Annotated in this window: 55 protein-coding genes (1 of these 55 running past the window's edge); 19 read left to right on the top strand and 36 right to left on the bottom strand. The window is 60.1% G+C overall.

Annotated elements, in window-relative coordinates; translation table 11 throughout:
* Window positions 1-243, bottom strand: partial view of a 50S ribosomal protein L3 N(5)-glutamine methyltransferase gene (prmB, locus tag HKN06_01525; protein NNF59990.1) — the 5' portion only. Its footprint begins 834 nt before the window's first position; the window shows 243 of its 1,077 coding nt (coding positions 1-243); the start codon lies at window positions 241-243; its stop codon lies off the left edge, out of view.
* Here prmB and HKN06_01520 point away from each other — a divergent pair.
* Genes HKN06_01520 through psd form a run of 3 tightly spaced genes read left to right on the top strand, consistent with a single transcriptional unit; the run spans window position 242 to window position 1,995 of the window.
* Complete coding sequence (locus tag HKN06_01520; protein ID NNF59989.1) at window positions 242-751, top strand: SCO family protein; 510 nt, start codon at window positions 242-244, stop codon at window positions 749-751. The genes prmB and HKN06_01520 overlap by 2 nt on opposite strands.
* On the top strand, window positions 748-1,173 hold the full coding sequence (locus tag HKN06_01515; GenBank protein NNF59988.1) for a copper chaperone PCu(A)C: 426 nt from the start codon (window positions 748-750) through the stop codon (window positions 1,171-1,173). The genes HKN06_01520 and HKN06_01515 overlap by 4 nt, the downstream gene beginning before the upstream one ends.
* Window positions 1,174-1,995 carry a phosphatidylserine decarboxylase gene (gene psd / locus HKN06_01510; protein NNF59987.1) on the top strand — a complete coding sequence of 274 codons (822 nt, stop codon included), beginning with the start codon at window positions 1,174-1,176 and terminating at the stop codon, window positions 1,993-1,995.
* Here psd and HKN06_01505 read toward each other — a convergent pair.
* The 3 genes from HKN06_01505 to efp are packed head-to-tail and all read right to left on the bottom strand — an operon-like array spanning window position 1,992 to window position 3,958.
* Entirely contained in the window at window positions 1,992-2,438 is a 447-nt protein-coding gene (locus tag HKN06_01505) for a GAF domain-containing protein (protein NNF59986.1), read from the bottom strand. The genes psd and HKN06_01505 overlap by 4 nt on opposite strands.
* A gap of 1 nt (window position 2,439) precedes the next feature.
* Window positions 2,440-3,381, bottom strand: coding sequence for an EF-P lysine aminoacylase GenX (genX, locus tag HKN06_01500; GenBank protein NNF59985.1), 942 nt, complete (start codon window positions 3,379-3,381; stop codon window positions 2,440-2,442).
* A gap of 7 nt (window positions 3,382-3,388) precedes the next feature.
* Complete coding sequence (gene efp, locus HKN06_01495) at window positions 3,389-3,958, bottom strand: elongation factor P (protein NNF59984.1); 570 nt, start codon at window positions 3,956-3,958, stop codon at window positions 3,389-3,391.
* Window positions 3,959-4,191: 233 nt separating this feature from the next.
* On the opposite strand from efp, the gene HKN06_01490 reads away from it, so the two are divergent.
* Complete coding sequence (locus tag HKN06_01490; protein NNF59983.1) at window positions 4,192-6,231, top strand: EAL domain-containing protein; 2,040 nt, start codon at window positions 4,192-4,194, stop codon at window positions 6,229-6,231.
* On the opposite strand, the gene HKN06_01485 is transcribed toward HKN06_01490, so the two are convergent.
* The 3 genes from HKN06_01485 to htpX form a co-directional block, all read right to left on the bottom strand.
* Window positions 6,232-6,912 (bottom strand): hypothetical protein, encoded by a 681-nt coding sequence (locus tag HKN06_01485; protein NNF59982.1) that lies wholly within the window; start codon window positions 6,910-6,912, stop codon window positions 6,232-6,234.
* On the bottom strand, window positions 6,913-8,892 hold the full coding sequence (locus HKN06_01480; protein ID NNF59981.1) for a hypothetical protein: 1,980 nt from the start codon (window positions 8,890-8,892) through the stop codon (window positions 6,913-6,915). It abuts the gene before it with no gap.
* A gap of 79 nt (window positions 8,893-8,971) precedes the next feature.
* A complete protein-coding gene (gene htpX, locus HKN06_01475; protein ID NNF59980.1) occupies window positions 8,972-9,862 on the bottom strand; it encodes a protease HtpX in 891 nt (296 codons plus the stop codon).
* A gap of 166 nt (window positions 9,863-10,028) precedes the next feature.
* On the opposite strand from htpX, the gene HKN06_01470 reads away from it, so the two are divergent.
* Window positions 10,029-11,996, top strand: coding sequence for a hypothetical protein (locus HKN06_01470; protein NNF59979.1), 1,968 nt, complete (start codon window positions 10,029-10,031; stop codon window positions 11,994-11,996).
* Between the two features lie 47 nt (window positions 11,997-12,043).
* On the opposite strand, the gene parC is transcribed toward HKN06_01470, so the two are convergent.
* Genes parC through HKN06_01445 form a run of 5 tightly spaced genes read right to left on the bottom strand, consistent with a single transcriptional unit; the run spans window position 12,044 to window position 18,618 of the window.
* Window positions 12,044-14,257, bottom strand: coding sequence for a DNA topoisomerase IV subunit A (gene parC / locus HKN06_01465; protein ID NNF59978.1), 2,214 nt, complete (start codon window positions 14,255-14,257; stop codon window positions 12,044-12,046).
* A gap of 54 nt (window positions 14,258-14,311) precedes the next feature.
* Window positions 14,312-16,189 carry a DNA topoisomerase IV subunit B gene (parE, locus tag HKN06_01460; GenBank protein ID NNF59977.1) on the bottom strand — a complete coding sequence of 626 codons (1,878 nt, stop codon included), beginning with the start codon at window positions 16,187-16,189 and terminating at the stop codon, window positions 14,312-14,314.
* Between the two features lie 60 nt (window positions 16,190-16,249).
* Complete coding sequence (locus HKN06_01455) at window positions 16,250-16,834, bottom strand: DUF3501 family protein (protein NNF59976.1); 585 nt, start codon at window positions 16,832-16,834, stop codon at window positions 16,250-16,252.
* Window positions 16,831-18,183, bottom strand: a complete 1,353-nt coding sequence (locus tag HKN06_01450; protein ID NNF59975.1) for a Fe-S oxidoreductase — start codon at window positions 18,181-18,183, stop codon at window positions 16,831-16,833. The genes HKN06_01455 and HKN06_01450 overlap by 4 nt, the downstream gene beginning before the upstream one ends.
* Before the next feature lie 15 nt (window positions 18,184-18,198).
* Window positions 18,199-18,618 carry a rubrerythrin gene (locus HKN06_01445; protein ID NNF59974.1) on the bottom strand — a complete coding sequence of 140 codons (420 nt, stop codon included), beginning with the start codon at window positions 18,616-18,618 and terminating at the stop codon, window positions 18,199-18,201.
* Between the two features lie 146 nt (window positions 18,619-18,764).
* Between HKN06_01445 and xseB the strand changes: the two genes are divergently transcribed.
* The 3 genes from xseB to HKN06_01430 all read left to right on the top strand — a co-directional run bounded on the left by xseB (window position 18,765) and on the right by HKN06_01430 (window position 20,808).
* Window positions 18,765-19,001 (top strand): exodeoxyribonuclease VII small subunit, encoded by a 237-nt coding sequence (xseB, locus tag HKN06_01440; GenBank protein ID NNF59973.1) that lies wholly within the window; start codon window positions 18,765-18,767, stop codon window positions 18,999-19,001.
* A gap of 9 nt (window positions 19,002-19,010) precedes the next feature.
* Complete coding sequence (locus tag HKN06_01435; protein NNF59972.1) at window positions 19,011-19,904, top strand: geranyl transferase; 894 nt, start codon at window positions 19,011-19,013, stop codon at window positions 19,902-19,904.
* 64 nt (window positions 19,905-19,968) lie between these two features.
* The gene (locus tag HKN06_01430; protein NNF59971.1) at window positions 19,969-20,808 is read left to right on the top strand and encodes a GTP cyclohydrolase I FolE2; all 840 of its coding nucleotides are present in this window, start codon (window positions 19,969-19,971) and stop codon (window positions 20,806-20,808) included.
* Here the strand turns inward: HKN06_01430 and HKN06_01425 are convergent.
* Window positions 20,796-22,100, bottom strand: a complete 1,305-nt coding sequence (locus HKN06_01425; GenBank protein NNF59970.1) for a protein kinase — start codon at window positions 22,098-22,100, stop codon at window positions 20,796-20,798. The genes HKN06_01430 and HKN06_01425 overlap by 13 nt on opposite strands.
* A 127-nt stretch (window positions 22,101-22,227) precedes the next feature.
* On the opposite strand from HKN06_01425, the gene HKN06_01420 reads away from it, so the two are divergent.
* Window positions 22,228-23,439, top strand: coding sequence for an exo-alpha-sialidase (locus tag HKN06_01420; protein NNF59969.1), 1,212 nt, complete (start codon window positions 22,228-22,230; stop codon window positions 23,437-23,439).
* Window positions 23,440-23,454: 15 nt separating this feature from the next.
* Here the strand turns inward: HKN06_01420 and HKN06_01415 are convergent, their stop codons facing one another.
* From HKN06_01415 to HKN06_01360, 12 genes are read right to left on the bottom strand one after another with little or no spacing between them, the layout of a single operon-like run.
* A complete protein-coding gene (locus tag HKN06_01415) occupies window positions 23,455-26,571 on the bottom strand; it encodes an efflux RND transporter permease subunit (protein ID NNF59968.1) in 3,117 nt (1,038 codons plus the stop codon).
* The gene (locus tag HKN06_01410) at window positions 26,568-28,013 is read right to left on the bottom strand and encodes an efflux RND transporter periplasmic adaptor subunit (protein ID NNF59967.1); all 1,446 of its coding nucleotides are present in this window, start codon (window positions 28,011-28,013) and stop codon (window positions 26,568-26,570) included. Before HKN06_01410 ends, HKN06_01415 begins: the two co-directional genes overlap by 4 nt.
* Window positions 28,010-29,266, bottom strand: a complete 1,257-nt coding sequence (locus tag HKN06_01405; protein ID NNF59966.1) for a TolC family protein — start codon at window positions 29,264-29,266, stop codon at window positions 28,010-28,012. Before HKN06_01405 ends, HKN06_01410 begins: the two co-directional genes overlap by 4 nt.
* 51 nt (window positions 29,267-29,317) lie before the next feature.
* Window positions 29,318-29,815, bottom strand: a complete 498-nt coding sequence (locus HKN06_01400) for a hypothetical protein (protein NNF59965.1) — start codon at window positions 29,813-29,815, stop codon at window positions 29,318-29,320.
* Window positions 29,793-30,665 carry a thiamine-phosphate kinase gene (gene thiL / locus HKN06_01395; protein NNF59964.1) on the bottom strand — a complete coding sequence of 291 codons (873 nt, stop codon included), beginning with the start codon at window positions 30,663-30,665 and terminating at the stop codon, window positions 29,793-29,795. The genes HKN06_01400 and thiL overlap by 23 nt, the downstream gene beginning before the upstream one ends.
* Window positions 30,652-31,104 carry a transcription antitermination factor NusB gene (nusB, locus tag HKN06_01390; protein ID NNF59963.1) on the bottom strand — a complete coding sequence of 151 codons (453 nt, stop codon included), beginning with the start codon at window positions 31,102-31,104 and terminating at the stop codon, window positions 30,652-30,654. The genes thiL and nusB overlap by 14 nt, the downstream gene beginning before the upstream one ends.
* Window positions 31,104-31,580 (bottom strand): 6,7-dimethyl-8-ribityllumazine synthase, encoded by a 477-nt coding sequence (locus HKN06_01385; GenBank protein ID NNF59962.1) that lies wholly within the window; start codon window positions 31,578-31,580, stop codon window positions 31,104-31,106. Before HKN06_01385 ends, nusB begins: the two co-directional genes overlap by 1 nt.
* Window positions 31,580-32,707, bottom strand: coding sequence for a 3,4-dihydroxy-2-butanone-4-phosphate synthase (gene ribB / locus HKN06_01380; GenBank protein NNF59961.1), 1,128 nt, complete (start codon window positions 32,705-32,707; stop codon window positions 31,580-31,582). The genes HKN06_01385 and ribB overlap by 1 nt, the downstream gene beginning before the upstream one ends.
* Window positions 32,704-33,300, bottom strand: coding sequence for a riboflavin synthase (locus HKN06_01375; protein NNF59960.1), 597 nt, complete (start codon window positions 33,298-33,300; stop codon window positions 32,704-32,706). The genes ribB and HKN06_01375 overlap by 4 nt, the downstream gene beginning before the upstream one ends.
* A gap of 2 nt (window positions 33,301-33,302) precedes the next feature.
* On the bottom strand, window positions 33,303-34,406 hold the full coding sequence (ribD, locus tag HKN06_01370; protein NNF59959.1) for a bifunctional diaminohydroxyphosphoribosylaminopyrimidine deaminase/5-amino-6-(5-phosphoribosylamino)uracil reductase RibD: 1,104 nt from the start codon (window positions 34,404-34,406) through the stop codon (window positions 33,303-33,305).
* Window positions 34,403-34,933 (bottom strand): transcriptional regulator NrdR, encoded by a 531-nt coding sequence (gene nrdR / locus HKN06_01365; GenBank protein ID NNF59958.1) that lies wholly within the window; start codon window positions 34,931-34,933, stop codon window positions 34,403-34,405. Before nrdR ends, ribD begins: the two co-directional genes overlap by 4 nt.
* 15 nt (window positions 34,934-34,948) lie before the next feature.
* The gene (locus tag HKN06_01360; protein NNF59957.1) at window positions 34,949-36,241 is read right to left on the bottom strand and encodes a serine hydroxymethyltransferase; all 1,293 of its coding nucleotides are present in this window, start codon (window positions 36,239-36,241) and stop codon (window positions 34,949-34,951) included.
* A 102-nt stretch (window positions 36,242-36,343) separates the two neighbouring features.
* Here HKN06_01360 and ettA point away from each other — a divergent pair, with 102 nt between their 5' ends.
* The 4 genes from ettA (at window position 36,344) to HKN06_01340 (ending at window position 41,691) form a co-directional block, all read left to right on the top strand.
* Window positions 36,344-38,014, top strand: coding sequence for an energy-dependent translational throttle protein EttA (gene ettA / locus HKN06_01355; protein ID NNF59956.1), 1,671 nt, complete (start codon window positions 36,344-36,346; stop codon window positions 38,012-38,014).
* 66 nt (window positions 38,015-38,080) lie between these two features.
* On the top strand, window positions 38,081-39,856 hold the full coding sequence (locus HKN06_01350; GenBank protein NNF59955.1) for a hypothetical protein: 1,776 nt from the start codon (window positions 38,081-38,083) through the stop codon (window positions 39,854-39,856).
* A gap of 11 nt (window positions 39,857-39,867) precedes the next feature.
* Window positions 39,868-40,818, top strand: coding sequence for a nucleoside hydrolase (locus tag HKN06_01345; protein ID NNF59954.1), 951 nt, complete (start codon window positions 39,868-39,870; stop codon window positions 40,816-40,818).
* Between the two features lie 3 nt (window positions 40,819-40,821).
* Window positions 40,822-41,691, top strand: coding sequence for a ribokinase (locus tag HKN06_01340; protein NNF59953.1), 870 nt, complete (start codon window positions 40,822-40,824; stop codon window positions 41,689-41,691).
* Window positions 41,692-41,724: 33 nt separating this feature from the next.
* Here the strand turns inward: HKN06_01340 and HKN06_01335 are convergent, their stop codons facing one another.
* The 4 genes from HKN06_01335 to hutF form a co-directional block, all read right to left on the bottom strand.
* Entirely contained in the window at window positions 41,725-42,240 is a 516-nt protein-coding gene (locus HKN06_01335) for a hypothetical protein (protein NNF59952.1), read from the bottom strand.
* Window positions 42,241-42,362: 122 nt separating this feature from the next.
* Window positions 42,363-43,139 (bottom strand): ferredoxin--NADP reductase, encoded by a 777-nt coding sequence (locus HKN06_01330; GenBank protein ID NNF59951.1) that lies wholly within the window; start codon window positions 43,137-43,139, stop codon window positions 42,363-42,365.
* The gene (locus HKN06_01325) at window positions 43,096-43,890 is read right to left on the bottom strand and encodes an N-formylglutamate deformylase (protein NNF59950.1); all 795 of its coding nucleotides are present in this window, start codon (window positions 43,888-43,890) and stop codon (window positions 43,096-43,098) included. The genes HKN06_01330 and HKN06_01325 overlap by 44 nt, the downstream gene beginning before the upstream one ends.
* A complete protein-coding gene (hutF, locus tag HKN06_01320; protein ID NNF59949.1) occupies window positions 43,887-45,191 on the bottom strand; it encodes a formimidoylglutamate deiminase in 1,305 nt (434 codons plus the stop codon). Before hutF ends, HKN06_01325 begins: the two co-directional genes overlap by 4 nt.
* Here hutF and hutI point away from each other — a divergent pair.
* The 5 genes from hutI to hutU all read left to right on the top strand — a co-directional run bounded on the left by hutI (window position 45,182) and on the right by hutU (window position 51,650).
* The gene (gene hutI / locus HKN06_01315; protein NNF59948.1) at window positions 45,182-46,381 is read left to right on the top strand and encodes an imidazolonepropionase; all 1,200 of its coding nucleotides are present in this window, start codon (window positions 45,182-45,184) and stop codon (window positions 46,379-46,381) included. The two genes, hutF and hutI, sit on opposite strands and share 10 nt — an antisense overlap.
* Window positions 46,378-47,904: a histidine ammonia-lyase gene (hutH, locus tag HKN06_01310; GenBank protein NNF59947.1), complete on the top strand. Its 1,527-nt coding sequence runs from the start codon at window positions 46,378-46,380 to the stop codon at window positions 47,902-47,904. Before hutI ends, hutH begins: the two co-directional genes overlap by 4 nt.
* 66 nt (window positions 47,905-47,970) lie before the next feature.
* Window positions 47,971-48,951 (top strand): FecR domain-containing protein, encoded by a 981-nt coding sequence (locus HKN06_01305; protein ID NNF59946.1) that lies wholly within the window; start codon window positions 47,971-47,973, stop codon window positions 48,949-48,951.
* A gap of 183 nt (window positions 48,952-49,134) precedes the next feature.
* The gene (locus tag HKN06_01300) at window positions 49,135-49,830 is read left to right on the top strand and encodes a hypothetical protein (protein ID NNF59945.1); all 696 of its coding nucleotides are present in this window, start codon (window positions 49,135-49,137) and stop codon (window positions 49,828-49,830) included.
* Window positions 49,831-49,970: 140 nt separating this feature from the next.
* Complete coding sequence (gene hutU / locus HKN06_01295; GenBank protein ID NNF59944.1) at window positions 49,971-51,650, top strand: urocanate hydratase; 1,680 nt, start codon at window positions 49,971-49,973, stop codon at window positions 51,648-51,650.
* Between the two features lie 22 nt (window positions 51,651-51,672).
* Here hutU and HKN06_01290 read toward each other — a convergent pair whose 3' ends face one another.
* The 6 genes from HKN06_01290 to HKN06_01265 form a co-directional block, all read right to left on the bottom strand.
* Window positions 51,673-52,113: a lactoylglutathione lyase gene (locus HKN06_01290; protein NNF59943.1), complete on the bottom strand. Its 441-nt coding sequence runs from the start codon at window positions 52,111-52,113 to the stop codon at window positions 51,673-51,675.
* A 92-nt stretch (window positions 52,114-52,205) separates the two neighbouring features.
* A complete protein-coding gene (locus HKN06_01285) occupies window positions 52,206-52,712 on the bottom strand; it encodes a ClbS/DfsB family four-helix bundle protein (protein ID NNF59942.1) in 507 nt (168 codons plus the stop codon).
* A gap of 27 nt (window positions 52,713-52,739) precedes the next feature.
* Entirely contained in the window at window positions 52,740-54,623 is a 1,884-nt protein-coding gene (locus HKN06_01280) for a gamma-glutamyltransferase family protein (protein ID NNF59941.1), read from the bottom strand.
* A gap of 66 nt (window positions 54,624-54,689) precedes the next feature.
* Window positions 54,690-55,046 (bottom strand): hypothetical protein, encoded by a 357-nt coding sequence (locus tag HKN06_01275; protein NNF59940.1) that lies wholly within the window; start codon window positions 55,044-55,046, stop codon window positions 54,690-54,692.
* 79 nt (window positions 55,047-55,125) lie between these two features.
* Complete coding sequence (locus HKN06_01270) at window positions 55,126-56,154, bottom strand: TGS domain-containing protein (protein NNF59939.1); 1,029 nt, start codon at window positions 56,152-56,154, stop codon at window positions 55,126-55,128.
* Window positions 56,155-56,165: 11 nt separating this feature from the next.
* On the bottom strand, window positions 56,166-56,972 hold the full coding sequence (locus HKN06_01265; GenBank protein NNF59938.1) for a methyltransferase domain-containing protein: 807 nt from the start codon (window positions 56,970-56,972) through the stop codon (window positions 56,166-56,168).
* A gap of 91 nt (window positions 56,973-57,063) precedes the next feature.
* On the opposite strand from HKN06_01265, the gene HKN06_01260 reads away from it, so the two are divergent.
* Entirely contained in the window at window positions 57,064-57,528 is a 465-nt protein-coding gene (locus tag HKN06_01260; protein NNF59937.1) for an LEA type 2 family protein, read from the top strand.
* Here the strand turns inward: HKN06_01260 and HKN06_01255 are convergent.
* On the bottom strand, window positions 57,525-57,671 hold a 147-nt coding region (locus HKN06_01255; protein NNF59936.1), incomplete at its 5' end, for a hypothetical protein. The two genes, HKN06_01260 and HKN06_01255, sit on opposite strands and share 4 nt — an antisense overlap.

Genomic DNA, 57,671 nt, shown 5'->3' with positions numbered 1-57,671 from the left:
GCAAACGCCGGCGGCATTGAGACGACTGGCGCCAAAACGGACCAGGTCACCCACTGTCTTCAGTTCATCGGCTTGCAGCACGGACGATCCCGTTGGAAATGCCGCGTCATGATATAACGCCCTGCTGCACCGCGATAGAATGGAATTGATGAATAGCTCCAGAATGATAATTGCCCTGACCGCAATCGGCGCGCTGGCGGCCGGCCTGGGTATTGCGCTGGTACTCAATCGTCCGCCACCCATGACCACGGCAACCGTATTCAGTGCGCCCCGCCCCCTGCCACAGGCGACGCTGGTCGATCACCTCGGCGCGACGCTCACCCGGGACAGCTTTCGCAACCGCTGGGATATCCTGTTTTTCGGATTTACTCACTGCCCCGACATTTGCCCGACCACGCTGTTTCAACTGCGTGGCCTGGCTCAGGGCCTTGAGGATCTGGGCCAGGCACGGCAGCCGCGTATCTGGCTGGTTTCGGTGGACCCGGAGCGCGACACGCCGGACATCCTCGCCCGCTACATCGCCAGTTTCAGCGACACGTTCAACGCCGCCACCGGTGAGATCGGGCAGATTGCCGCCTTCGCGGAGGGCATGGGCGTCGCATACAGCAAGATACCCGAAGGCGATGACTACACGATGGCGCACACCGCGGCCTTGTTCCTGGTCAATCCACAGGCCGAACTGGTGGCGCTTTTTTCCGCGCCGCATGACATGCGGGCACTGGAAGCTGACTACCGGGCGCTGGTGCGATGAATCGCGCGATTGCGCTCGCGTGCGTGCTACTGCTCACCGCCTGCAGCAGTGACAGCGTCACTGTACAAAAAGCGTGGGTGCGCGCGCCATTGCCGGGCAGGTCAATGACCGCGGGCTATTTCGAATTGCACAACCAGACGAAACGTCCCGTGATTGTCACCGGCGCAAGCGCAGACGGCTTCGGCGCCGTGAGCATTCATGAGACCCGACTGGACGAGGCCGGCATTTCAAGGATGGTCGGTGTTGAGCAACTGGAGCTGGCACCCGACGAGCGCGTCGAGTTCGCACCTGGCGGACTGCACCTGATGCTGATGCGGCCGCAGCGTGAATTCACCAAAGGCGAGATCGTACCTGTGACGCTGCTGTTTGCTGACGGAGCGACGCTGCACGTGTCTGCGACCGTGCGGGAAGATGCACCGTAAATGGACCGTATATTTGCCACAATCCAGGCAATCCTGCCGCAACACCTGCTGACGCACTGCGTTGGCTGGCTTGCCAATTCGAAGCTTTCAATTATCCGGGTGCCGTTCATCGGAATATTCCGCCGCATCTACAGGGTCGACCTCGCCGAATCAGATCCGTCAGATCCGGCCGCATTCGACAGTTTCAATGCGTTTTTCACCCGCGCGCTGCAGCCCGCCGCCCGCACAATTGCGCGCGATTGCGTGATCGCGCCCGCCGACGGCGTAATTTCACAATGCGGGACGATAAAGGACGGCAACCTGCTGCAGGCGAAAGGCCAGCACTATTCAGTCGCGCAGTTGCTGGCATCGGATCAGGAAGCGCGGGCTTTTGATGGCGGCAGCTTTGTCACAATTTACCTGGCCCCACATAATTATCACCGGGTGCACGTGCCGTTGGCGGCTCAGTTGCGCAGGATGACATTTGTGCCCGGCCGATTGTTCAGCGTCAGCCCGTCGACTACACGTGCTGTACCCGGATTGTTCACGCGCAATGAGCGGGTCGTTTTTCACCTCGACAGCGACGCCGGCGCGGTGGCTTTGGTAATGGTGGGCGCCATGGTCGTCGGCAGCGTTGCAACCTATCACGCCGGTATCGTCCGTGGCCGCGAAGTCACCACCAGTGAGTACCAGCCGGCCGTGAAATTTGACCACGCGCAGCAACTGGCGCAGTTCAACGTCGGCTCCACGGTGATTGTGCTGTTCGCACCCGGCGGGCCGGCGCTCGAACCAGGCCTCGGACCCGGAACCGTACTGCAACTGGGCGACGCGATTGCGCGCTAGTTACTAATCGAGTCCAGGTAAATAGCGGCGATCTGCTCCAGACCGGCCTGATCGGCGGCGCTGAAACGGTCGGGTAACGGGCTGTCGATGTCCAGCACTCCCAGCTCACCCAGTGGAATGACAATTTCGGACCGCGACTCGGCGTCGCACGCGATATGCCCGGCAAATTCATGCACGTCCGGCACTCGCAGGGTTTGCTGCTGCGCCATCGCGGCGCCACACACACCCTGCCCCAGGGCGATGCGGGTACAGGCCGGTTTGCCGTTGAATGGCCCGACGAGTAACTCGCCATCACGCATAAAATAAAACCCTGCCCAGTTCACATCCGGCAGGCGCAAATACAGCAGCGCGCTCAGGTTGGCAGCATTGGCAACCACATCGGATTCGCCTTCCAGCAGTGCGCGTGCTTCAGCTGCAAGTGCGGTGTAAAACTGATCACTCATATCAAATCCGTTCGAACGGAAAGCTCAATACATCAGCAATGCTGGTGCACCCGGTTGCGAGCATCAGCACGCGGTCAAACCCGAGCGCCACCCCGGCACAGTCCGGCAAACCATGATCCAGCGCGGCCAGCAACCGTTCGTCCAGCGGCGGCGCCTGCTCGTGGGCATGTTGCTGCCGCTCCGCCGTAAAACGCCGGCGCTGTTCTGCCGGGTCACTCAACTCATGAAATCCGTTGGCCAGTTCGACTGACCCGAAAAATACTTCGAACCGTTCCGCCACGAAAGGTTTCGTTGCGCTGATGCGCGCCAGCGCAGCCTGGGATGCCGGGTAGTCGTACACTACGTGGCAGCGATCTGCAGCAAAACCAGTCGCAATAACGGTCGACAACAGCAGATCGAGCAGCGCATCGCGATCGGCCTGCTGCGGTGTGGCGATGCCGTGCTCGTGGCAGACACGCTCGAGGCTTTCCGCGTCCGCAGTGTGCGGATCGATACCAACTGTCTGCCTGAACGCCTCGCCGTAGGTCAGTTCCAGCGGATCAAGTTCACGCTGTAACAGCCGCGCCACCAGCGCCACGGTTTCGCGGGCCATGCGGCGCTGGTCGAAGCCAGTTCGATACCACTCGACCATCGTGAATTCCGGGTTGTGCAGCCGGCCCGATTCGCCATCGCGAAACACCGGGCAGACCTGATAGATATCGCCGCTGCCGGCGCACAGCAGGCGTTTCATTGCGTGCTCGGGTGAAGTGTGCAGAAACATGCTGCGGCCACCGGCCGGGCTTGCCGGGATACTGGGGACTGCCGGGTCCGGGCAGGTACCACCAACAAGGACCGGTGTCTGCACTTCCAGCACACCATGTTCGACAAAAAAATCCCGCGTTTCCGCCAGCAGCCGGGCACGTGCGGCCAGTACCTCCGGCCCTGCTGCCGGTTGCCAGTTCATGACCGTGTCAGTCGCGAGCGCGACCCACGTACTCGCCGGATCGGGTGTCGACCTTGATGACGTCGCCTTCCTCAACGAATAGCGGCACTTTTACTACAGCGCCGGTTTCCAGGGTTGCCGGCTTTACGCCGCCCTGCGCGGTGTCCCCACGGACCCCCGGATCCGTTTCGGTAATCTTCAGCTCGACAAAATTGGGCGGCGCGACGATAAGCGGCGAATTATTCCACAGCGTAATCAGGCAAATATCTTCTTCCTTCAGCCATTGACTGGCGTCACCGACAGCGGCCGCATCAGCGGCAAACTGCTCGTAGTTGTCGGGAACCATGAAGTGAAAAAACTCGCCATCCGAATACAGGTACTGCATTTCGGTATCCATCACGTCGGCAGCCTCGATGGACTCACCCGACTTGAAAGTCTTGTCGATGACCCGGCCGGTCTTGAGGTTTTTCAGCCTCACCCGGTTGAATGCCTGGCCTTTCCCGGGCTTTACGAACTCATTGTCGACGATTGTGTGCGGGTCGCCGTCGAGCATGACCTTCAGACCCGAGCGAAATTCATTGGTGTTGTAATTTGCCATCTCATTAAAAAAAAGCGGGCCAGCCGCGGGCCAAAGCCAGCCATCATACCCGCTGGCGCTCAAGCTGTAACCGCTCCGGTCGATGTATAGGCCACAGTTCACCCGGATGCGGGCACCGGGCGCCGGGGGGTCGAAAACAACCGTTGACTGGTAAAAACCGCGACCCGTCACGCATTTCCGGCCCGCATCCGCGTTATGATATCGCCGCCCAACCTGTACCGTAGGAGCCTGAATTGAGCGAGCCGTCTGGCATTCCGGTAATCGTCGTGACCCGGCGCGAGGATGATGTCGAGGCTATCAGCCGCTCGCTGCGCAACGCCGGGCAGCCCGCCCACTGCCAGTGGGTACAGGATTCCCGCTCGCTGCCGGACGTGCTCTCCACCGGGCGCGCCCAGCTGGTGGTGGTCTCAATTGACGCGGACAGTGATCGGCTCAGCCACGCCTGCGATGTGCGCGACCGAACCAGCCCCGGCCTGCCAATTCTTGCACTTGCCGCCACGGCTGAGGAAAAAGAGATCGCGCGTTGCCTGGCAGATGGTGCCCAGGACCTGGTCACCCTGACCGAGCCCCAGCGCCTCAGCGCCGTGGCGGTGCGCGAGCTGCGCGCTTACTGGACTCTGCGCGAACTGAAAACCGCTCGTTCCGAAATGAAGGGCCTGCAGACCCAGCTGGACAACCTGATTGACGAAGCTGCCGACGGCATCATCTATGTGGCCGAAGGCATCATTGCCAACATCAACCCCGCCTGGCTGGAGCTGTTTGGCTATGCCGACGCTGATGACCTGGTTGGCACACCCATACTTGACGTTTTTGCGCCCGAAAGCCGCGCTGCGATCAAAGGTGCGCTGGTGGCCTGCAACCAGGGCAAATGGTCGGGTCACAAAGTATCAGTGCGTGTGGAAAGCAGCGACGGCGGCAGTCTGGCCGTGCAGGCTGACATTGAAAACAGCCAGTACGAGGGCGAGCCGTGCGTGCGTATCAGCATGGAACCGGAATCACCAACGGTCGTGACACCAGCGCTGGCCGAACATCGCCACCCGGTAACCGGTTTGTTCCTGCGGCAGCATTTTGTAGAAAAGCTGGAAGAGACCCTGACCGGACCGGCGGCGCCTGGCGTGACCGTACTGGCATACATGAAGCCGGACGACATGGAAGAAACACGCAATTTACTCGACCCGATCGTCAGTGATCAGCTGATGCTCGACATGGCGAGCATGCTGAAGAACTCGATCAAGCCCAACGATCTGTACGGCCAGTTCGGGGGTGACATTTTTATGGTCTTGCTGTCACGCGGAACCATGCGCGACGCACAGGCGTGGGCCGAAGACCTGATGCGCAGCGTACGACGCCATGTGTTCGAAGTTGGCGAGAAATCGGTACCGATGACCTGCACAGTTGGCCTGGCACAATTCGATCCGCACAGCGACGATGTCAATGCCCTGATGAACAAGGCACAACACGCATTTCGCGACGGCCGCGAGTCCGGCGGCGACAGCGTGGTCATGCTGGAAAAAGACGGCTCGATCGACCGTGGTGCGCCGGCCGTGCCGGTGGAGAAGATCAAGCATGCGCTGATGAAGGACGGCTTCAGGCTGGTGTTCCAGCCCGTTGCCAGCATGATGGGCAAGAGCCGCCGCATGTTTGACGTGCTGCTGCGCATGGCCGGGGAAGACGGTCAGGAAATCATGCCGGGTGACTTTCTGCCGGTCGCACGCCAGAACGGGCTGATGAAAACTATTGACCGATGGGTCATTGGCAACGCCATCGTATTTTGTGTCAAGGACCGCGGCAGCCAGCTGTTTATACGCTTGTCCGAAGAGTCGATCCCGGATCGCACGCTGATCCCGTGGATCGGCAAGCAGCTCAAAGCGTACAAGGTGCCACCGTCGCAGCTCGTGTTCCAGATTACCGAGCACAATGCCGAAGAGCACCTCAAGGAAACCAAGGAACTGGCGCAGCAGGTAAAGGCATTTGGCTGTACGTTCGCCATCGAACATTTTGGACTCGGCCATCGGCCTTTGCAGGTGCTCGAACACGTCCCGGCCGACTACATCAAGGTCGACGGCTCGTTGATGGAAGGGCTGGTGCGAAACCGCGAAATCCAGAAACGCGTCCGGCTTTATATTGAATCAGCAAAGGCGAAAAACATCGAAACCATTGCCGAGCGGGTTGAGGATGCCAATACGATGGCCGTACTGTGGCAGCTTGGTGTCGAATTCATCCAGGGCTATTACGTGCAGGGCCCGGAAGAGATCGTTCTCGAAACCGCCTGACTAGTGCCCGGCCGCGCGCCTTGTGTGGTGCAGACCCAGTACCAGCACGCTGGCGACAATCAGCGCTGAAGCCAGCAGTTCCAGCGGTTCCTCGGCCGGTATTGCGGCTACATCGGCCAAAGCCGCCAGAACGAAACTGCAAAATGCAGCGACCATAAGCGCCGACGCCCACCTTGCGGCCAGAATGCTGCGCCAGAAAAATAACAGATACAGCCCGGCCGGCAGCGCGTAGAGAAGAACGATCATGTCATCGGGGCGCTTGATGAATGGAAGCGCCGTCAGAAACTGCATGTTGTGACCGATCGTTTCATGGATACCAACCCATTCATCGGCAGCCAGATAGCTCATGCCAACAAACATCAGGGCAAACATCCACATCTCCAGGCGCTGCGCAAACGACTGCATCAGCACTGCGTAAGTCAGTGCAATAAAGGCCACGCCCAGCAAAAAATAAACATTGAGCAAATCCGGCCGGATCCGGTTTTCCAGTTCGACAAAGACATTGAACTGGTCAAAGAAACGAATCTGGTAGATAAAGCCGGAGGTGTACGGCAGGAGACGTCCCTTGTCGATGACTTCGTAGTTATTCATCGCAACCAGCAGCGCGACGATACCCGCCACGAACGCAGCCAGCGCCAGCAGCAGTGGTAACCAACCGGCGATCAGTGACCTTGACGGCATTTATCCACCCTGTGAGCGCGACCGGTCACCCGGCTGGCACCCTGCGTTGTAAAAATAGACATCCGATAGTCCGTCTCGCCCCGGGAAAGCCCGCTTGAAACAGTCGTCCGACAGATATTGAAGAAATTCCTGCATTTCAGCGTCGTCGCGCATGCGCCGGATTGGCTGTGCTGCCAGCACCACCCAGACCCTGCCAGACGCGGCAGCAAGGACAGACTCGAACTGGCCCACCTCGAACAAGGTTCGCCTGCCAATCCAGCCTTCTGCGTCGCCCTTGAAATCACGGGAGAAATGATAGTCCGTACGCGCACAATATGCATGGTGCGCCAGCACATCCATGGCCACGACTACGTCGCCTGGCCCGGCGTGCTGACAAACGTACTGTGACGGCCCGGCGTGGTCAGGGAAGAAGACACGATGATAGCGTCCCAGCGAATTTGCGCCGTAATCTGCATTGACAGTTCGTAACGATGCAGCAGGCTGAACCGCGCCAGTTAACAGCAGCAGGCCGGCAACTGCCAGCCAGGCACTGGCAGGCCGGGTGACCCAGCCACTGTTACCCTGCCCGAACCGGCCCTGCACAAACCGCACCAGCACCCAGATACCGTGCGCCGCCAGGAGTACAAACAACGCATGCAGAAAAAAAGCATAGCGCTCAAAAAACCGGTATAGCGCAGTCGGGTGTGCGCCGAGCGCCGTAGCCGGCAGTATCAATGCAGCAGACACGTACATGGCGGCGAAACCATTGTCACGCCGCTGCAGCCAGGTGAATACGGTGGCTGCGACACTGACCAACATGAACAGGAACAGTAGTGGTTGCGGCCGTGCCAACAGCTCGAGAAAGTTTGGCGGATATCCGGCTACGGTTCGAACTGTTTTTGTCAGTGACATGTCTGGCGCCAGGAAGCCCGACGCCAGTATCCACCCCACGCCAAGGGCACCGATCAATCCGGCGAGGGCAAATCCGCGCTGCGGGTAGCGCTCCTCCCCGATTCGACCCGCAAGCAGCAAATAGGCTGCGAGGCAGTAACCAGCCAGCATCAACTGCTGTAGCGCCGCAAAAAAAACGATCAGGGCCAACGCAACAAAAAAGTGCCAGCTGCTGATGCCGGCAAAGCGCCGTGTTGCGCCTGCGGCGCCAAGTGCCAGCACCGCTGCGGCAAAAACCACGCCTGATGGACTGGCGATACCGGACCACTCTGCCGCTGCCCGCGCCAGCGCGAGGTAGCGCTCATTGATTACTGTAAGCAGGGATGGTCGCGGCGCGCCGGCGGCAGCTTCAGGAAAATTTTCGGTGACCAGCACATTCCAGGCATCGTAATGATGCTGCTCGAACATCGCCGTACCAAAATAGCCAAGCAGCACGGCAAAAATGCCGGCCGCGAGCCATCGTTTGTTCTGCACATTGCCGGTACCGGGCACCAACAGAACCAGTAGCGGCAGCAGCAACATTACTCCCATGGGGTGGAGGAGTGACGTCAATGCGGCAGAGAAAAATAACGCCACTCCCAGGCGTCGTCGGTCGTCGCAACCTACCCGGCAGGCCAGGTAGACCGACAACAGATAGAAAAACGCCAGCGGCCCGTACATGCGCGCGGTTTGCGCCACCAGCAGCTCCCAGACCGAAAACGCAAGGATCAGGGCAGCTGTCAGGCCAACCTGCGGATCGAAGGCCCGGCGACCGAGACAGTAGACGATCAGCAGTGACAACACCGACAAAACAACCGGGATAATCCGTGCCGTGAACTCTGATTGTCCGGCGCTAACAAACACCGCGGCAACGCCGTACGACAATGGCAACGCCCGCGGATAAATTACGCCGGATGGGAGCCGCGGGACCCCCTCTTCCAGGATCGCCTGCGCGCCGAGTACCGCATAGTCCTCGTTATTGCGATAGCCGGGTTCGGCCAGGCCGTAAAAGCGAAGGGCGGCACCGGCGACTAGCACCGCCAGCACCAGCCACGGTATTCCGCGCTGCATGTGTTGCCTGCTCTGTTGTTATTTAGGCTGACTGCTGATGAGCAGTGTAACCAACAGCAGGCGCCGGCAAAACCGGATTCTAGTGGCGCAGCTGCTGCAGGTGCGCGATACGCTCGGTGATGGGCGGGTGGGTGCTGAACAAACGGCTGAAGCCGGCACGCATACCGCCGGAAATTCCCATTGCGGCCATTTGCTGCGGCAGATCGTGGGCCTCACGACCACCCAGTCGCCGGAGCGCGCCAATCATCTTGTCACGCCCGGCAAGCTGCGCTCCGCCGGCATCTGCGCGAAATTCCCGATAGCGGGAAAACCAGCGCACGATAATCGTGGCAAGAAATCCGAGAACCACCTGCATCAGCATGGAAACGGCAAAGTACCCGATGCCACCACCGCCACTGCGTCCGCCACGCAGTGCTGAATCGACTACGTGCCCTGCAATGCGCGAGAAGAAAATGACAAACGCATTGAGTACGCCCTGCAACAGAGTCAGCGTCACCATGTCGCCGTTTGCCACATGTGAGATTTCGTGACCGAGTACCGCCTCGGCCTCTTCGCGGCTCATGGAATTGAGCAGCCCGGCACTGACCGCAACCAGCGCACTGTTGCGGCGCGCACCGGTGGCAAAAGCATTGACCTCAGGCGAGTCATAAATTGCAACATCTGGCATTCCTATCCCGGCCTGGCGTGCCTGCCGCTCCACCGTGCTCACCAGCCACTGCTCGGTTTCATTTCGCGGCGATTCGATTACGTGCGCGCCGGTCATGCGCTTGGCGCTCCATTTGGACAACGCCAGAGAGATCAGCGAGCCGGCCATACCCCAGATTAGGGAGAAGACCATCAGGGCCTGAAGGTTCAGGCCGCCGGATCCATCCATCATCCGCCGGTCCACGCCGAACAGGCTGGCAACAACTGCCAGCACCGCCAGAACGGCGATATTGGTCAGCCCGAACAGAAAGATTCTCTTAAACATGACGCAGGTCTCACTTTTGCTGATGGTCGATTATCTACGATGGTACCAATCGATGTCATGTAAATGATTGAAAACCATTGCATCACTATGACCGCTTGGTTATGCTTCGCCAAATAGGACACTTGGCCGTGCAATGGTGTTCCGTCGCATTCGGGAGGCGACAGCTATGACTTCAGGTCACAAGGCGCGGACAACGCGCCCCACACCGGCCCGGCGGCGCGGCAGTGCAGTCCGCCGCTTCTTCGACAACCGCGTCCGGGAAGCCGCTTACAGCGCCTTTTTTACCACCGTGTTCCTGGCATGCTCGCCGGCTCACTCGCTGGCAGTCGATGATATCCGCGTGTTATCCCGGCTGGGACAGCCCCTGGTCGCAGAAATACTCATCACACCGGCCGCCGGCGAAACCCTGAGCCGCGGCTGCTTCCGCACCACAGGCGCTGCGGGGGACCTGCCTTCTACCGGCCGCCTGCGTCTGGCACTGACGCGCAATATGAATGCACAGGTGTTGCGGGTAACCACCGCCCAGCCGGTCCGCGAGCCAATGACCGAATTCGTGCTGCAGGTTAAATGCCCGGGCGTACCGACGCTGGTGAAAACTTTTCTTGTGATGGTCGATCCGCCGGGTGCCGGGGAGATCGCCACGCCGTCGCAGGCCATGCCGGCAACGCTGGCACCGGTGAGCGCCGGCACCAGTCAAATGAGTCGCCCGGCCGGACCGTCCGGCAACCGGGTGCCGCAGCGCAGCCGGCCACGCAGCGGCAATATTGAGCCCGGCAGCCGGTACACGGTGCAGCCGGGTGACATGCTCTCGACGATTGCGGACCGTGTCGCCGGCCGACCGGACTGGTCCGTCTGGCCCATCGCCCAGAAGATTTTTAACAGCAATCCGGGCGCCTTCCTGCTGGGCAACCCGAACGTCATCAGCCAGGGATCGACAATTTACATCCCGCAGCTTAGCGAAATCGACATGAGCGCGGTTTCCAGCCAGTTGCGGCAATCTCCTGCTTCGTCTGCATCCAGCCGTCCGGCAGAGGCACAGCGTGCCAATACGGTGAAATCAGCGCCAGCAACGGCGACCGAACCGGAACCAGTACGTCGCCCGGAAGCGGCGACAGCTGAAGCTCCCGCACAGGCGCCAGCACAGCCGGCTGCGCCGCCAGTCGCCGAGCGGATTGCCCGAATACTCGATGCGCCAGCCGAAGTTGCCGCTCCCGCAGTGCCGCTACCGACTATGCAGCTGACGACATCCTTGCTGCGCGAATCGCACGTCAAAATGGAATTGCGCGCGCAGGGCATGCCGGTCCCGCCGGCGGTAACGCAACCACAGATCACGCAGCCGCAGCCCGAACCTGAACCGGGACCGCAGAGCCAGCCGGATCGGCCGGACAGCGCGGCTAACCAGACTCGTGCCGCGCTACAGCCGGGCGAGGCTTCGCAACCGTCCAGCGGTATCAACTGGCTGTGGGTGATTGTTGGCCTGCTGACCGGCTTGCTGATTGGTGCCGTCGCCGGCGCAGGACTGCTGCGTCGTAACCTGCGGCGTGAATACGATCATGATGTCCGTGAGGGCGTACAGCGTCATGTGCAGGTTGACCGGATGCGGCGCGAACGAGAACGCGAGCACCAGTCAGGGACCGACAGCGGTGGTGGTGACATTGGTATCGCCGCTGTGGCACCTGCGGCAGCAGCTGCTGCCGAAGCCGCGCCAACCATGGAATTGCCGCAGACCACGGCCGCACCTGAAGCCGATTACACCGTCGAAATGGGCTCGATGCCAGACCTGGACTTTGAGGTTTCCGAACCGGAAGAACCGACCTCGAACACGGTCGAGGTAATGGCAGTCTCGGACGGGCTTGATCTGGAGCTGCCCAACACCGGACAGACCGGCCAGCATGAAGTGGATTTCGAACTGCTGGAGCGCGCCTATTCGGAAGATGTCGATTTCCAGGACGAAAGCGCCGATGCGGAGGACGCAGAAGCCGGAGTCAGCTCATCGGGCGAGGGTGAGTCGTTCTATCACCTGGAAAACCGCGACCCGGCGGACGACACGCCGCTGCCTATTGAATTGGGTGACGATGAAATGGGCGACGACGACGACGATGACGAACCAAAGGTAGTTCGCTTCCCGCGCTGACATCGACGATAAATGTTGCAGGAAACGCCCCGCACCGGGGCGTTTTTTTATCCCTCTGCCTCCAGCCGCAGCACGTTGCGCCAGCCGCGTGGGAGCAGCGCTCCGCGCAAACCACGACTGCCTTCGAAGCGTTCCATGTCCTGCTGTCGCAGGCTCATGGTGCGTTTGCCTGCGGTAATTTTCAGCGCCTGCTCCTCGTTGATCACGGCCATTGCGATCATGTTCTCTTCACCGGCCCTGACCCGCTTCGTTGGCAGACCGATGAGCTTTTGCCCTTTGCCGCGCGGCAGCTGCGGCACCTCGTCCAGCGGGAATATCAACAGCCGCCCCTCGTTGCTGGCTACTGCCAGCCACAGCGATGAAAAATCGCCGGCAACCGACACCGGCGCGAGGGCGATGGTGGGTGCCGGTACGTTCAGCACGCGTTTGCCGGCGCGGGTGCGTGAATGCAGGTCGCCAAGCGTAGCGATGAATCCATAACCGGCGCCACTGGCCAGCACCAGTTTGTCGCCCGCATCACCGAGCGCAACACCACTGAAACTTGCTCCCTCCGGCGGGTTGAACTTGCCCGATAATGGCTCGCCCTGCCCGCGCGCAGATGGCAACGTGTGGGCCGCCACGCTGTAGGCGCGACCTGTGCTGTCGAGAAATACCGCGAACTGGTTGCTGCGCCCGCGGGCCGACGCCAGGAACTCGTCACCCGCCTTGTAAGACATGCCGGCAGCATCAACTTCATGCCCCTTTGCGGCACGGGCAAAACCACGCGCAGACAACACCACTGTCACCGGCTCGCTGGGCACCAGCTTCGTCTCGTCCAGGGCCTGCGCCGCGGGCCGGTCAACGATTGCGGTGCGACGCTCGTCGCCAAATCGCTCGGCATCGGCAAGCAGTTCTTTTTTCACCTGGGTCTTGAGCCGCGCCTTGCTGCCGAGCGTGGTCTGCAATGCTTTACGCTCCTTGTTCAGCTCGCGCTGCTCGCCCTTTATCTTGATTTCTTCGAGCCGAGCCAGGTTCCGCAGGCGCAGATTGAGAATCGCTTCAGCCTGGATATCCGACAGCCGGAATTGCTTCATCAGCACCGGCTTTGGCTCCTCTTCTTCGCGAATGATGGCGATAACTTCATCGATATTGAGAAACGCCGTCATCAGGCCCTTGAGCACATGCAGCCGTTGCTCGACCTTGTCGAGGCGGAACTGCAGCCGACGCTGCACAACATCAGTACGGAAAGTCAGCCAGTCGCGCAGCAAGCTGCGCAGATCGCGTACGCCCGGCCGGCCATCGAGGCCGATCACGTTCATATTGACGCGCACGCTACGCTCCAGATCCGTAGTCGCAAACAAATGCGCCATCAGCGCATCGGCATCAACCCGTCGTGACCTGGGAATAATTACCAGCCGGGTCGGGTTTTCATGATCGGATTCATCGCGCAGATCTTCGACCAGCGGCAGTTTCTTTGCATTCATCTGGGCGGCAATTTGTTCCAGTATTTTTGGCCCGGCGCTCTGGTGTGGCAGCTCGGTAATGACAATTGCATCGTCCTCACGCTGGTAACCGGCCCGCACCCGCACGCTGCCGGTGCCCGTTTCATAGATCTGGCGAATATCTTCCGGCGGACTGATAATTTCGGCGCCGGTCGGAAAATCGGGCCCTTGAATATGCCGGCACAGGTCGGCCACCGTGGAGCGCGGCCTGGTCAGCAGCAGCACTGCTGCATCTACCACTTCACGCAAATTGTGCGGCGGCACGTCGGTGGACATACCAACAGCAATGCCGGTAGCGCCATTGAGCAGCACGTTGGGCAGCCGGGCCGGCAGCGACAGCGGCTCATCCATGCTGCCGTCAAAGTTCGGCCCCCAGTCCACAGTCCCCTGCCCCAGCTCTGCCAGCAGCACACCAGCGTACGGGGTAAGCCGCGCCTCGGTATAGCGCATCGCGGCAAAAGACTTGGGGTCATCCTGCGAACCCCAGTTGCCCTGGCCGTCTACAACCGGGTAACGAAACGCAAATGGCTGCGCCATGTGCACCATCGCTTCGTAGCATGCCGAATCACCATGCGGATGGTATTTGCCAATCACGTCACCAACTGTACGCGCCGATTTCTTGTGCTTGCTGGCGGCACTCAGCCCGAGCTCGCTCATCGCGTAAATAATGCGCCGCTGTACCGGTTTGAGGCCGTCACCAATGTGCGGCAACGCCCGATCGAGGATGACGTACATCGAGTAATCGAGATAGGCCTTTTCCGCGAATGTCGACAGCGGCATTCGCTCGACGCCTTCGAGATTCAGTTCACTCTGCACCGGGATTTACCTCGTGAGTCAGACTTCGGCGAGATCGCCCTTCTTTTCCAGCCACTTGCGCCGGTCGGCAGCGCGCTTGCGGGCGAGCAGCATGTCGAACAGCTGCTCGACACGATCGTTTGATTCGATGGTCAGCTGCACCAGCCGGCGGCTGTCCGGCGCCATTGTGGTTTCACGCAGCTGCGAGGGGTTCATTTCACCGAGACCCTTGAAGCGCGTCTCGGTCAGCTTGCCTTTCAGATTGTCCGCCTTGATGCGATCGCGAATCCCCTCACGTTCCTGATCATCAAGTGCGTAATAGACCTGCTTACCGACATCGATGCGATAAAGCGGCGGCATGGCAACGTAAACGTGGCCGGCGGCGACCAGCGGGTTGTAATGCCGCAGGAACAGGCCGCACAGCAGGGTCGCAATATGCAGCCCGTCAGAATCGGCATCCGCCAGGATGCATACCTTGTAGTAACGCAGCTTTGACAGGTCATCGGAGCCCGGATCAACCCCGAGCGCCACGCTGATATCGTGAACTTCCTGCGATGACAGCACCTGCGTCGCGTCGACCTCCCAGGTATTGAGAATTTTGCCACGCAGCGGCATCACCGCCTGGAATTCGCGGTCACGCGCCTGTTTGGCAGAGCCACCGGCCGAGTCTCCCTCGACCAGGAACAGTTCGCTCATCTCCGGTTCTTCACTGGTGCAATCCGCCAGTTTCCCCGGCAGAGCCGGTCCGCTGACCACTCGTTTGCGTACAACTTTTTTGGATGCGCGCATTCTTTTTTGCGCATTGGCGATTGCCCGTTGCGCGATCAGCTCACCGGTTTCAACGTGCTGGTTGAGATACAGCGCGAAAGCATCCTTCGCCACGCCTGAAACAAACGGCGCACACTCACGTGACGACAGGCGCTCCTTGGTCTGGCCGGAGAACTGCGGGTCACGCATTTTTACCGACAACACGAAACTCACCCCTTCCCAGACATCGTCGGGGAGCAGGCGCACGCCGCGTGGCAGCAGGTTGCGGTACTCACAGAACTCGCGCAACGCATCAACCAGCCCGGTACGCAGGCCATTCACATGCGTGCCGCCAGCAGGCGTCGGGATCAGGTTGACATAGCTCTCGCCAAAGACGTCCGCAGCCGACCATGCCAGCGCCCACGTGGCAGATTCGCGTTCGCCCTCAGCTTCACCCGTGAACAACTCGTCCGGCAAACGCTCGGCATCGCCCAGCGCCTCACCGAGATAGTCGGCCAGGCCGCCACTGTATTGCCATTTACTTTTTTTGCCGTTGGCCTCGGCAAGTGTCACCAGCAGGCCGGGGCACAGCACGGCTTTTGCGCGCAGCAGATGCTTGAGCCGGGCCAGGGAAAACTTTTCGTTGTCGAAATACTTCTTGTTCGGCCAGAACTGCAACGTTGTGCCGGTATTCGCCTTACCAACCTTGCCGACCACTTCGAGGTCGGAAGCAACGTCGCCATCGGCAAACGCCATGTTGTATTCCTTGCCGCCGCGCCGAATCCACACCTCCAGGTGTGACGATAGTGCGTTGACAACTGATACGCCGACGCCATGCAGGCCACCAGAAAACTCGTAGTTCTTGTCGGAAAACTTGCCTCCCGCGTGCAGCCGCGTGAGGATAAGCTCAACGCCGGGAATTTTTTCCTCAGGATGCTTGTCGACCGGCATACCGCGGCCATCATCCTTGACCGTCATTGATCCGTCTTTGTGCACGGTGACGTCAATTCGCTTGCAATGGCCCGCCAGTGCCTCGTCTACAGCATTGTCGATTACCTCGCGGGCGAGGTGATCGGGACGGGTAGTGTCGGTATACATGCCCGGGCGGCGGCGCACCGGGTCAAGTCCGCTGAGGACCTCGATATCTGAGGCTTTGTATTGACGACTCATTGTTGTCGCGGATTCTACGTGTGGTTCACGCGAGCGACAACGGTTGCAAACAGTGTCGAGTCAGCCCAGATCTGCAATCAGCGACTCGCGCAACGGCGTCGGCACCGTTTCCACGCGGTGGTTGTAGAGGGCATGCTCGACGCCGGCGGAGAGTGCCGCGCCGCCTCGCAGCCGTTCGATCATTGCCTGCTCGAGTTCAAAACGCATGAAATGCACTGATGAAGTTTTTTCCGCGGTGGATCGCTCGAGGTCTTCATCAGCCCTGGCGTAGACGCGCTCACACCCTTCAACCTGCATATAGCAGACATCCTCGATGCCAATCAGGCTGGCCAGCTGGCGCGCCCGCTCGCGCGGGTCCGGCACCTCGATCATCATCGTGGCCTTCCAGTTGGTGCCGTCCGGGATCAGCGGATTATAGGCATCAAGCTCTTCCTGGATGGCGTCAGCCTCGAATATGCGCTCGGCACGCAGCATCTCCTGTACCTGGTAGTGCATCGTCAGCCGGTCTTCAAAATACAGGTTGACCAGTGGGCCCAGCGCCAGGCGCCGCTGGCGCTTGTGCTCCATCACCGCAGCGCGCATGCCCTCCCGCTCCTGTGAATAGGCTTCCAGCGTGTACAGGTCAGAGCGTTGCAGCTTGTTCATTCCACCAATCCGTAAGCCATACGCAGCAACCGCATCGGGTGCGTTGGCGCGGAGTCGTCGCCAACACCAACACTGATCTGGTGACCGGCCATCGGGCAATCGCTCGCGTACCAGTCCGCTTCGGCGCGTTCAACTTCACGCACAACCGGGCGACATATCTTCTGCCCGATGTCGAAATACTCTTTCTTCACACCATAGGTGCCGTCGTGCCCGCTGCAGCGCTCAATAGGCTTTATTTCGGTGTCGGGTATCAACTTCAGCACATCGCGGGTTTTCATCCCGACGTTTTGTACCCGCAGGTGGCAGGCCACGTGCCAGGCAACTTTGCCCAGCGAGCGGCTGAACTCAGTATTGAGCTTACCCGCCTTGTGGCGCAGCATCAGGTACTCGAACGGATCGAAAAACGCCGCTGCCACTTTCGCCACCTGCTCGTCATCCGGAAACATCAGCGGCAATTCCTGACGAAACATGAGCACGCACGATGGTATCGGCGCCGTGAGATCCCAGCCTTTATCGACCAGCGCGGCGAGCGCCGGCACGTTGACTTCCTTGAGCCGTGCCACCGAGTCGAGATCGCCCTGCTCCAGCTTTGGCATGCCGCAGCATCGCTCCAGCTGCGACAGCCGCACCGGGATGCGGTTGTGCTCGAACACCGTAATGAGGTCCTCGCCAAGCTCTGGTTCGTTACGATTGCCATAGCACGTAGTAAACAACACCACCCTGCCGAGCGTCGAATCGGTCGGGTCACCCGGCCGCTCGTGGTCAATGCGGGCTTTCTCGCGCTTGCGCAGCGGTTTGCTGTGATACTCGGGCACCGGCGCATCGCGGTGCACACCGACGGTCTTTTCCAGCATTGCCCGGCCCGCCTTGCTGGAGTTCACGGCATTGACGGTCTGGGCGATGACGGGAATACCGGCCAGCTGACCGACCCGGTCAGTGGAACTGAGCACCTTTTCACGCAGCTTCGAGCCGTCTTTTTTGAAGCGCTGCGCCTTGGCCCTCAGCATCAGGTGCGGAAAATCGATTTGCCAGGGGTGCGGCGGCACATACGGACATTTAGACATGTAACACATGTCGCACAGGTAACAATGGTCGACAACTTCCCAGACTGCCGCCTGGCTGATGCCGTCGACCTCGCCAGTATCCGATTCGTCTACCGCATCGAAAAGCGTCGGGAATGCATGGCAGAGACTGAAGCAGCGCCGGCATCCGTGACAGATGTCATAAACACGCTCCAGTTCTGCATGCAGTTTGTCGGCATCCCAGAAATCATCCGATTTCCAGTCGATAGGGTGGCGCGTCGGCGCCTCCAGACTACCTTCCCGAGGTCCTCCGGGCTTATCACTCATACTGACGGCTTGACGTCAGTCGTCGAGATTGTCGAGGGCTTTCTGGAACCGGTTGGCGTGAGAACGCTCGGCCTTGGCCAGCGTTTCAAACCAGTCGGAAATCTCTTCGAAGCCTTCGTCACGCGCCGTGCGCGCCATACCGGGATACATATCGGTGTACTCGTGGGTTTCACCGGCAATTGCGGCTTTCAGGTTGGCACCGGTGTTACCGATCGGCAGGCCGGTTGCAGGGTCGCCGACTGCTTCGAGGTATTCGAGGTGACCGTGCGCATGACCGGTTTCGCCCTCTGCGGTGGAGCGAAAAACGGCTGCCACGTCATTGTAGCCTTCGACATCGGCCTTCTGCGCGAAGTACAGGTAGCGTCGATTTGCCTGCGATTCGCCGGCAAACGCATCCTTCAGGTTTTGTTCGGTGTTGCTGCCCTTCAGATCCATGATCAACCCTCCAACAGTATTAGAATGAGTCTAAAATGACTGGGTAAACTGTAGTCGCAGATGGCACTCAAGTCAACGTGGCAGCGCGATGCAATTGACCCGTTGTTGGCCTGTGTGTACCGTGACGGCGCTGTTTTTTCGAGGGTTTGATGAGCAAGAAAAAAGAAACCGGATTCGAGCAATCGCTGGCCGAACTCGAGGCTCTGGTAGAGCAACTCGAACGTGGCGATATGCCGCTGGAAAAAACCCTGGAGCAGTTCGAACGCGGCATCGCGCTGACCCGCAGCTGCCAGCGGGCGCTGCAGGATGCTGAGCAAAAAGTCGAAATCCTGCTGAAGAAAACCAGCGACGCCAAGCCCGAAGATTTTGACAGCGACAGCTGACGCGCGTTTGTGACGCCATTGCGCGAGTTTTTTGACCAATACCGGCGCCGCGTCGACGACGCGCTGGAATCCTGGCTGCCACCGGCGACTGACTCACCGAAACGCCTGCATGAAGCCTTGCGTTATAGCGCACTTGGCCAGGGCAAGCGTCTGCGCCCGTTGCTGGTATACGCCGCCGCACGCGCTGCCGGTCTCGAACCCGGGTTGCTCGATGCTCCTGCGTGCGCTGTCGAACTTATTCATACTTATTCGCTGGTGCACGACGACCTGCCGGCAATGGACAATGACGACCTGCGCCGCGGCCGGGCAACCTGCCATCGTGCTTTTGACGAAGCAACCGCCGTTCTGGTCGGTGATGCCCTGCAGGTACTCGCATTCGAAATACTTGCCACCGATGCGAATCTGCCTGCATCACCGCAATTGCGTGTTGCCATGGTGGCCGAACTTGCCGTGGCCAGCGGCACCCGTGGCATGGCCGGCGGGCAGGCTATCGACCTGGCGGCAATGGGTAATGTCCTCGAAGTGCAACAGCTGGAGCACATGCACCGGTTAAAAACCGGTGCCCTGATTCGCGCCAGTGTGAGACTTGGCGCGATGCCGGGCACCGCGCTCCCGCCCGGCGGGCTGCAGGCGCTGAGCACCTATGCTGAACACATTGGCCTGGCGTTTCAGATCCACGACGACATCCTCGACGAGGAAGGTGATGCCGAGGTCATCGGCAAGACGCCCGGCTCCGACCGTGCCAGTGCCAAGCCCACGTACACCAGCATGCTGGGAATCGAGGAAGCCCGGCGCCGCGCGCGCGAACAGCATGAGCAGGCGCTGGCGGCACTCGCCCGATTCGGCTCCGAGGCCGATATCCTGCGCGCAATTTCCCAATATATTGTCGAACGACACCGATAAACCGGCCGACTGCCGGCAAATTGTGGATAATGCACCGTTCGCAAGCGAGGAGGATGCTGCGCAAATGAGTAGCCAGCCAGAGAAAGGCACCGCAAAAGTCGCCGAAATCGCCGATGTCCAGGGTAGCCCGGACACGCGCCGCCTGCCGATAAACAAGGTGGGCATCAAGGACATATTTCACCCGGTACGGGTGCTTGACCGGTCCGGCGGCGAGCAGCACACCATCGCTAACTTCAACATGTACGTGAACCTGCCGCATAATTTCAAGGGCACGCACATGTCGCGGTTCGTAGAAATACTGAATCGCCACGAAAAAGAAATCTCGGTGCGTTCGTTTGCTGACATGCTGGCGGAAATGACTACACACCTGCAGGCCGATCGTGGTCATATCGAGATGCGCTTCCCCTATTTCGTCAACAAGAAAGCACCGGTAAGCGGCGTCGAAAGCCTGATGGATTATGAAGCGACTCTGATCGGCGACCACCGGGATGGCGAAAACCTGATGTCGATACGCGTCGTGGTGCCGGTTACCAGCCTGTGCCCGTGCTCAAAGGGCATCTCTGACTACGGCGCGCATAACCAGCGTTCACATGTGACGATTACGGTGCAGACACGCGAATTTGTCTGGATCGAGGAAATCATCGACGTCGCCGAGAGCGAAGCCTCGTGCGAACTGTTTGGCATCCTGAAACGCCCGGATGAAAAATACGTGACCGAGCGCGCCTACGATAATCCCAAATTCGTCGAGGACATGGTCCGCGATATCGCGCAGCGCCTCAACGAGGACGACCGCATAAAAGCATATGTGGTCGAGTCAGAAAACTTCGAGTCCATCCACAATCATTCTGCCTATGCCCTGATCGAGCATGACAAGGAAGCCGAGCAGAAAGATCAGGCTTGCTGAAGTTCTGCAGGTGAATGCGTGCGGCGATGTACTTCATTGGCTCGCTGCAGCCGCCTGATGAGTGAGCGCAGGAACATCTTGGTAAAACGCAGCTGACACGCTGCCGATACCTGCTCCAGCAGGGTGGAACTTACCCGCAACAGCGTTACTGAACGGTCGGCTTTGATGGTCGCGGTACGCCGGGCATCCTGTACATAGCTGGTCTCACCGAAACAGTCGCCGGTATCCAATCGCCCGACCGCCTTGTTGTTGCGATTAACCACCACGTTTCCATCGACGATGATGTAGAAGCGGTCGTCCATTTCACCCTCACGGACAATTTCCTCGCCTGGCGCGTAGGTATGCCAGTCGCTGGCACGCAGGACTTCCCAGATCTCGCCATGTGAGAAATCATGAAAGAAGCTGAGTTTGCGCAACTGATCGAAACGCTGCTGCTGGTCGATCTGGTCTTCCTGCTGCTGTAGCTGCTGGAAAGCACGCGTCAGGTCGGCAGCGTAATCCAGTCCGTTCTTGTAGCGAACCTCCGGGGTTTTCTGCATTGCCTTGGCGACAACCTCTTCCAGGATTTCCGGCAGGCCAGGACGCTGCATATGCATTGGCTTCGGTGTTGCATAAACAATCTGGTGCAGCAGCTTTGACAACGTTGCGGCGCGCAATGGCCGGAAACCCGTCAGCAATTCGTACATCACGGTTCCGAGCGAGTAGATATCGCTACGATGCGTGATATCGCCACCCTGCACCTGCTCAGGTGACATATAGCTGGGCGAGCCGGCAATACCGTTGATCTGTGACGTCTCGGATCCATCACGCAGGGCAATACCAAAATCGATGATGCGCACATCACTGTTAGTAGTGAGCATGATGTTACTGGGCTTGATATCCCGGTGTACAACACCACGCCCGTGGGAGTAATGCAGCGCTTTGGCGCACTTGAACACAATCTCGACTACATCAGATACGCGCAGCAGGTTCTGCGGGTTGCAATACGCGGCCAGCGTGCGCGCGCCGTGCACATGTTCCATCACCACGTAGTAGTGATCGTTCTCCTCACCGGCGTCATAGATCGGCAGGATATTCGGATGCTGCAACATGCCAACCATGTTGGCTTCGTTGAAGAACATCTTGCGCACAACCTCGCGATCTTCTTCGCGCTGCGCTTCCATGTGATAGACCTTGATCGCTACATCACGGCCATAAAAAGGATCGTGTGACAGGTAGACTGTCCCGGTGCTACCCTTTCCGACTTCCTTAATTATGTCGTATTTACCGATCTTGCCGATCATTTTTTTCACAGCGGTCGCGCCACATGTTGAGTAACAGTGCGCAAGGATATGCCGCTTACGGTCAAATGACTGTGATCGGTTTCGCGTAATGCCTCAGAGATTTACCTGCGAATCGAAGATGAAGAAGATGCTGCAAATGTGGAGGTTTTTTACAGTACTTCTGGCGCTGACAACCGGCTGCTCACCGCAACCGCACGCGTCAGTGAACATAACGCTTGATGCGGCGCCCGGGAGCGCCGAACCACACCTGGCCCGCGCACCAGACGGCACTGCGGTGCTGAGCTGGCTCGAGCCGGTCGCAGACGAATACGCCTTGCGGTGGTCCACTCTTGGGGCCCAGGGCTGGAAAAAACCTGCGACGGTCGCCACGGGCACAGAGTGGTTTATCAACTGGGCAGACTTTCCGTCGGTAGTTCCTGTCAGCAACCAGCTGTGGGCGGCTCACTGGCTGAAAAAAAAGCCGGGTGGCATTTACTCTTATGACGTCGTTGTGTCTGTCTCGACCGACGCCGGCCACACCTGGTCTGCACCCGTCAGCCCGCACAGTGACGGAACCCGTACCGAGCACGGCTTTGTCAGCCTGTTTCCCTGGCAGGGCGGCATAGGCGCAGTCTGGCTGGACGGGCGCAATATGGCGCAGGATGGGCACGACCATGACACAGGCGGCGCCGGGCACATGACCCTGCGCTCCGCCGTCATTGCAGCTGACGGAAGCATCCGCGCAGAAACAATTGCCGACGACCTGGTCTGTGACTGTTGCCAGACTGACGTTGCGGTGGGCAGCAGCGGACCATTAATGGTTTATCGGGATCGCACCACAGAAGAGATCCGCGACATTTACCTGGCACGAGCCGTTGGCGAACGCTGGGAACACAGTGGTCCGGTCAGCAATGACGGCTGGGAGATACCCGGTTGCCCGGTCAACGGACCGGCAATTGCCGCTGCCGGCCAGATAGCCGTCGTTGCCTGGTTCACTGCCGCAAATGACTTCCCGCGTGTTCGCTTCGCCCGTTCGGACGACTCCGGGGCGACATTCAATGATCCGGTCGACATCGAAACAGATAACGTGATCGGCCGTGTCGATATTGAGCTGATCGACGACGGTCTGGCAGTTGTCAGCTGGCTGAGAAAAAATAAACAAGGCGACGGCGAGATCTGCGCCCGCGCAGTTTCCGCTGACGGCAGAGCCGGGCCGGTAAAAATTATTGCCACAACCAGCGCCGCCCGTTCTTCGGGCTTTCCGCAAATGATCCGCACCGGCGATTCACTGATTTTTGCCTGGACCGATGCGTCGGGCGAAGAAAAACAACTTCGCTCTGCCCGGCTGGCAACAGCCGCGCTGCATTGACCGGATTGCAGCGCCTCACAACTCGCGCGTCCGCCACAGGACGAATAACGCCGGTATTACCACCAGCGTAAGCAACGTGGCACTGACCATGCCGCCGACCATGGGCGCCGCGATACGCCGCATGACTTCAGAGCCGGTGCCACCACCGAGCATGACCGGAAGCAGGCCGATTACGATGGTCGCCACAGTCATCATTATTGGCCGCACCCGCAACAGGGCCCCGTCGATGACGGCCTGCCGGACATCGCTGCGGGCCAGCGGACGCCCTTCGCTGGCCGCCAGCGTGACCTGCTCACCCATGGCCCGGTTCAGGTACACCAGCATGACCACGCCGATCTCGACTGCTACGCCGGCCAGCGCAATGAAACCAACGCCAACCGCTACGGACAGGTCATATTCGAGCAGGTACAGCAACCAGAGCCCGCCGATCAAAGCGAATGGCATGGTGCCGATGATGATTGCGACTTCGGCGAAGCGGCGAAAATTCAGGTAAAGCAGCAGGATGATGATAGCGATGGTCAATGGCCCGACAATCGAAAGCCGCTGTTTTGCCCGCACCATGTACTCATACTGCCCCGACCACGCCAGTGAGTAACCGGTCGGCAATTCAACCTCGTCCGCTACCACGCGCTGTGCGGCGGCGACATACGACCCCAGGTCGCGATCCGCAATATCAACATAGGTCCAGCCGTTGCGACGCGCATTTTCGCTCTTAATCACCGGCGGGCCGTCGACAACCTGGACCTCTGCCACATCGGCCAGAGCAATGCGGGCGCCACCTGCGGTGACGACAGGCAGCAGTCTCAGCTGCTCCACCGAGTCACGAACTTTTTGCGGGTAACGAATATTTACCGGGTAGCGCTCCAGTCCCTCGACAGTTTGTGTGACGTTCATGCCGCCGACCGCTGTGCGTACTACTTCCTGAACGTCCGCGATGTTCAGGCCCAGACGCGCTGCGCGGGCGCGGTCGATATCAACCTCGATATAGCGACCGCCGGTGACGCGCTCGGAGTACACCGACACGGTACCCGGCACCCGGGCCAGCACGCGCTCCAGGTCGCGGCCGATCTTTTCGATCACGCCAAGTTCAGGCCCGGCCACCTTGATGCCAACCGGTGTTTTAATACCGGTTGCCAGCATATCGATGCGGGTCTTGATCGGCATCACCCATGCATTGGTCAGGCCGGGAATCTGCACGGTGCGGTCGAGTTCCGCACGCAGTTTTTCCGGTGTCATGCCCGGCCGCCATTGCTCGCGTGGTTTTAGCTGAATAACAGTTTCGATCATTGTCAGTGGCGCCGGATCGGTGGCTGTCTCGGCGCGGCCGATCTTGCCGAATACCCGCTGCACTTCCGGCAGGCCTGCGATCAGCTTGTCGGTCTGCTGCAGCAGCTCACGTGCCTTGTCGATGGAAACACCTGGATATGTAGTCGGCATATACATCAGGTCGCCTTCATCCAGCGGCGGCATAAATTCCGACCCCAGTTGCGTTGCCGGCCACAGCCCTGCCACCAGCACGACGAGCGCGAGCAGCAGGGTGAGCGCAGGAAAACGCATGACCGCGTTGATGGCCGGCCGGTACAGCGCAACCACGAATCGATTGATCGGGTTGCTGTGCTCGGGCAGCACACGACCCCGAATGAAATAACCCATAAGCACCGGCACCAGCGTCACTGCAAGCACCGCAGCGGCCGCCATCGCGTAGGTCTTTGTGAAAGCCAGCGGCGCGAAAAGGCGGCCTTCCTGAGCCTCCAGCGTGAATACCGGCAGGAAACTGAGCGTGATAATCAGCAGCGACAAAAACAGCGGTGGCCCGACCTCGCAGGCAGATTCGGCAATGACGTCCCAGCGATTGTCATCGGTCAGTGGTTCTTTCTCGATGTGCTTGTGTACGTTTTCGATCATGACGATTGCGCCATCGACCATTGCGCCAATTGCGATCGCAATGCCCCCAAGGGACATGATATTTGCGTTGATGCCCTGCAGATGCATGACAATAAACGCTGCGAGTATGCCGACCGGCAGGCTCAGCATTACCACCATCGACGAGCGCAGGTGAAAAAGGAACAGTGCGCACACCAGCGCAACTACGACAAACTCCTCGATAAGTTTTTCGCGCAGGTTGACGACGGCCCGGTCGATCAGTGCCGAGCGGTCATAAGTCGTTACCACCTCGACGCCATCGGGCAGGCTGCGTTCGAGCTCCTCCAGTTTCGTGCGCACCGCGCTGATGGTTTTCGAGGCATTGCCTCCCCAGCGCATCACGACTACCGCGCCGACAACCTCACCCTGGCCGTCCAGCTCGGCAATGCCACGCCGCATCTGCGGTCCGAGCCGAATTTCGGCAATGTCGCCTAACACTATCGGCGTGCCGCTGGCGTTAACACCCAGCGGAATGCTGCGCAGGTCGTCCGGGCCCTGAATATAGCCGGTGGCGCGCACCATGTATTCAGCTTCGGCCATCTCGATGACCGAGCCACCACTTTCCTGGTTGCCGTGCTGTACCGCTCGCCGCACCTGCTGCAACGACAAACCATAGGCACGCAACTTGTCAGGATCGAGCACGACCTGGTACTGGCGCACCATGCCGCCGATAGTGGCCACTTCTGCCACACCCGGAACAGTCTGCAGCTCAAATTTGAGGAACCAGTCCTGCAGGCTGCGCAGCTCGGCAAGATCATGACGCCCGCTGCGGTCGACCAGCGCGTATTCATAAATCCACCCGACACCGGTCGCATCCGGCCCCAGCGCCGGTTTCGCGTTGTCGGGCAGCTGCGCTGCGACCTGGCTCAGGTATTCCAGTACGCGCGAGCGCGCCCAGTACAGGTCTGTACCGTCTTCAAAAATAACGTAGACGTAGGAATCGCCGAAAAACGAGTAGCCACGCACGGTCAGCGCCCGTGGCACCGACAGCATTGCCGTAGTAAGCGGATAGGTCACCTGGTCTTCGACCACCTGCGGCGCCTGGCCGGGATAGGACGTCTTGATTATGACCTGCACGTCGGACAGGTCCGGCAATGCATCGATTGGTGTTTGACGCAGGGAAAAGATGCCCCAGGCAACCACAAAAGCGGTAGCCAGCAACACCACGAATCGGTTGGCAACAGACCAGCGTATCAGCGCAGCAATCATGGCATCGACCCGGTTTTGATTGCGGTGATGACAAAGCGATCACCGGCCTCTTCTTCGATAACCACATCCACGCGCTGACCAAGACTGAGATCATCCAGCAACGCCGGATCAGCCACGTCGAAGGCCATACTCATCGCCGGCCACGACCACTCCTCGACCGGGTCGTGCATCAGCGTGATGCGCTGCTGCGCAACACGCCAGCCTTCCACAACTGCTCCAACAGTGACGCGTGATGCCTGTTTTTCCATGCGCCCGAGCGCCACGTCGATGTTCGATTCTGAATCGATCAGGAACTGCCCGGACGTAACAACGACGTCACCGGCCGCCAGGCCATCCAGAATTGCCACCCGGTCACCACTCTCGAGTCCCGGCTCAACGGGCTGCGAACGGAATTGCCCGTCACCGAGGGCCAGCACGACACGATTGACCGTGCCACCTCGAATCAACGCCTCTCGCGGCACATGCACAACCGATTCGGTTGCCTGCCCGTCAATTTCGACCCGCACAAACATGTTGGGCCGCAGGACACCGTCGGGGTTAGCAAAACCCAAACGCACTTTTAGCGTGCGGGTTTTGGGGTCGAGTTCCGGATAAACATAGTCGACGCTGCCCACCCGGGTTTGTCCCGGCAGGTAGTCCGTACTCACCCGCGCCTGCTGGCCTTGTTGCACCCAACCGGCCTGGCGTTCGAACACTTCGGCCACTACCCAGACGCGGTCCAGCGCGGCAATAGTCATGATCGGCGTTGCCGGCGTGACATAACCACCCTCGCGGATGCCCAGATGCGCAACAATGCCGTCCTGCTTTGCGTAGACCCGCGTGCGTTGTTTTACCTGCCGGTCCTTTTCCAGACGGGTGATCCCGGCAGCGCTTACACCCAGCGCTGCCAGGCGCTCACGTGATGCCCGGCGCAACACGGTGTTATTACTGCGCAGCGCCGCCAGGTATTCCTCCTGCGCATTAACAAGGTCCGGTGAATAGAGCTCGAACAACAACTGCCCGCTGCTGACCGGATCGCCGCTGGCCCTGACCGCCAGTTTTTCCACCCAGCCCGCAACACGCGTGCTTACCTGCTGCATCGTATTCTCGTCGTAGCCGACATAGCCGACGGTTCGTAATTGTCGCGGGAGGCTGCCAAAGGCCGCGCGCGCGGTCCGTACGCCGAGGTTACTGACCACGACAGGATCAATTGAGACAGTACCTGGCACCGCGCCAGCCGACCCGGCATAAACAGGCACCAGGTCCATCCCCATCGGCGATTTGCCGGGGCCGTCGCGACGGTAGTTCGGATCCATCGGTGCAACCCAGTACAGAATTTCGGGCTCACCACTATCCGGATCCGCGTCGGCTGCCTGCATCGCCGGACGCTGCACCTGGCCGATAAAGAATCCGCCAGCCGCGGCGGCAAACAGCAGCACCAAAATGATAAACAGACGGTTCATTGCCAGATCCCCCCGAGGTTGGCCACAACCGCGTAGCTGCGCGCCCGATCGACCTGCAGTTGAACAGCTTCGAGCTGTGCGTTGAGCTCGGCGACAGCTGCACGCATCACATCAGCAAAGTCAGCCGCGTCACTCTGATAGGCATTAAGCGCCGCCGTCGAATGCTCGTGTGCCTGCGGTAACACCTGTTGCTGGTAGAGCGAGATCCGCCGGGTCAGCTGCTCGCAGCGTGCGTACCCGGCGTCAAGCCGGCTGGCCAGCTGACGCAGCAGCTGCTCTCTTCCGGCAGCGGCAGCTCGGCGCTGGCCCCGTGCTGCAGCGACCTGGCGATCCTGACGCTTGCCGCGAAAATACGGCAGGTCCAGGGTCACCCCGACAGTTGCGAAATCGGAACGTGAGGCCCCATTCGGCAGGCGCCCGTCGCGATACGCGTAGCCCACATCAAGCGCCCAGCCCGGCTTGTATTGCTGCTGTGCAAGCTCTACGGCATCACTGGCTGCCGTGATGCGTGCATCGGCCGACTGCACTGCGGGATGGCCTCGCAGCTGTTGCTGCAGCTGTGCCCGCGGCGGCAGCGGCTGCCATGCGGGAAGCTCGTTGTCGATCTGTCTGCGTGCCTCGTCGCCGATCCATTCAGACAGGCGTGCCTGTGCCTGCGCAGCGCCCTGGTCGATATCAATCAGGCGATCCTCCAGCCGGCTCAACTCCAGCTGTGCGCGCAATACATCCTGCTGGTTACGCCGCCCGACTGAATAAAGCGACTCGGTCACCTTGAGCATGTCGCCGAACAGCGGGCGCATAGCGGTGACAATGTCGCGCGCCGCATTCCAGTACCAGGCGTCGAGCCAGCTGGTGCGCACGGCCGCCCGCACATCACGTAGCCGGGCGGCAGCGCTGGCATCGAATTCCAATGCCATCGATTCATAATGACGGCTACTGACAGCGCGGCTGTTGCCCGGCGGAAAGGCCTGCCGCAGGCCGACCTGTGCCTGGGTCATACCCTCGGTAGAAAAACCACCGGACTCGAGCGGGAAGTTGGCCAGCGCGACACGCAGCTTCGGGTCGGGCAACTGGCCGGCAGCGACGGCCTGTTCGCGCAGTGCGCTGGCGCGCTCGAGAAGTACGGCCTGGCCAGGCTCAGCCGCAATGGCAAGCCGCTCGGCCTCGGCGAGAGTCAGTGACTGGCTGTTTGCCGCGGCTGAAAACAGCAGCAACAACAACAATTCGGGCACACGCCCGCGAAAAACAAACATGGGAACGATCTCCTGCGTAGTAAACGAAAACGGTTTACAGCGGGAAGATCGTCAGTCCAGATAAACGCAGTTGAGGACGTATAACGGGGGAGCAGCACCGGAGTGATGATCGGTCTGCGGGACAGAGCGGGCCCGGCAGGGCAGCTGTGCCTGCTGCAGTGACAGGGCCGGCGGCAGCAGCGCCACCACCTTGCCGTCGAACTGCTTCAGCTTGATATCGCCGCTGCGACCGCCGTAATTGAAATCATCCAGCGTGTCGCAGTCGCCATTGTCGGCACACGGCATTGCCATGGCGGCCATGTCGTGGCCCTCATGGTGCGCCATGGCCGGCGGGCAATGCGGGCAGTCGCCATGGTCGTCCACTTCCAGTGCCATGACGCACGGCTGGGCAACCAGGCTCAGCCAGGCAACAGCAAAGGCTGCCAGGGCATTCCTGCCCCAGGCCTTACGGTGTCGTCGCACTGCAGCCAGCACATTCATATTGCCGAGACTACTACCATTATCAGTGAGTTGCCAGCCAATGCTGTCAGGTTTTGGAGAAATGATCATAGCCTGCCAGCCGGTCCGGATCATGGCCCGGCAGCACTACGCCCTGCCCCTCCCCGACCTGGCCGATGCGCCGCACGCCGCAGCCCCGGTCAGCACCAATCCCGGTGACAGCGGCCGTCTGCCCTTCCGGCGCAGTGAACAGCAACTCGTAGTCGTCGCCGCCGCAAATGGCGGCCAGCAGATCGCCCTCCACCACCTCTGCCAGGGCGCCGGCATCGAGCGTAATGCACACGCCCGAGGATTCGGCCAGGCGACGCGTATCGGTGAGTAATCCGTCGGAAATATCGATCATCGCACTGGCGACGCCGCGTAATGACAGCCCCTCGACCACGCGCGGCTCGGGACGGCGCAGGTAGTCTGACGCCAGGGCAGCACCGGGACGGCCGGTAACGTAAAGCGCATCACCTGCCCGCGCGCCGCTGCGCCGGATCAATGATCCCTGCGGCGCATGACCGAGCAGCGTAACCGTTGCGGCAAGCGGACCGCTTACCAGGTCGCCACCAATCAATGCCACGTCATACTCGTCGGCAAGTTCGAAAAACCCATCGCTGAACGATTGCAGCCAGCTCTCGTCAGCTTGCGGCAAAGACAGCGACAACAACGCCCACGCCGGCTGCGCCGCCATCGCGGCAAAATCACTCAGGTTCACCGCAAGTGTCCGGTGCCCGATTTCATGCGCTGCCATGGCAGCGGGGAAATGCACATCGGCCACCAGCGTATCCATCGCGCTGACAAGCTCATGCCGTTCCGGTACGCGAACTGCGGCAGCATCGTCGCCGATCGCCAGCGTCACATCCTCGCGCTGACTGCCGCGAGCAAAAAAACGCCGGATTATTTCAGTCTCGTCCACCGCCGGCTTCCTGCGGCCGCAGTTCGGCAGCAGCACGATCCAGCAGAGCGTTGACGTACTTGTGGCCGTCAGTGCCGCCAAACTGTTTGGCCAGGGTCACCGCTTCGTTGATAACGACGCGATAGGGAACATCGCTACGCGCATTCAGTTCTGCGAACGCACCATAAATTACGGCTCGCTCTACCGGGTCGAGCTGTGAAACAGGGCGATCGGCATAGCGACCGATTACCTCATCGTAATTGGCCCGCGCACTATCGACCTCGGTCAGCAGGTCGTCGAAAAAATCCATATCGACGCCGGCCAGGGAATCGCGCTGTGCAAACTGCTGCCTGATGTCTGCCAGCGGCTGCTCATTGAGCAGGGACTGGTAAAGCACCTGCATCAGGACGCGACGGGCGCGGTTCCTGCCGGCCCGGCGTTGCTTGGCGGAACTCGCCATTACAGGTCCAGCCGGCGCAGCGCCTGCGCCATCTCTACCGCGGCTATCGCGGCTTCGGCGCCTTTGTTTTCTGAATCATTACCGCAGCGAGCTTCGGCCTGGGCGGCGGTATCGCAGGTCAGCACGCCAAAGGAAACAGGCAATTTGTACTCGAGCGCTACGCGTGAAAGCCCGGCGGCGCATTCGGCACAGATGTAATCGAAATGGGCGGTGTCACCACGAATTACGGCACCCAGAGCAATGATCGCGTCAATCCTGCCAGTGCTCGCAGCGGCCTGCGCGGCCAGCGGCAGCTCCCAGGCGCCGGGGACGCGAATGACCCTGATGTTGGCAGATTCCGAGCCCATGCGGACAAGCGTCTCGGTCGCCCCTGCCAATAATTTATCCACGATGACTTCGTTGAAGCGTGCTGCGACGATTGCGATTTGCAAATCGTGGGCGTCCGCGTTCCCGCTAAACTCGCGAAAACCTGCCATCAGCTGTCGCCGTCCAGGTATTCGACAACTTCCAGCCCGAAACCGGACAGCGCGTGCATGATCTTTGGCGCGCTCAGTACGCGCATCTTACGTACACCGATGTCACGCAGAATCTGCGCGCCAATGCCGTAGGTGCGCAGCTCACCGGTATGATCGGCCGACTGCAGATCGGCAGTGCCGTTCTGTACGGCTGCGACCAGTTCGGCCGGATCCTCGCCTGGCCGCAGGATTACCACAACACCGCAACCACTGTCGGCTACCGTCTTGATCGCATCACGCAGTGGCCAGCCCAGCGATGGCCACTTCAGCCCCACCACATCGCCCAGCGTGTCCTGCAGATGCACGCGCACCAGGGTGGGCTCGCCCGCGTCGATATCGCCCCTGACCATCGCCAGGTGCACGCTGCGATTGACGTGGTCGTCATAGCAATACAGTTGAAAATCGCCGAATTCTGTCGGCACGACACGCTCGGCGATACGTTCTACCGACTGCTCCTTGTTGAGCCGGTAGCTGATGAGATCGGCGATGGTGCCCATACGAAGTCCGTGGGTACGGGCAAATTCTTCGAGGTCAGCACGACGCGCCATGCTGCCGTCTTCGTTCAGGATCTCGACAATGGCTGCCGCCGGCGCCCGGCCGGCAAGACGCGCCAGGTCACAGCCTGCTTCGGTGTGACCAGCCCGGGTCAGTACGCCACCGGGTTGGGCCATCAGCGGAAATACGTGCCCCGGCTGCTTCAGATGCTCCGGCCGGGCCTCGGGCGCGACCGCACACCGGATGGTATGCGCGCGGTCGTGTGCCGAGATACCCGTGGTCACGCCTTCGGCTGCCTCGATAGACACGGTGAAATTTGTACGCTTGTCGCGATCGGTGTCGCTGACCATCAGCGGCAGCCGCAGCTGCTGGCACAGCTCGCGGGTGATCGTCATGCAAATAAGTCCGCGGCCGAAACGCGCCATGAAGTTGATGTCTTCGGGCCGCACGCAATCGGCCGCCATGATCAGGTCGCCCTCATTTTCACGGTTCTCATCGTCCATGATGATCACCATGCGACCGGCGGCAATGTCCGCGACGATGTCTTCGATATCATCGAACTTATCGTTGCGGATTGGCTGCACGTTACTCATCTGCTTTGCTCCAGTACGCGCGCCACGTAGCGCGCGATGATGTCTGCCTCGAGGTTTACCCGGGTTCCGGGGCGATAGTCGCCCGCCACGGTTGCCTCCAGCGTGTGGGGAATAATGTTAACGCCGAAACGGCCAGGCTCCACCTCGTTGACCGTGAGGCTGGTGCCGTCAACACAGATACTGCCTTTTGGCGCGACCAGAGCCGCCAGCGGGTCCGGCAGGGCGACAAAAACGCGCACCGATTGCGCCTCTGGCCGGCAATCCAGCACCTCGGCGACGGCATCGACATGGCCGCTGACCAGGTGCCCGCCCAGCGCGTCACTGGCCCGCAGCGCATGCTCCAGGTTGAGCCTGCTGCCAGGCGCCAGGTCGCCCAGCGTGGTACACGCCAGCGACTCGGCTGAAACGTCGGCGCTGAACCGGACACCGTCGATGCCAGTTACGGTCAGGCAGACGCCATTGACGGCAATACTGTCGCCAACCGAACTGTTCTCCAGAAACCTGTCGCCGGCGTCGATGGTGAGCATTTCGCTGCCGTCACCGACCTGCCGCGCGGCAAGCGCTCCGATGCGTGTGATGATTCCGGTAAACACCGTTACACGCTACCCGCAACGTAACGGAGACGCCAATCATCGCCGATGCGGCGGCTGCCGACCTGGCTGAAATGCGGGAGGCTGGCCATGTCATCGATGGCGGGTGCTTCAAACATCGACCGGCCTTCGCGACCCAGCTTGGCGGGCGCCCTGTAAAGCACAACTTCGTCCAGCAAACCGGCATCGAGCAAGGCGCCATTGAGTATCGGGCCGGCTTCCACCATGACTTCATTGATTTGCAAAACACACAGCTGCTGCATGACCGCGGCAAGATTCAGGCCCTTGTCGTTACCCGCGATACGGCTCACGCGTGCACCACTATCGATCAACGCCGTCTCGCGCTTTATCCCTGCGGCTTCGGTGCAAAAAATCATGCAACGCTCGCCGAGAATTGCAGCATCACCGGGCGTACGGAGTGCCGAATCAAGCACAACCCGCCACGGCTGCTGCCAGCTGACATTTTCCGCAAGCCGCACGTTCATGCGCGGATTGTCTGCCAGTATCGTTCCGATTCCCGTCAGCATTGCAGAAGCACGACTACGCATCTGCTGCACGTCGTCACGCGACGCCGGGCTGGTAATCCACAGCCTGCGACTGCCTGGCAGCGCCACGCGACCGTCTGCACTGGCGGCGATCTTGCTGCTCACAAATGGCCGGCCCGATCGCGTTCTCATTTCAAAACCGCGGTTGAGCCTTTGTGCCGTTTCCGACAGCAGGCCACTATGCACCTCGATACCGGCCGCCTGCAGCGCCGCCTGCCCGCCACCATCGACGTTCGGGTTCGGATCGACTGCGGCAACCACTACCCGTTTTACGCCGGCAGCGATAAGCGCCTGTGTGCACGGGCCGGTAAGGCCCTGATGATTGCACGGCTCGAGGGTGACAAAAGCAGTCGCACCGCGAGCACGCTCGCCAGCGGCATCAAGCGCCACGACTTCGGCGTGGCGGCCGCCGGCACGGCGATGAAAACCCTCGCCGACAATTTTTCCGTCGGCATCGATCACGCAACCGACACGCGGGTTCGGATCGCAGCCATTGCGTATCCGGCCGGCAAGATAAATTGCACGCGCCATACGCGCATGCTCGTGTGCCGTCAGGACGCTCATTTGCGGCGAGGTTTTTTCTTGGTTTTTTCGTCCACAGGCAGCAGCGAAAGCTGGCGCCGGGCGCGGTTTTTTGGCCGTATGCGCTGCATACGGTCGATTTCTTCACGAAAGGCCTCGACGTCCTGGAAGCTGCGGTACACGGAAGCGAAGCGGACATAGGCAACCTGGTCGAGGTCGTGCAGCTCATCCATAACCAGGTCGCCGACGGTGCGTGCCGGGACTTCGCGCTCGCCTGTGGTGCGCAGCGCATGCTTTATACGGGTAATCGCCTGCTCGATGTCTTCGGCGGATACCGGCCGGCGCTCCAGCGCCCGCTGCATGCCGCCACGCATCTTGTTCTCGTCAAATGGCTCGCGTTCACCATCGTTCTTTACCACGTAGGGCAACACCAGCTCCGGTGTTTCGAAGGTAGTAAACCGCTCGGCACAGCCCAGGCATTCGCGACGACGTCTTACCTGGCCACCCTCGGCAGCGAGACGCGAATCAATTACCTTGGTTTCAGTACCAGCGCAGAACGGACAATGCATACTTCGTGCCGGCGGCTAACCCGTGTACTGCAGCGGCGTGGCCTGGTTGGCGTCGGGCGCATACACCGGGAAACGCTCGCAGATAGTAAGCACCTGACGCTTGACCCGGGCTACAATCGACTCATCACCGAGGTCATCGATAACGTCGGCGATCCAGCCAGCCAGCTCGCGAGTCTCGTCGACACCAAAACCACGGGTGGTAATTGCCGGCGTTCCCAGCCGCAGACCACTGGTAACGAAGGGCGAACGTGGATCGTTCGGTACCGTGTTCTTGTTTACCGTGATGTTGGCACGACCAAGTGCGGCATCGGCATCTTTACCGGTTATTTCCTTCTGAATCAGGTCAACAAGAAACAGGTGGTTGTCGGTTCCATCGCACACGATGTCATAACCGCGCTCCATCAGCGCTGCCGCCATTGCCCGGGCATTGGCCTTCACCTGCTGCTGGTAGGACTTGAACTCCGGCTGCAGTGCCTCGAGGAAAGCCACTGCCTTCGCAGCAATCACGTGCATCAATGGCCCGCCCTGGGTGCCCGGAAAGACCAGCGAATTGAACTTCTTGTTCAGCGCCTCGTCATCACGCGCCAGAATAAGACCGCCGCGCGGGCCGCGCAGAGTTTTATGCGTAGTGGTAGTGCAGACATCGGCGATCTGCACCGGGCTGGGGTACTCGTCCACCGCAATTAACCCGGCAACGTGTGCCATGTCGACCATCAGGTAGGCATTAACCGAATCAGCGATGTCACGCATGCGCTGCCAGTCCACGACCCGCGAGTAAGCAGAGAAGCCGCCGACAATCATCTTTGGCTGGTGCTCGGCAGCGAGCTGTTCCATTTTTTCGTAGTCGATTTCTCCGGTTTCGGAGTTGATGCCGTATTGCACCGCGTTGAACAGCTTGCCGGAAAAATTGACCTTGGCACCGTGCGTCAGGTGACCACCGTGGTCGAGCGCCATGCCCAGTATCGTGTCACCGGGTTTGAGCAGGGCCAGGTACACGGCAGCATTTGCCTGTGAACCTGAATGCGGTTGCACGTTGGCATAGCCCGCACCAAACAGTTTTTTGGCGCGATCGATGGCCAGCTGCTCGGCAACATCGACGTGTTCGCAGCCACCGTAGTAGCGCTTCGCCGGATAACCCTCGGCATACTTGTTGGTCATGACCGAGCCCTGGGCTTCGAGCACACGCGGGCTGGCGTAGTTTTCCGAGGCAATCAGCTCGATATGTTCTTCCTGGCGCCGACGCTCGTGCTCCAGTGCGGCTGCCAGCTCCTTGTCAAAACCGGCGATGGTCCAGTCCGCTGTATACATGCTCCCCCCAAGGGACGTGTAGTAAACGCCCGAGTTTACCGCAGCGCCCGCCACCCCGGCAGCATTTTGCGGCATAATCTGGCGCCACTTGAGGGGGGTTCGATGGCGCAGTACGTGTACACGATGAACCGGGTAGGCAAGGTTGTGCCGCCCGGCAGGCATATTCTCAAAGACATCAGCCTGAGCTTTTTCCCGGGCGCCAAGATCGGCGTGCTGGGTCTGAACGGGTCGGGCAAATCGACCCTGCTGCGCATTATGGCCGGGGTCGACGCCGATATCGAAGGTGAGGCACGGCCGCAACCGGGTCTGCGTGTCGGCTACCTGGCGCAGGAACCGCAGCTCGACGATACCCGCGATGTGCGTGGCAACGTCGAGGACGGCGTAGCCGAGATCCGCGCCCTGCTGACCGGATTCGATGAGCTGAGTATGAAGCTCGGCGAACCGATGGACGACGACGCAATGAACAAGTTGCTCGAAGAACAGGCACGGCTGCAGGATGCCATCGAGGCCTGCAACGGCTGGGAACTCGAGCGCAAACTGGAAATTGCCGCCGCTGCATTGCGCCTGCCGCCATGGGAGGCCGACGTCGCAAAACTGTCAGGCGGCGAACGACGGCGGGTTGCGCTGTGCCGGCTGCTGCTGTCAGAGCCGGACATGCTGTTGCTCGACGAACCGACCAATCATCTCGATGCCGAATCGGTTGCCTGGCTGGAGCGGTTCCTCGACGAGTACCCCGGCACCGTGGTGGCGGTTACTCATGATCGCTATTTTCTCGACAATGTTGCCGGCTGGATTCTCGAGCTGGATCGCGGTCATGGCATTCCGTGGGAAGGCAACTACTCTTCCTGGCTGGAACAAAAAGAAGCCCGTCTTGCAACCGAGCAAAAACAGGAGGCAGCCCGGCGCAAGGCAATGCAGGCTGAGCTGGAGTGGGTACGTGCCAACCCAAAGGGCCGCCATGCCAAGTCACAGGCGCGACTCAACCGTTTTGATGAGCTGGCATCGAAAGACTTCCAGCAGCGTAACGAAACCCGCGAGATCTATATTCCGCCCGGCCCGCGCCTGGGCGACCTGGTCGTCGAGGCCGAAGACCTGTGCAAGGGTTTCGGTGACCAGCTGCTGATTGACGGACTGACTTTCAGCCTGCCGCGCGGCGGCATCGCAGGCATCATCGGGCCCAACGGCGCCGGCAAGACAACGCTGTTTCGCATGATCACCGGCAGCGAGGAGCCGGATGCCGGCATGCTGCGTCTCGGCGACAGCGTCGAGCTGGCCTGCGTCGACCAGAGCCGCGATGCACTCGACGACAGCAAGACTGTCTGGGAAGAAATTTCGGATGGGCAGGACATTATCAAGGTCGGCAGTTACGAGACGCCATCGCGAGCTTATGTCGGCCGGTTCAATTTTCGCGGCAACAACCAGCAGCAGCACATCGGCGAGCTGTCGGGCGGCGAACGCAACCGGGTGCACCTGGCGAAACTGCTGCGTTCCGGTGGCAACGTCTTGCTGCTCGACGAACCGACCAACGATCTGGACGTAGAGACTTTGCGTGCACTGGAAGAAGCACTGCTGGCCTTTCCCGGCTGCGCCGTGGTGATTTCGCATGACCGCTGGTTTCTCGATCGTATCGCAACACACATTCTGGCGTTTGAGGGCGACAGCCACGTGACCTGGTTCGAAGGCAACTACGCCGATTACGAAGCAGACCGGAAAAAGCGCCTGGGCCACGACGCCGACCAGCCACACCGCATCCGCTACAAACGCCTTGCCTGATGTTTTCTGCTGGCGCCCCGACAGGCGCACTGCTACGCTGAATTATGAGCTGCAGCAACTGGCGCCATGGCGACATTTCTAACTGAATTAAAACGGCGCAACGTGTTCCGGGTGGCCATTGCCTACGCGGTGAGCTCGTGGGTACTGGTACAGCTGATCGAACTCGCAGCCGATGCTTTCGGCGCACCCGACTGGGTTATCAAAATGACCATCGCGGTGCTGGCGATCCTGTTCATCCCCGCGCTGCTGTTTTCCTGGGTTTATGAACTTACGCCCGATGGCCTGATGCGCGAGTCGCGGGTGACACCTGAAGATTCGGTCACCGCACACACGGCAAAGAAACTGGATATTGCGGTGATTGCCTTGCTGGTGATTGCACTGGGCCTGTTTGCATTCGACCGCTTTACCGGTGATGCAGCGGCACCGACAACATCGTCGGCGGAACAGACGGCAACCGACTCGGCGACGCAGGCGGCGGTGGTTGACGAAAACTCTGTCGCGGTGCTGCCTTTTGTCGATATGAGTCCGGCTGGCGACCAGGAGTACTTTACCGACGGATTGACGGAAAACCTGCTCAATGCGCTGGCGCAGGTTCGCGAGATCAAGGTCGCCGGGCGCACTTCGTCTTTTGCCTTTAAAGGGAAAAACGAGGACTTGCGCAGCATTGGCGAGCAACTCAATGTCGGCAATATCCTCGAGGGCAGCGTGCAAAAGGCCGGCGAGCGTATTCGTATCACCACACAGCTGGTCGCGACCAAAGACGGCTTTCACCTGTGGTCGGAAACATTTGACCGCGAGTTGACGGATATTTTTGCAATACAGGATGAAATTGCCACCGCAGTCGTTAAAGCACTGCGCAAGAACATCCTGGGCGAAGGAACGCCCAACACCGGCTACTCCGGAAACTTCGAAGCCTACAACGCCTATCTGCTGGGCCAGTCATTCATGTCCCGGAAGTCCGTCCAAGATTGGGATAAGGCAATCGTCGAATACGAGCGTGCGATCAGTATCGATCCTGAGATGGCACTCGCCTGGGCTGGGCTGTCACAAGCTATCGCCTACAAGACCGGCTTTGGATTTGATGAGACCTTTGCCGCCGGCTACGAGAGAGCACGCCACGCAGCGCAACAGGCCCTGCAGCTCGACCCACAGCTGCCCGAGGCACTCCTGGCACTGGCACATATCCAGACTTCGCATGATTGGGACTGGGCTGGTACCGAAGCGTCGCTGCGGCGCGCGCTGTCGTTGCGCCCGGGCGACCCGGAATTACGCAGCGAAATGGCCAGTCTGATGGCCATTCGGGGAGACCGCGCGGGCTGGCTGCAACAAAACACTAAGGCGCTATCGGTGGACCCGCTTAACGTGAGCCTGCAGGTCGATGTCGCCTGGGGATTAGTAGCCAATGGCCAACTCGACGAAGCGCTGGCAGCCACGCGAAAACTGCATCAGGTACACCCGCAGCGTGGCTCGCTGGGCCTGTTACTTGCCATTGTCCACCGCGAACGGGGTGAGTACGCGCAAGGCCTGGATGCTGCCGATACCGAGACGTTCGATTTTCTGAAATTAACGATGCAGGCAATTCTTCAGTACGACCTCGGGAATACAACTGCCGCACAAGAATATCTCCACGAACTGACCGCAGAATATGGTGATGATGTCGCCTACCAGGCCGCTGCGATATACACCGCGTGGGGCGATCTCGACAATGCCTTTGCCTGGCTCGACCGTGGCTACGCAATCCGCGACCCGGGACTCGTATACATCCAGGCCCACACCACCTTCGATCCACTGCACAGCGATCCGCGGTATGACGCTTTCCTGAAGAAAATGGGCTTTCGCTAAACTCAGGACAGATGGCACATCACGCGACAATAATCGACTGCGATCCCGGGCAGGACGACGCAATAAATCTGCTGCTCGCGCTGTCTTCGCCGGATGAAATCGATGTACTCGGAATAACGACGGTCGCCGGTAACGTGCCGCTGGACCTGACGACACGCAACGCACGGCTGATGTGTGACCTGGCCGGCTTCACCGACATGCCCGTTTATGCCGGCTGCGACCAGCCTGTAGTGCGCGAACTGATCACCGCCGAAAACGTGCATGGCTCGACCGGCATCGACGGCGTCGAGATCAGCACTCCACGTACGCCGCTACAGGAACAACACGCGGTCGACTTCATCATCGAAACTCTGACCAACGCAGTCGATGACTCCATCACCCTTGTACCGACCGGACCACTCACAAACGTTGCCGTTGCCATTACGCGCGAGCCGGAAATACTGCAAAAAATCAAACGTATCGTCATGATGGGCGGCGCGATGGGCCAGGGCGGCAACACGTCTCCATCGGCCGAGTTCAACATGCTGGTGGATCCGCATGCGGCAAAAATTGTGTTCGAATGCGGCAGGCCGATTGTGACCATGGGCCTGGACGTGACGCACCAGGTGCTGGCGTCCAGATCACGTATCGCCACACTTCGCGCCCTGGATAACCCGGTTGCCGATGCCACCTGTGACATGCTGGAGTTTTTCAGTCGTCACGACAGCAAAAAGTATGGTGCCGACGGCGCACCATTACACGACCCCTGCACCATGGCATTTCTGCTGCGCCCTGCTATCTTCTCAGGCAAGGAGTGCAATATCTCGGTTGAAACTGAATCACCACTGACTATGGGGCACACCGCAGTAGATTTCTGGCGCGTGACGGATCGACCAATAAATGCCACGTGGATACATCATGCCGATGCCGATGCGTTTTATGACCTCCTGGCCGATCGTCTCTCGCGCTACAGCAAGAACTGAGTAATGAGTGACAAACCCGCAATCGTAGTCGTCGGCTCAGTCAACCTTGACCTGGTTGCGCACGCACCCCGCCTGCCGGTGCCGGGCGAAACGGTAACCAACGCAACGCTGGCCCGGTACCCGGGCGGTAAGGGTGCCAACCAGGCGTTGGCAGCGCATCGCCTTGGAGCCCGCGTGTTCCTGTGCGCCTGCACCGGCGGTGATGCGACAGCTGACGAAGCACTGGCGTTGCTACGAAACGAGGGCGTCGACCTGACGCGCTGCGTTACGGACAAATCCAAAACAACGGGCGTGGCCCTGATCGCGGTTGCGCCGGATGGTGAAAACCAGATCGTCGTGGCGCCGGGCGCCAACCGGCGTCTCACGCCCTATCATCTCGAGCTGTCCGGCGCCGATGCCCTGATCTGCCAGCTGGAAGTACCCATGGCGACAGTTGCGGCAGCGGCAGCACGCTTTGAAGGACTATTTTGTATCAACCTGGCACCGGCAACGGAGGTACCGGACGAGATCCTGCAGCGCGCCGACCTGATCGTCATGAACGAGACCGAAAGCCTGTTTTTTGGCTCCGGGATCAACGCCTGCAAGAACCTGGTCGCAATTACCTATGGCGAACGCGGCGCAGTGCTGAAAAAAAATGGCGAGGTTATTGCGGAGGCGGCGGCGCCCCGGGCCGAGGTCGTTGATACTACCGGTGCCGGTGACACCTTTACCGCTGCGCTGACGCTGGCACTGCTGGAGGAGATGGCCCCGGGCGAAGCACTCGAATTCGCCTGCGCTGCCGCCACGCTGGCAACGACCCGGGCCGGCGCACAAACCGCCCTGCCCCGGCGTGAGGAACTGGAAACCTATCGCCAGCAGCTTGCGGCACAGTAATGTTCGCGAGCGCAGATTGCGCGCAGGACTCAACTAGCGAATCCGTGTCGCTTTGATCCGATAGACCTCGATATAGCTCTCGCCGCCATCGAAGGAGAACTCCATCATCCAGTTCCAGCTATCTTCGGTTGCCGGAAAGAATGTAATTCGGCGCGGTGGGTTTTGGGCCGGTGACACATAGGTCATCAACAGGTTGCCGTTGGCCTGCTGTTTTGCATTGATGTGCGCCTGGCCGACGAGACCCTTGATTGTCCAGACGATATCCCACGATTCTGTTTCAGGATTATAGGTGCGCAGATTAGTACCGACCGGTCCTTCGTTTGGCATCCAGAAATCCTGGACCGCGGTACCGCCACCAACACAGACGAAATCCCATTGCGCACCCTGGCCATTTGTCCAGCCCGAGCCGTCACGCGCCAGCGATGAATCCTCGATTTTCCACTGGCCAATGTACTGACCAAACTGCACCAGCGGGCCCTCCATGCAGCCTGCGTCGCTGCCAAAGTAGCCTGGTGCCATCGCTGCGGCCTCTGTCGCGGGTTCAGTCATCGTGCTACTGCAGGCTGTGACCAATACAGCCAGCACTGACACAGAAATGGAGCGCATGGTTTTTCTCCTGGCGAATACGACCATTGACTATTACCAATGGTAGCCGGGGATTACTCAAACAATCAGGCTTTTGCGGGCAGGTATTTCTCGCGGCGCAGCTGTCGGGTCGGGAACTCGCGCGCTTTGAGCATCTCCATTGCTTCGTCGATCATGTCCGGATTACCACAAAGGTACACGATGTCAGTTTCGGGACGCGGATCGAGTGCCGCAATGTGAATCTGTACGTACCCCTCGCTCTCGTGCACTGCCGGCTCCTCCGGCATTTCGCGACTGTAACAAGCGTGGAATACGGCACCGTTGTTGTCATTACAGAAATCGATAAAGTCCTGAGCGTACAGCGCTTCTTCGCGCCGCCAGATACCCAGCAGAATATCGATGGTAAATCCCTTGCCCAGTAACTCTTTTAGCGCCGGCAGCATGGCACGGTACGGCGTTACGCCGGTACCGGTGGCGGCAAGAATGTAGCGGCACGGTTCGTCGTCGCGCAGCACGAACCGTCCATAGGGTCCGCTGGCGTTGATGGTGTCTCCAACCTTGAGGTTGAATAACAGCTCCGTTGCGCGGCCGCCCTTCACCGGCGATATGGCAACCTCGATCTCGCCGGAACCCGGCGGTGATGCAATTGAATAACTACGATGCACCGGCTGTTCATCCACCTCAAAGTGGATGTTGATGAATTGCCCGGCGGTGTATTCGAAGGGCTCGCCATCTTCACGCTCAAACCTGAGTGCCAGAATAGTCGGCGTGATCAATTCCACGCCCACCACAGTCAACGGAAAGGTCTTGAAGGCCATGTCAGTTGCGCTCCAGTCGCCCAGCCAGCGCAGCAAAAACATCAATCAGTATTGTTTTGGTCAATTCCCAGTTTTCCTCTGTTACCAGGTCAGGGTTGTCTTCATTCATGTACAACCGCTGACACATCTCAATTTGCACCGCATCCACTTCCGGCGCCTGGCCGTAATGATGCGTCGTGTAGCCGCCCTTGTAAGGGTCGTTTACCTGTACCTGCATACCGGACGCAGCAAAGTCATCGCGTAGCGTGGCGGTGAGCCAGCCGGCACAACTGGTCCCGTCGCGATCACCCAGGTAGATATCCCGCTGCAGCGCGCCATGCACCCGGTTGGCCCGCGATGCCACGCTGTGCGCATCGACCAGTACCACATGGCCAAACCTGTCGATTACACCCTGCAGTAGTCCGGCAAGGCGCTCGTGATACGGCTGATGATAGCGGTGTCGCAACGCTTCGATAGTCTGCGGGTCCGGAGGTTCCCTGAAAATCTGTTCGCCGTCAAAGGTTTCACAGGCAACCAGGCCGGTTTCAAAGCGTCCCGGGTACAGCGGGGCCCCGTCCGGTGAGCGGTTCAGGTCAACGGCCAGACGCGTGTAACGGGCGTGCAGCACGTTAATACCCATCTCCGGCAGGAAGTCATACAGACGGTGCAAATGCCAGTCGGTCATCGGCAGATTGCGCTTCGACTCGTCAGCAAGACGCGCGGCAATTTCTTCCGGCACCTCGACGCCGGTATGCGGGATGCTGACAACGATCGGAACAGGGTCGCCGCGTGCCGGCAACTCGACAAAAGCGCTCATGCACACAGCCGTTGCATGACCGCTACAAACTGCGCATCCGGCTCAGCGTCGGGGGCACAGAGACGGCCGCCAACATAGACCTCCGCGATGTTAGCGGCATCGCCACCTGTAACCAGCGCGTCCATCGCGCGCATCGGCGCCAATCCGCTCAGCGGCGGACGCTCACTGAGTACCGCCAGGTCAGCAGAACAACCGACCTCGATGCGCCCGGCGTTCAGAGCCAGCACGCCTGCGCCAGCGCGGGCCGTATGGGCCCAAAGCCTCGCACCCAATCCGTCCTGGTCGGCCAGCACCGCACGACGCTGCCGCACCAGCCGCTGCGCATACTCCATCAGCCGCAGCTCTTCGACAACGTCGATACGTGCATTGCAGTCAGAACCAATGGCGATGCGGCCGCCAGCGTGGATAAATTCTTTCACCGGGAACACGCCGTCGCCCAGGTTGGCTTCGGTCAGCGGGCACAGCACGACGTTGACGCCATTGTCCAGCATCAGCCGCATGTCGTGCTCGTTGACGTGAGTGGCATGTACAAAAGACCACAACGGATTAAGCGCGCAGTGTTCGGCAATCAATGCAACCGGTGTAAACCCGGTGGCCTGTCCGGTTGCTTCCACCTCAGCCATCTGCTCGGCGACATGCATATGGATCACCATGTCATCACCGACGATTTCGCGGGCGCCGGCAACGACCTCAGGCAATACCGCCGGATCAACGGCCCGCACCGAGTGTGGTGCGATGCCGGCCACCGCGTCACCAAGCCGGGCAACCAGCTGCAGGTAGTCGTCCACTGTCTTGTGCACAAACCGTCGCTGCATATCCGTAGCGGGATGACCAAAACCGCCGCGCTGGTACAGCACCGGCAACAGCCGCAGGCGGATTCCGGTGTCTGCTGCTGCGTCAATCACAGCCTGCGCCATCTCTGTGCCGGCACTGCCATCCACATTGTGGTGCAGGTAATGAAATTCTGCGGCTGTCGTGTATCCGGCAGCCAGCATTTCACGAAAAGCGCGCCGTGCAATGACATATTGATCGCGCGGCGTGGTGTTCTGCGCAATGCGGTACATCAGTTCGCGCCAGCCCCAGAAGCTGCGATCGCCTCCGGCAGCCTCGACAAAACCCGTCATCACACGCTGGAAACAGTGGCTGTGCGCATTGACCATGCCGGGCAAAGCCAGCCAGCCATCCCATGGGCCGTCTGCCGCATCTTCCACGGCGGTGATCAGCCCCGTATCATCGACCTGTAACTGCACGGGCCGGATACCGTCCGGCAGGAGCGCGTTTTGAAACCGCAATGTCTTCATCGAGTATTGATGTGCATGACCTGATTGTTAAGAACGCAAGATTGTACCCGATGGCAGGTGATGTCCGGCCAGCCGCCGCCACCTCTTTTGCGGTTAGCGGCGGTCGTATCAGCGCCCTGCCGGCCAGCGGCGAGGCAACCAGCACCATTGATGCAGGTGGCCGTGTCGTACTACCAGGGCTAATCGATTGTCACACCCATGCGCTTTATGCCGGTGACCGGATGGCCGAACACAAACGCCGGCTTGAGGGTGCCACCTACGCACAGATCGCCCGCGAAGGTGGCGGCATCTCCTCCACGGTACGTGCAGTGCGCGCCGCCAGCGAAGACCAGCTGGTCGAACAGACGTTGCCACGGGTTGCGGCACTGGCGCGCGAAGGCGTGACCACAATTGAAATAAAAAGCGGTTACGGACTTACCACCAGTGACGAACTGAAGATGTTACGCGCGATTGGCAGCGTTGCGCGTAATACGGAGCAGCGCATCGTGCCGACTTTCCTCGGTGCGCACGCTATCCCGGCAGAATCGGGCAAGGAAAAATACGTCGCAGAAATATGCCAGGAGATGCTGCCGGCCGTAGCCGAGCAAAAACTCAGCGACACCTGCGACATATATATCGAGTCAATAGCATTCGACCAGGACGCGGCCCGGACCATACTCGAGCGCGCCGCAGCACTCGGCCTGCAGCGGCGCGCACACACCGAGCAGTTGTCCAATTCCGGCGGCACGGCCCTCGCGGCCGCGCTTGGCGCGCTGTCCTGCGATCATCTCGAGTGCGCCGAAGACGATGACATACAGGCGATGGGCATTCACGGCGCCGTCGCGGTGCTGCTGCCCGGGGCCTATTATTTCCTGCGCGAGATCCATCGCCCGCCACTGGCTTCGCTGCACCGGCACAAGGTGCCGATAGCCGTTGCCAGTGACCTGAACCCTGGCACGTCTCCCATCGCCAGCCTGCTGACCGCGATGCACATGGCGACCATCATGTTTGGCCTTACTGCTGATGAAGCGCTGCTGGGTGTCACCCAAAATGCCGCCAGGGCGCTTGGCAAACAAGACAATATCGGCACACTTGAAGTTGGCAAGCTGGCTGACTTTTCGCTATGGGATATTCCGGCCCCGGAATTCCTGCTCTACCGACTGGGCGGAATCACTCCGGAAGCGGTCTATATCAACGGGCAACCGGTATGAGCAAACTGGAACTGGACGGCAGTAGCCTGCGTCTCAAGGATCTGCTGCACCTCGAAGACTGCAAACCCTCACTCAGCGCGTCGGCGGTGCAGTCGATGAACGCAGCCGTAACGTCATTGCGGAAAATTGTCGACGAAGGACAGGTAGTTTACGGAGTCAACACCGGGTTTGGCGCTTTTGCCAACCGCCGCATCGATCGTGATGCGGTCGAAACGCTGCAGTACAACCTGGTTCGAAGTCATGCGTGCGGCGTCGGCCAGCCATTACCGTCCGCGGTGGTTCGCCGTGCAATGCTGCTCAAGGCAAACAGCCTGGCGGCAGCGCTTTCCGGCGCCCGGCCGCTGCTGGCGGAAACTCTGCTGGCAATGGTGGATCACGATATAACCCCGCTGATCCCGTCGCGCGGGTCGGTCGCAGCTTCAGGCGACCTTGCACCGCTGGCGCACATGGCATTGGCACTCATTGGTGAAGGTGAAGCCCGACAGGGCGATCGCGAGCTGTCGGGCAGCGACGTGCTCGAGGCTGCGGGTGTGAAACCCGTGGTGCTGCAGGCCAAGGAAGGGCTTGCCATGATAAATGGCACACAGATCAGCACCGCACTGGCTGTCGAGGGCCTGATACGCGCCGAACGCCTGCTCAACGCTGCCATTGTAATCGGCGCGCTGTCTGTCGAAGCGCTGGCCGGAAGTTTTACGCCCTTTGATCAGCGCATACACAAAGCGAGTAACCTGCAGGGACAGCAGAAAGTCGCCGAGCAGTTTCGAAACTTGCTGACCGGCAGCGATATCAACAACTCGCATGTCGATTGTGACCGGGTGCAGGATCCCTATTCGCTGCGCTGCATGCCACAGGTGCTCGGGGCTGTGTGGGACGCGCTGGATCATGTGGCCGACGTTCTGGCACGACAAATAAATGGTGTCACCGACAATCCGTTGATATTTGGTAACGATGTGCTGTCGGGCGGAAACTTTCATGCCGAGCCGCTGGGCTTTGTATGCGACTACATGACAATTGCAGTCGCCGAGCTGGCGAGTATTGCCGAGCGGCGTATCGACCTGATGGACCGCAAGATCAACCCGAATCTGAGCATGTTCCTCACCTCGGAGCCCGGCCTGGAATCGGGCTACATGGTCGCGCATGTCACCGCTACGGCACTGGTGTCGGAAAACAAGACACTGGCGCATCCGGCCTCGGTCGACAGCCTGCCCACCTCCGCCGGGCAGGAAGACCACGTCAGCATGGCTGCCTGGGCCGGAATCAAACTCAACCGCGTCTGTGACAACGTCGGCTACGTACTGGCCATTGAGCTGATTGCAGCGGCGCATGCCATCGACGCACAACGGCCGCTGAAAACGACGCCACAACTCGAACCGCTGCACGCCTGGGTACGCCAGCGCGTCGCCTACGACCCGAAAGACCATCGACACGACAAGGAAATCGCCAGCATTTCCAGCGCCATAAAAAAGGGAGCACTTGAGCACTTCCTCCCCCGGCGCAAGCTGACGGATGTTGTCGAAAAGTAAACACCTTGCAAAAGTTTGCCTCGCTGAACTGCGGCACTGATACCGGACGTGATATCGTGCGCGGCCGTGCGTGAAATCACTCGTAAGCTGCTACCCGCAATTGTCGTACTGCTCCTGGCAGGCGCCACCGTGGGTGTGGGTGCTGCCGAAGACGGGCAATCCATACAGGTCGAGTCCGGCGATACGCTGTTTGGCCTGGTGCGGATGCATTACCCGAACCAGCCGGCACGCTGGTCACTGATCGAAAACGAGATATTCATTGCCAACCCGCACGCATTCAGCAACGAGGACAAATCACAGTTGCGCGTCGGTGCCTGGCTGGAACTACCCGAATACGTAATCCCGGACGACACCCCCGAACCGGAACCGGCACCGGAGCCGCCACGGCTGGAGCTGACCACCGTGGGCACGGTGACTGCGCTCAGCGGCATTCCGCTGGCACTGGATCTTAACAATGAGGAGCGCCAGCTGGCGCTGCAGGGCGACGTGTTTCGCGGTGACACCATCATGACCCGTGACGACAGCGAGGCGCGGCTGCAGATGAGTGACGGCGCGCAGCTGCATCTGCGGCCAAATTCGCGCGTGGTTATTGAAGATTACGGTTTCAATGAGTTCACTCCGAGCGCCAGCCGCAGCATCATCACGCTGCTGAAAGGCGGTTTCCGGGCCATCACCGGTCTGATTGCACGACGCAACCCGGCCTCATTTCGTATTAACACGGTGGTGGCAACCATCGGCGTACGTGGCACCGATTTTGGCGTGCGCGTGTGTGAGCCCAACGAGTGCTCGCTGCCGGAAGCGGGCGTGTTTGAGGCGGGTAATTATTCCGGCGTGCTCGACGGCGAAATCACTCTCAGCAATGACACCGGAACGGTAGGCATACCACGCGGCGAGTTCATGCGCACAACAAGTGCCGATGAAGCGCCGGAACCGGCGCCCGAAGCGGCCCTGCTGATCTTCAGCCCCGATGAACTGGCCGCACTGGAAGAAGACACCAGACCACTGAATTTTTTCCAGTGGCTGCGCTCGATCCTGTTCAAGGACTAATCTGCCGACACCAGCGGCAACCGCTCTCTCGCGTGGGAGTCGATTCCCAAGCCAATATCCACTGCAATTCTGCCCGTAGTGTGGTCTTATGTCGCACCGTGGCGCGACATATGGCAACTCCACATTGACGAGGGAATTCAATTGCATAGAATCGTAGTTATCCCCGGATAAGGAAAAGAACAAGTGTCCGTATTCGTAAGACTGGGGGGTCGTCTTGAGCATATTCTCAACCTCGAGGTAGCGCTCGACTGCCCGCACTGCAACGTGCATTCACACCTTAGTGCGGTATCGGTACCGCGCTACGAATACCTTGCGCGGTTTAAACCTGATCATACCGGCATCGTGTTTCGCTGCGACTCGTGTAACGATCCGGTATTCCTGCGTTTCGGCGTTGTCCAGTATGCAACCGACCATGCCGAGCTGGACAGCTTGTATGAAGAAGTCGAACGCCCGAATGAACGCTTTGAGCTGAACGGCAATAACAGGGCTGTCCAGTCGTTATTCAATGAAGCACTCACCTGCTATGCGTCAGGCTGTCTCGATGCATTCGCTTCGATGTGCCGGCGCACCGCCCAGGCTGTTTTTGATGACCTCGGCGAAAGCGGCAAGCTGACGGCCTTTGATGAGTTCAACGACGCCGCACGCCTCGCCGGCCTCGATGACGACACGCTGTCTATGCTGCGCAAAGTGGTATTCGACAGCGATACCGACGGTCGCTCCAATATCCCGCAGCTTGAAGACGAATCAGCCGGCGTGCTGCTGGAAATGATGAAAGATCTGCTCTACCAGATCTATGTCCGGCGTGGCCGCCTGCGCAGAGCGCTCGCCGAACGCACCCATCGCCTTCAGGTCGACGACGAAGACGCCCATCGGGCCTGATACCACGGATGCAGAACCTCCCGGTTCGCGGCTGAAGCCGCTCCTGCAGGTTAAGGCCATCCGGTTCGCGGCTGAAGCCGCTCCTGCAGCACGGAGTCTCGCGACGAAATTCATGCGCTGGTAAGCTTTCGCCAGCAACAATGGAGGTCATCGTGGGCAGTCGATTCCGCGACGTAGAACTGCACGCACCAACCGGCGCACAAATGCAGTGTAAAGGCTGGGTACAGGAAGCTGCCTTGCGCATGCTGCACAACAACCTCGACCCGGACGTTGCCGAAAATCCCAAAGAGCTGATTGTTTATGGCGGCATCGGCCGCGCTGCGCGTGACTGGGAATCGTTTGACGCCATCGTAGCCACGCTCAGGCGGCTGGAGAACGACGAAACACTGCTCGTACAGTCCGGCAAACCTGTCGGTGTTTTCAAGACTCACGAGATGGCGCCACGGGTGCTGATCGCCAACTCCAACCTGGTCGGCAACTGGGCCAACTGGGAGCACTTTTTCGAGCTGGATAAAAAAGGCCTGATGATGTTCGGCCAGATGACGGCCGGCTCGTGGATCTACATAGGTTCGCAGGGCATCGTGCAGGGTACTTATGAGACTTTTGCCGAGGCGCTGCGCCAACACTATGACGGCAGTGGCAAGGGGCGCTGGCTGTTGACCGGTGGTCTGGGCGGCATGGGCGGTGCGCAGCCGCTGGCATCGGTATTTGCCGGGATGAGTTGTCTTGGCGTGGAAATTGATCCCGAGCGCATCGAAAAGCGCCTGCAGACCGGCTACCTTGATCACAAAGCCGACAGCCTCAGCGAGGCGCTGCGCCTGATCGATGCCGCGCATGCCAGGGGCGAGGCAGTCAGTGTCGGCCTGCTCGGCAATGCCGCTGAAGTATTTCCACAGATACTCGCCGGTGACAGGCAGCCGGACATGGTCACTGACCAGACCTCGGCACACGACCCGTTGAATGGCTACATTCCGTCCGGATATTCACTGCTGCGTGCCGCACAATTGCGCGAATCGGACCCGGCCGAATACGTGAAATTGTCAAAGCAATCCATGGCGCTGCAGGTGCGCGCAATGCTCGGCTTTCATGAGCGCGGAATTCCGACATTTGATTACGGCAACAACATACGTGCCATGGCGCAGGACGCGGGCGTGGAAAACGCTTTCGACTTTCAGGGCTTTGTACCGCTGTACATCCGTCCGCTGTTTTGCGAAGGCATCGGGCCATTTCGCTGGGCGGCGCTATCGGGCGACCCGGAAGACATACACCACACCGACAAAAAGGCCCGCGAACTGTTTCCGGACAAGGAAAGCCTGCATCGCTGGCTGGACCATGCCGCAGCGCGTATCCAGTTCCAGGGCCTGCCGTGCCGTATCTGCTGGCTCGGCTACAAGGAACGCCACCTGCTGGGGCTTGCATTCAATGAAATGGTACGCAGCGGGGAACTGAAAGCACCGATCGTAATTGGCCGGGATCACCTCGATTCGGGCTCGGTCGCATCACCTAATCGGGAAACTGAAGGGATGCAGGACGGCAGTGACGCTGTGGCCGACTGGCCGCTGCTCAACGCCATGCTCAACACCGCCAGCGGCGCGTCATGGGTGAGTTTTCATCACGGTGGCGGTGTCGGTATGGGCTATTCGCTGCATGCCGGCGTGGTAATCGTCGCCGACGGCTCCGAACGCGCCGAAAAAGCGCTGCAGCGAGTGCTGGTCAACGACCCGGGCACCGGGGTAATGCGCCACGCTGATGCCGGCTACGACCGCGCCATCGAGGTCGCACGCGAACGTGGCCTCGATTTGCCGATGGTCAGGACATAACAGGCCGGCCTGGTCGCCCCTTCTACCATTCGCCGGAATTGCCCATAGACTTCCACGGCTCGGTCAGGGGCAGCGCTTCACCCTCTTGCAGTAACTCGATGGAAATATTGTCGGGCGAGCGGACAAAAGCCATGCGCCCGTCGCGTGGCGGCCGGTTGATGGTGACGCCGGCATCCATCAGTTTCTGGCATGTCTCGTAGATGTTCCCGACCCGGTACGCCAGGTGCCCGAAGTTGCGTCCGCCGCCGTAGTTATCAGGATCCCAGTTGTAGGTGAGTTCCACCATTGGTGCGCTTTCTTCACCCGCGCGATCCACGTCGCCGGGTGCTGCAAGAAATACCAGCGTAAAGCGCCCCTGCTCGTAATCATTACGCCGTACTTCGACCAGTCCGAGACTGTCACGATAGAACCTGAGTGACTCGTCCAGATCCGACACCCGAACCATTGTGTGCAGATATCTCATCACGACCCCCTGTTTGGTTAACCTTTATTATGAGCAAACGGCCACAACCTTGCAGCAACGACCGCAGTCGGCATCAGCTGCGGCATGCCTGGTTATTTCCTGTTAGCGCGTTTGCGCTGAGCCCGCCTGATAAACGTTCGCGCAGTCGTATACTGCCGCGCCGTATTGATCGAGATCCAGCGCGAAACCGGGTAGCCGCCTGCCCATTCGAATACTCCGACATCGAGCAGCTCGCCTTCATCCAGGCCGTCGATAACCTGTAATGCCCGGCGATAACCCTGCTCCAGTCGCTGGCGTAACGACTTGTAGGATTCACGCCGGCATTTTTTCACGATATCGGCATTGAGACGCGGGGTTTCCTTCCAGCGATAACCGTCGGCCGGCGTGACCGGTCGTTCGCCCCGTTGGCCGGCTTCAACCCAGTCAATGACGTGTTCAGTCCACCAGACGCGCACCGCCAACAGGTCCTTTATCGACCAGTCATCAACGCAATGCAGGCTGCCCGCCCGCGACCCTGTTGCTTCCAGCTCCGCATGAAGCTTTTCGTAAGTCGACTGCAGGTAGTCGACCAGATCTTTACGAGACTTTGGAATCGGCATCGCATTCTGGCAGCACTGCAGCTCTTACTACCATGCCAGCCCGTAATCTTCACCGAAGTCGCTGGCGCCACCCCACAGCGTGCCATTGTCGTGGTCGAAGTAGATGGCGGTAATCGGCCCGGATGTGCGCTGGCGCGTCTCGACCTTGTAACCCATCTTCTTCAGCTGTTGCTGCGTGAACTCAGGTAAGTCGTCCCGCACCCGCAAGCGGCCGGGCTCAGCAGTATGGGCGCCGAAACTCGACTGCATCTGGTAGCTGTTGATATTGGCGGCCTCCACTGCCTCCTGCACGTTCATACCGAACTCGACGACATTGAGAAAAAACTGCAGCAGGTTCTGGTCCTGACTATCACCGCCCTGCACTGCAAATGAGAGGTAGGGCTTACCATCGCGGATGGCCATACCAGGCGTCAGCGTGGCACGCGGGCGCTGCCCGGGCGTGAGCACGTTGTAGGGGTTCATCGCCGGATCCAGCACAAAACTCTGCATACGCTGCGACAGGCCGATACCTGTTTTGCCGGCAATGAATGCCGGGATCCAGCCACCGGATGGCGTCACCGATACGATCCAGCCCTCTGCATCGGCAGCCTGTATCGATGTGGTGCCGGCCATGAAGGCCTCGTCTGGCGTCAGCAGGTTGGTCTGCTGCCAGCCCGCTTCGCCTTCCGCATCGGCCGCAGGCGGCACATTGGTCCAGTCCTTCAGCAAATCAAGATACGGGTTTTTTCCCTTCTGGAATTTATAGGGGTCGCCTGGTTTTGCACCGGCATCATTGCGGCGCCAGTCAATCTTCTCAAAACGGCTCTGCGCGTATTTTTTCGATAATAAACCGGCGATTGGTTCCACCGGCGGCATGTACGGGTCGCCGTAATAAAAATCACGATCGGCAAAGGCCAGGTTCATCGCCTGGTACAGCGCGTGTATGTACCGCGTGCTGTTGTAGCCCATCGCGGCAACATCGGCACTCTCCAGAATATTCAGCGCCTGCAGCATGACCGGGCCCTGCACCCAGTGGGTGAGCTTGTAGACCTCGATACCCTTGTAGGTGCTCATCACCGGCTGCTCAATCTTCACTTCCCAGCTGGCAAGATCCTGCATGGTAATCAGACCGCCGGCGGCCTGTGTCGCGCGTACCAGCTCGGCGGCGATATCGCCTTTGTAAAAGCGCTCGTAGGCAGCATAGATGGCCGCCTTGCGATCAGCGCCTTTATCCAGGGCGGTTTGTTCAGCAGCAACAAGTTTTTTTAACGTGTCCAGCAGCTCAGCCTGACGCAGCACTTCGCCCGGATACGGCGCCGCACGGCAGTCAGCCTTGCGCGAGCGCTTGCATTCCTCCAGGTGCGGCAGGAAAACTTTTGCCGAGTACTCCCACTGCGACAGAACTTCGCGGCGCCTTTCCATGTTGTCCGCCTGCGACTGTTCGACCGGGTAGCCGGCGGCCATATCCATCGCCGGCGCCAGGACGTCAGCCAGTGACAAGGTGCCCCACTCCGCCAGCATGGTCATCAGGGCTCCCGGTGTGCCGGGCGTTACGGCGGCCAGCGGGCCGAATTCCGGCGGGTAGCGCATACCTTTCGAACGAAAGAATTCCGCCGTGGCACCCGTTGGCGCCACGCCAAGGCCATTGATGCCGATAACCTTCTTTTGCTGCGGGTGATAAATCAGCGCCTGAGTCTCGCCACCCCAGCCCAGCGTGTCCCACATGGTTGAAGTAGCGGCCAGCATGGCGCAGGTGGCGTCGACCGCGTTACCACCGCGGGCAAATATCATCGCCCCGGCCGTGGCTCCCAGCGGTTTGCCGGTGATGGCCACCCAATGCTTGCCGTGCAGAACCGGTTTGACCGTGCGTTGCGCGTCGGTCGATGCAGAAAAAAGGACAGCCAGCAAAAAAACAACAGCGCTGCGAATCATCACCGGACCCCCTGTGGTGTTGAAACAGGATTGTACGGAATTCTGTGCGCCCGGCGGAGCTTATCGTCAGGAATGGTCGTATTCAGTGAGGATACTGCTCAACATGGGCCGGGTGTGCGCTTCGACCGGGTCTTCGCCGCCGATTTCATATTCGCCACGATCAAAGGCCCGGTAAATCGAATCGGCCGGCTGCGGCAGCTCGATCGGTGCAGCAACGTAAAGCGCATAAAGCTCATTGGCCACCGCATCCGCATGCTCAAATGAAAGCCGGCCGTCGAGAAAACGCCGCGCGATTTTCAGCGCCACTTCATTGGAAAACGGGTAAATAGATGACAGGTTGTCGCTGAACCAAGCCTCGTATACGGGCACCTCGCATGTTCCCGCAATGGCTTCACGTATGAACTGTTCTGCCAGTTTTTTCATGCCTGCATCCGGCTGGCGTTTCGACTGGCGGCCAGCTTGCCGGCCATCGCGCTCGCCGATTTACAGACATCCGGTGCCGTCACAGGTGCAACTCGACAATGTCGCCATCGGCGACAAGATGATCCGGACCGACCTGCTGGCCATCAAAGACTTCGGCACCCCACATGCGAGCAAACTTCAGATCGCGGGCAACTTCCTTGTGCACCAGTCTCGCAATATCACTGACCGTACCACCGCGGCGCACGGTAAACGGCTGGTCCTTTTCAAACGGCTTGCCGGGGGTTTTTGTGTATACGCGAACCACTTCGAGCGCAGAAAACAGGAAGCTGCCAATGTCAGCAAGGCCCTGCCCGGTCGCGGCTGACACCGTGAGCGCGGGAAAATTCAGCCCGAGCAATTCTTCCAGAACCGCAACTTCTTCCGGCTCCGGATCCAGATCGCACTTGTTGGCGACCAGCAGCGTGGGCAGCTCCAGGCGAAACGGATCGTCGTTTTCATCAGCGGCCTGTTCCGCCGGCTCGACGCCGGCAATCCCGGGCCAGCCCGCAACCAGGAACACCTTTTTTTCGGCCAGACGCCGGAGGATAAAAGGCACCTGCTCGATGCATTCCGGGTCTGCTACGTCGATCACCAGCAGGGCCCCATCGGCCGGCTGCAATGCATTGACATACCACGACTCCATAAAGTCCTCGGACAATGGCGGCAGGTCGACAAGCTGGAAGTGAATATCCTCGAACGGCAACATCCCGGGTGCCGGCACGTGCGTGGTGTACGGATAAGGACCGATCCCGGTGTGTGAGCCTGTCAGCTTTGCGTGCAGGCTGGATTTGCCACTGTTGGGCGGCCCGATCAGGCACAGCTGCGCCGCACCCTCCGGTCGCACCACGTAGGCCGGCCCGCTACGCTGGCCGCCCTTTTTAGGCCCCGCCAGTTCCTCTGTCAGTTGCTTGATGCGGCTTTTTATATCGGCCTGCAGGTGCTCGGTGCCTTTGTGCTTCGGGATGGTGCGCAACATCTCCTTCAGGCAAGTGAGTCGCTCCCCGGGCTCGCGCGCGTGGCGATAAGCCTCTTCGGCTTTTTTGTATTCCGGTGTTACGTTGGTGGGCATCAGCTGCCGCGTCAGCCGCTGCACCTGCCGGTTACAATGTGTGCAGGTGCATCAAACTCCACGCTGCCGTCGACAGTAACAAATTGCGCCAGCACGTGCTCGGCATCGGCGAGTATTCTTTCAATCCTGTCTTCCGACAAGTGCACCCCCATCACAGGCAGCCAGCCACGCAGGTCGGCTTCCACCATGGCGCGCACACTGGGAAAAGTGGCGCGTCCATGATGGGTCGCAATCTCGACTTCCTGCACGCCAGCGACTTCAAACAGGCCGGCCAGTTCCAGTGTGTCACCCAGTACGAAGGGCGCGCGCAACGCGTCACCGGCTTCGACACCGCCAACCCGGTCCAGCAGGTTGACTGCGTCGGGATAGGCCTCGGACTTTTCCAGCGATTCCCACACGGCAATCGCAAGACGGCCGCCTGGTTTCAATACCCGCAACATTTCCCGGATCGCCAACGTGCGGTCACTGAAAAACATCAGGCCGAACTGGCTGACAACGGCATCAAAACTTCCGGTCTCGAAAGGCAGCGATTCGGCCAGGCCCTGGCGCCACTCGATTTCGGGCGCCATGCGTGCGGCAACCGCCAGCATACCGGCCCCGGCATCCAGACCAGCCACACGGCCATCGTTTCCCACCTGGCGGGCAACTTCGCGCGCCAGCACGCCAGTACCGCAGGCAACATCCAGCACCTGCATGCCGGGAGTAATAGCCGCGGCGGCGATGAGCCTTGGCGCCCACTGGCGGAACAGGGCCGGCACATGCAGGTCTTCATAAGCTGCTGCACCGGCAATCTCCTGTGCGGAAGCCGAAATAGCCATACAACTGCCCTCATTGCTTCGCCTCAGGCATTATAACCAGCCAACCACGAGACTACTCAGCTAAACCAGCTTGCCCTGACATGGTGAAGACATGAATAGAGTGCCCATCCTGCTGACCCTGATGACGCTGCTGGCCGGCTGCGCCACCGTTGACCCCGACTATGAATCGCCGTCGGTCACGGTAAGCAGCTTTCGGGCGATCGCGGTCCCCAACGGCATTCCCAATTTCGAAATCGGGCTGCGCGTGCTCAATCCCAATGCCACGCCGCTGGAATTGCGCGGTATTTCCTTCGCCATCAGCCTGGACGGTCAGCGGCTGATTCGCGGAGTCGGTAACGAGCTGCCGGTGATCAAACCTTATGGCGCCGGTAATTTTACGGTGACAGCTTCAGCGAATGTGCTGGCGGGTATTCGTTTCTTCGCCAACTGGGCCGAAACCGCGAGCGATGAGATCAACTATGAATTCAAGGCCAAACTTGACGTGGGCGCCCTGCGCCGGGCGATCCGGATAAAGGAATCGGGCAGCCTGTCACTAGGCGCCCAACAGACAAACTAGTCCGGCGCCGTCAGCCCGGTGGCCCGCGCAGCGATGCGCCAGGCCAGGCCTCTGAGGTCGATGCGCCCGTCACGATTAGCCTGCACGGCAACTGTCGTGCCGCTGTCCAGGTCGTGCAGCACGTGACTGCGAAAACCCGGCCA

The organism is Gammaproteobacteria bacterium (genome assembly GCA_013003425.1).
Classification (GTDB): domain Bacteria; phylum Pseudomonadota; class Gammaproteobacteria; order Steroidobacterales; family JABDKV01; genus JABDJB01.
This window is presented reverse-complemented; position numbering and strand designations above follow the sequence as displayed.

Excerpts from the sequence above, each read along its gene's own strand:
- HKN06_01520 (NNF59989.1), top strand. The coding sequence starts at position 242 with ATGACCACGGCAACCGTATTCAGTGCGCCCCGCCCCCTGCCACAGGCG.
- HKN06_01515 (NNF59988.1), top strand. The coding sequence starts at position 748 with ATGAATCGCGCGATTGCGCTCGCGTGCGTGCTACTGCTCACCGCCTGC.
- psd (NNF59987.1), top strand. The coding sequence starts at position 1,174 with ATGGACCGTATATTTGCCACAATCCAGGCAATCCTGCCGCAACACCTG.
- HKN06_01505 (NNF59986.1), bottom strand. The coding sequence starts at position 2,438 with ATGAGTGATCAGTTTTACACCGCACTTGCAGCTGAAGCACGCGCACTG.
- genX (NNF59985.1), bottom strand. The coding sequence starts at position 3,381 with ATGAACTGGCAACCGGCAGCAGGGCCGGAGGTACTGGCCGCACGTGCC.
- efp (NNF59984.1), bottom strand. The coding sequence starts at position 3,958 with ATGGCAAATTACAACACCAATGAATTTCGCTCGGGTCTGAAGGTCATG.
- HKN06_01485 (NNF59982.1), bottom strand. The coding sequence starts at position 6,912 with ATGCCGTCAAGGTCACTGATCGCCGGTTGGTTACCACTGCTGCTGGCG.
- HKN06_01480 (NNF59981.1), bottom strand. The coding sequence starts at position 8,892 with ATGCAGCGCGGAATACCGTGGCTGGTGCTGGCGGTGCTAGTCGCCGGT.
- htpX (NNF59980.1), bottom strand. The coding sequence starts at position 9,862 with ATGTTTAAGAGAATCTTTCTGTTCGGGCTGACCAATATCGCCGTTCTG.
- HKN06_01470 (NNF59979.1), top strand. The coding sequence starts at position 10,029 with ATGACTTCAGGTCACAAGGCGCGGACAACGCGCCCCACACCGGCCCGG.
- parC (NNF59978.1), bottom strand. The coding sequence starts at position 14,257 with ATGCCGCTGTCGACATTCGCGGAAAAGGCCTATCTCGATTACTCGATG.
- parE (NNF59977.1), bottom strand. The coding sequence starts at position 16,189 with ATGAGTCGTCAATACAAAGCCTCAGATATCGAGGTCCTCAGCGGACTT.
- HKN06_01455 (NNF59976.1), bottom strand. The coding sequence starts at position 16,834 with ATGAACAAGCTGCAACGCTCTGACCTGTACACGCTGGAAGCCTATTCA.
- HKN06_01450 (NNF59975.1), bottom strand. The coding sequence starts at position 18,183 with ATGAGTGATAAGCCCGGAGGACCTCGGGAAGGTAGTCTGGAGGCGCCG.
- HKN06_01445 (NNF59974.1), bottom strand. The coding sequence starts at position 18,618 with ATGGATCTGAAGGGCAGCAACACCGAACAAAACCTGAAGGATGCGTTT.
- HKN06_01430 (NNF59971.1), top strand. The coding sequence starts at position 19,969 with ATGAGTAGCCAGCCAGAGAAAGGCACCGCAAAAGTCGCCGAAATCGCC.
- HKN06_01420 (NNF59969.1), top strand. The coding sequence starts at position 22,228 with ATGTGGAGGTTTTTTACAGTACTTCTGGCGCTGACAACCGGCTGCTCA.
- HKN06_01415 (NNF59968.1), bottom strand. The coding sequence starts at position 26,571 with ATGATTGCTGCGCTGATACGCTGGTCTGTTGCCAACCGATTCGTGGTG.
- HKN06_01410 (NNF59967.1), bottom strand. The coding sequence starts at position 28,013 with ATGAACCGTCTGTTTATCATTTTGGTGCTGCTGTTTGCCGCCGCGGCT.
- HKN06_01405 (NNF59966.1), bottom strand. The coding sequence starts at position 29,266 with ATGTTTGTTTTTCGCGGGCGTGTGCCCGAATTGTTGTTGTTGCTGCTG.
- HKN06_01400 (NNF59965.1), bottom strand. The coding sequence starts at position 29,815 with ATGATCATTTCTCCAAAACCTGACAGCATTGGCTGGCAACTCACTGAT.
- nusB (NNF59963.1), bottom strand. The coding sequence starts at position 31,104 with ATGGCGAGTTCCGCCAAGCAACGCCGGGCCGGCAGGAACCGCGCCCGT.
- HKN06_01385 (NNF59962.1), bottom strand. The coding sequence starts at position 31,580 with ATGGCAGGTTTTCGCGAGTTTAGCGGGAACGCGGACGCCCACGATTTG.
- ribB (NNF59961.1), bottom strand. The coding sequence starts at position 32,707 with ATGAGTAACGTGCAGCCAATCCGCAACGATAAGTTCGATGATATCGAA.
- ribD (NNF59959.1), bottom strand. The coding sequence starts at position 34,406 with ATGAGCGTCCTGACGGCACACGAGCATGCGCGTATGGCGCGTGCAATT.
- nrdR (NNF59958.1), bottom strand. The coding sequence starts at position 34,933 with ATGCATTGTCCGTTCTGCGCTGGTACTGAAACCAAGGTAATTGATTCG.
- HKN06_01360 (NNF59957.1), bottom strand. The coding sequence starts at position 36,241 with ATGTATACAGCGGACTGGACCATCGCCGGTTTTGACAAGGAGCTGGCA.
- ettA (NNF59956.1), top strand. The coding sequence starts at position 36,344 with ATGGCGCAGTACGTGTACACGATGAACCGGGTAGGCAAGGTTGTGCCG.
- HKN06_01350 (NNF59955.1), top strand. The coding sequence starts at position 38,081 with ATGGCGACATTTCTAACTGAATTAAAACGGCGCAACGTGTTCCGGGTG.
- HKN06_01345 (NNF59954.1), top strand. The coding sequence starts at position 39,868 with ATGGCACATCACGCGACAATAATCGACTGCGATCCCGGGCAGGACGAC.
- HKN06_01340 (NNF59953.1), top strand. The coding sequence starts at position 40,822 with ATGAGTGACAAACCCGCAATCGTAGTCGTCGGCTCAGTCAACCTTGAC.
- HKN06_01335 (NNF59952.1), bottom strand. The coding sequence starts at position 42,240 with ATGACTGAACCCGCGACAGAGGCCGCAGCGATGGCACCAGGCTACTTT.
- HKN06_01325 (NNF59950.1), bottom strand. The coding sequence starts at position 43,890 with ATGAGCGCTTTTGTCGAGTTGCCGGCACGCGGCGACCCTGTTCCGATC.
- hutI (NNF59948.1), top strand. The coding sequence starts at position 45,182 with ATGTCTTCATCGAGTATTGATGTGCATGACCTGATTGTTAAGAACGCA.
- hutF (NNF59949.1), bottom strand. The coding sequence starts at position 45,191 with ATGAAGACATTGCGGTTTCAAAACGCGCTCCTGCCGGACGGTATCCGG.
- hutH (NNF59947.1), top strand. The coding sequence starts at position 46,378 with ATGAGCAAACTGGAACTGGACGGCAGTAGCCTGCGTCTCAAGGATCTG.
- hutU (NNF59944.1), top strand. The coding sequence starts at position 49,971 with ATGGAGGTCATCGTGGGCAGTCGATTCCGCGACGTAGAACTGCACGCA.
- HKN06_01290 (NNF59943.1), bottom strand. The coding sequence starts at position 52,113 with ATGAGATATCTGCACACAATGGTTCGGGTGTCGGATCTGGACGAGTCA.
- HKN06_01285 (NNF59942.1), bottom strand. The coding sequence starts at position 52,712 with ATGCCGATTCCAAAGTCTCGTAAAGATCTGGTCGACTACCTGCAGTCG.
- HKN06_01280 (NNF59941.1), bottom strand. The coding sequence starts at position 54,623 with ATGATTCGCAGCGCTGTTGTTTTTTTGCTGGCTGTCCTTTTTTCTGCA.
- HKN06_01275 (NNF59940.1), bottom strand. The coding sequence starts at position 55,046 with ATGAAAAAACTGGCAGAACAGTTCATACGTGAAGCCATTGCGGGAACA.
- HKN06_01270 (NNF59939.1), bottom strand. The coding sequence starts at position 56,154 with ATGCCCACCAACGTAACACCGGAATACAAAAAAGCCGAAGAGGCTTAT.
- HKN06_01265 (NNF59938.1), bottom strand. The coding sequence starts at position 56,972 with ATGGCTATTTCGGCTTCCGCACAGGAGATTGCCGGTGCAGCAGCTTAT.
- HKN06_01260 (NNF59937.1), top strand. The coding sequence starts at position 57,064 with ATGAATAGAGTGCCCATCCTGCTGACCCTGATGACGCTGCTGGCCGGC.